55 protein-coding genes (1 of these 55 running past the window's edge) are annotated in these 57275 nt (G+C 60.2%); 19 read left to right on the forward strand and 36 right to left on the reverse strand.

The annotated features are described in order from the left end of the window. The 15 genes from AC2FD8_RS13425 to ruvC form a co-directional block, all read right to left on the reverse strand. A partial coding sequence (locus tag AC2FD8_RS13425) for a formate--tetrahydrofolate ligase (RefSeq protein WP_496857132.1) occupies positions 1-200 on the reverse strand: 200 nt, incomplete at its 3' end. 165 nt (positions 201-365) lie between these two features. Next, the gene (locus tag AC2FD8_RS13430) at positions 366-941 is read right to left on the reverse strand and encodes an MOSC domain-containing protein (protein WP_496857138.1); all 576 of its coding nucleotides are present in this window, start codon (positions 939-941) and stop codon (positions 366-368) included. Positions 942-1034: 93 nt separating this feature from the next. After that, positions 1035-2951: an ATP-dependent zinc metalloprotease FtsH gene (gene ftsH / locus AC2FD8_RS13435; RefSeq protein WP_496857130.1), complete on the reverse strand. Its 1917-nt coding sequence runs from the start codon at positions 2949-2951 to the stop codon at positions 1035-1037. A 76-nt stretch (positions 2952-3027) separates the two neighbouring features. Continuing rightward, complete coding sequence (gene tilS / locus AC2FD8_RS13440; RefSeq protein ID WP_496857128.1) at positions 3028-4287, reverse strand: tRNA lysidine(34) synthetase TilS; 1260 nt, start codon at positions 4285-4287, stop codon at positions 3028-3030. Continuing rightward, positions 4278-5102, reverse strand: a complete 825-nt coding sequence (ybgF, locus tag AC2FD8_RS13445; protein ID WP_496857126.1) for a tol-pal system protein YbgF — start codon at positions 5100-5102, stop codon at positions 4278-4280. Before ybgF ends, tilS begins: the two co-directional genes overlap by 10 nt. Before the next feature lie 4 nt (positions 5103-5106). After that, entirely contained in the window at positions 5107-5613 is a 507-nt protein-coding gene (pal, locus tag AC2FD8_RS13450) for a peptidoglycan-associated lipoprotein Pal (RefSeq protein ID WP_496857124.1), read from the reverse strand. 84 nt (positions 5614-5697) lie between these two features. Beyond that, complete coding sequence (gene tolB / locus AC2FD8_RS13455) at positions 5698-7017, reverse strand: Tol-Pal system beta propeller repeat protein TolB (protein ID WP_496857122.1); 1320 nt, start codon at positions 7015-7017, stop codon at positions 5698-5700. Continuing rightward, positions 7014-8117, reverse strand: a complete 1104-nt coding sequence (gene tolA / locus AC2FD8_RS13460; RefSeq protein WP_496857121.1) for a cell envelope integrity protein TolA — start codon at positions 8115-8117, stop codon at positions 7014-7016. Before tolA ends, tolB begins: the two co-directional genes overlap by 4 nt. Positions 8118-8132: 15 nt before the next feature. Then, positions 8133-8603 carry a protein TolR gene (gene tolR, locus AC2FD8_RS13465; RefSeq protein WP_170462265.1) on the reverse strand — a complete coding sequence of 157 codons (471 nt, stop codon included), beginning with the start codon at positions 8601-8603 and terminating at the stop codon, positions 8133-8135. A 2-nt stretch (positions 8604-8605) separates the two neighbouring features. Further along, positions 8606-9301, reverse strand: coding sequence for a protein TolQ (gene tolQ / locus AC2FD8_RS13470; RefSeq protein WP_496857119.1), 696 nt, complete (start codon positions 9299-9301; stop codon positions 8606-8608). 108 nt (positions 9302-9409) lie between these two features. Further along, a complete protein-coding gene (ybgC, locus tag AC2FD8_RS13475) occupies positions 9410-9793 on the reverse strand; it encodes a tol-pal system-associated acyl-CoA thioesterase (RefSeq protein ID WP_496857118.1) in 384 nt (127 codons plus the stop codon). Continuing rightward, a complete protein-coding gene (locus AC2FD8_RS13480; protein WP_496857116.1) occupies positions 9790-10413 on the reverse strand; it encodes a hypothetical protein in 624 nt (207 codons plus the stop codon). The genes ybgC and AC2FD8_RS13480 overlap by 4 nt, the downstream gene beginning before the upstream one ends. 63 nt (positions 10414-10476) lie before the next feature. Continuing rightward, a complete protein-coding gene (gene ruvB / locus AC2FD8_RS13485; RefSeq protein WP_496857114.1) occupies positions 10477-11496 on the reverse strand; it encodes a Holliday junction branch migration DNA helicase RuvB in 1020 nt (339 codons plus the stop codon). A gap of 4 nt (positions 11497-11500) precedes the next feature. After that, the gene (ruvA, locus tag AC2FD8_RS13490; protein WP_496857112.1) at positions 11501-12178 is read right to left on the reverse strand and encodes a Holliday junction branch migration protein RuvA; all 678 of its coding nucleotides are present in this window, start codon (positions 12176-12178) and stop codon (positions 11501-11503) included. After that, the gene (ruvC, locus tag AC2FD8_RS13495; RefSeq protein WP_496857111.1) at positions 12175-12672 is read right to left on the reverse strand and encodes a crossover junction endodeoxyribonuclease RuvC; all 498 of its coding nucleotides are present in this window, start codon (positions 12670-12672) and stop codon (positions 12175-12177) included. The genes ruvA and ruvC overlap by 4 nt, the downstream gene beginning before the upstream one ends. Positions 12673-13005: 333 nt before the next feature. Here ruvC and AC2FD8_RS13500 point away from each other — a divergent pair, with 333 nt between their 5' ends. After that, positions 13006-13221 carry a DUF1127 domain-containing protein gene (locus tag AC2FD8_RS13500; protein ID WP_496857109.1) on the forward strand — a complete coding sequence of 72 codons (216 nt, stop codon included), beginning with the start codon at positions 13006-13008 and terminating at the stop codon, positions 13219-13221. 97 nt (positions 13222-13318) lie between these two features. Here AC2FD8_RS13500 and AC2FD8_RS13505 read toward each other — a convergent pair whose 3' ends face one another. From AC2FD8_RS13505 to AC2FD8_RS13520, 4 genes are all read right to left on the reverse strand, one after another. After that, positions 13319-13690, reverse strand: coding sequence for a hypothetical protein (locus AC2FD8_RS13505; RefSeq protein ID WP_496857107.1), 372 nt, complete (start codon positions 13688-13690; stop codon positions 13319-13321). An 81-nt stretch (positions 13691-13771) separates the two neighbouring features. Beyond that, the gene (locus tag AC2FD8_RS13510) at positions 13772-14644 is read right to left on the reverse strand and encodes a 50S ribosomal protein L11 methyltransferase (RefSeq protein ID WP_496857105.1); all 873 of its coding nucleotides are present in this window, start codon (positions 14642-14644) and stop codon (positions 13772-13774) included. A 66-nt stretch (positions 14645-14710) separates the two neighbouring features. After that, entirely contained in the window at positions 14711-15943 is a 1233-nt protein-coding gene (locus AC2FD8_RS13515; protein WP_496857103.1) for an MFS transporter, read from the reverse strand. 80 nt (positions 15944-16023) lie between these two features. Beyond that, entirely contained in the window at positions 16024-18219 is a 2196-nt protein-coding gene (locus AC2FD8_RS13520) for a primosomal protein N' (RefSeq protein WP_496857101.1), read from the reverse strand. 88 nt (positions 18220-18307) lie between these two features. Between AC2FD8_RS13520 and fsa the strand changes: the two genes are divergently transcribed. The 4 genes from fsa to AC2FD8_RS13540 all read left to right on the forward strand — a co-directional run bounded on the left by fsa (position 18308) and on the right by AC2FD8_RS13540 (position 21573). After that, positions 18308-18961 carry a fructose-6-phosphate aldolase gene (gene fsa, locus AC2FD8_RS13525; RefSeq protein ID WP_475208555.1) on the forward strand — a complete coding sequence of 218 codons (654 nt, stop codon included), beginning with the start codon at positions 18308-18310 and terminating at the stop codon, positions 18959-18961. 197 nt (positions 18962-19158) lie between these two features. Then, positions 19159-19866 carry a DUF484 family protein gene (locus tag AC2FD8_RS13530; protein ID WP_496857099.1) on the forward strand — a complete coding sequence of 236 codons (708 nt, stop codon included), beginning with the start codon at positions 19159-19161 and terminating at the stop codon, positions 19864-19866. Further along, entirely contained in the window at positions 19863-20783 is a 921-nt protein-coding gene (locus AC2FD8_RS13535; protein ID WP_496857097.1) for a tyrosine recombinase XerC, read from the forward strand. Before AC2FD8_RS13530 ends, AC2FD8_RS13535 begins: the two co-directional genes overlap by 4 nt. A 76-nt stretch (positions 20784-20859) precedes the next feature. Further along, positions 20860-21573 (forward strand): CDP-alcohol phosphatidyltransferase family protein, encoded by a 714-nt coding sequence (locus AC2FD8_RS13540; protein ID WP_496857095.1) that lies wholly within the window; start codon positions 20860-20862, stop codon positions 21571-21573. Here AC2FD8_RS13540 and AC2FD8_RS13545 read toward each other — a convergent pair. The 7 genes from AC2FD8_RS13545 to AC2FD8_RS13575 form a co-directional block, all read right to left on the reverse strand. After that, positions 21558-22025, reverse strand: a complete 468-nt coding sequence (locus tag AC2FD8_RS13545) for a hypothetical protein (RefSeq protein ID WP_496857093.1) — start codon at positions 22023-22025, stop codon at positions 21558-21560. The two genes, AC2FD8_RS13540 and AC2FD8_RS13545, sit on opposite strands and share 16 nt — an antisense overlap. A 76-nt stretch (positions 22026-22101) precedes the next feature. After that, on the reverse strand, positions 22102-22557 hold the full coding sequence (locus AC2FD8_RS13550) for a methylated-DNA--[protein]-cysteine S-methyltransferase (protein ID WP_496857091.1): 456 nt from the start codon (positions 22555-22557) through the stop codon (positions 22102-22104). 137 nt (positions 22558-22694) lie between these two features. Continuing rightward, complete coding sequence (gene ileS, locus AC2FD8_RS13555; protein ID WP_496857089.1) at positions 22695-25607, reverse strand: isoleucine--tRNA ligase; 2913 nt, start codon at positions 25605-25607, stop codon at positions 22695-22697. Between the two features lie 229 nt (positions 25608-25836). Beyond that, positions 25837-26547, reverse strand: a complete 711-nt coding sequence (locus AC2FD8_RS13560; RefSeq protein WP_496857087.1) for a VIT1/CCC1 transporter family protein — start codon at positions 26545-26547, stop codon at positions 25837-25839. A 59-nt stretch (positions 26548-26606) separates the two neighbouring features. Beyond that, positions 26607-27596, reverse strand: coding sequence for a YcjF family protein (locus tag AC2FD8_RS13565; protein WP_496857085.1), 990 nt, complete (start codon positions 27594-27596; stop codon positions 26607-26609). Beyond that, positions 27589-28044 (reverse strand): GNAT family N-acetyltransferase, encoded by a 456-nt coding sequence (locus tag AC2FD8_RS13570; RefSeq protein WP_496857083.1) that lies wholly within the window; start codon positions 28042-28044, stop codon positions 27589-27591. Before AC2FD8_RS13570 ends, AC2FD8_RS13565 begins: the two co-directional genes overlap by 8 nt. Beyond that, on the reverse strand, positions 28041-29456 hold the full coding sequence (locus tag AC2FD8_RS13575; RefSeq protein WP_496857081.1) for a YcjX family GTP-binding protein: 1416 nt from the start codon (positions 29454-29456) through the stop codon (positions 28041-28043). Before AC2FD8_RS13575 ends, AC2FD8_RS13570 begins: the two co-directional genes overlap by 4 nt. Before the next feature lie 107 nt (positions 29457-29563). Between AC2FD8_RS13575 and truA the strand changes: the two genes are divergently transcribed. Beyond that, the gene (gene truA / locus AC2FD8_RS13580; protein ID WP_496857079.1) at positions 29564-30328 is read left to right on the forward strand and encodes a tRNA pseudouridine(38-40) synthase TruA; all 765 of its coding nucleotides are present in this window, start codon (positions 29564-29566) and stop codon (positions 30326-30328) included. A gap of 6 nt (positions 30329-30334) precedes the next feature. Here the strand turns inward: truA and AC2FD8_RS13585 are convergent, their stop codons facing one another. The 4 genes from AC2FD8_RS13585 to AC2FD8_RS13600 all read right to left on the reverse strand — a co-directional run bounded on the left by AC2FD8_RS13585 (position 30335) and on the right by AC2FD8_RS13600 (position 34044). Beyond that, positions 30335-31291 carry a nickel/cobalt transporter gene (locus AC2FD8_RS13585; protein WP_496857077.1) on the reverse strand — a complete coding sequence of 319 codons (957 nt, stop codon included), beginning with the start codon at positions 31289-31291 and terminating at the stop codon, positions 30335-30337. Continuing rightward, on the reverse strand, positions 31276-31923 hold the full coding sequence (locus tag AC2FD8_RS13590) for a DUF1007 family protein (protein ID WP_496857075.1): 648 nt from the start codon (positions 31921-31923) through the stop codon (positions 31276-31278). The genes AC2FD8_RS13585 and AC2FD8_RS13590 overlap by 16 nt, the downstream gene beginning before the upstream one ends. Positions 31924-31996: 73 nt before the next feature. Beyond that, complete coding sequence (locus AC2FD8_RS13595; RefSeq protein WP_496857073.1) at positions 31997-32800, reverse strand: thioesterase family protein; 804 nt, start codon at positions 32798-32800, stop codon at positions 31997-31999. Positions 32801-32808: 8 nt separating this feature from the next. Continuing rightward, a complete protein-coding gene (locus tag AC2FD8_RS13600) occupies positions 32809-34044 on the reverse strand; it encodes an acyl-CoA dehydrogenase family protein (protein WP_496857071.1) in 1236 nt (411 codons plus the stop codon). Positions 34045-34171: 127 nt separating this feature from the next. Between AC2FD8_RS13600 and AC2FD8_RS13605 the strand changes: the two genes are divergently transcribed. After that, positions 34172-35107, forward strand: a complete 936-nt coding sequence (locus AC2FD8_RS13605; RefSeq protein ID WP_496857069.1) for a 2-hydroxyacid dehydrogenase — start codon at positions 34172-34174, stop codon at positions 35105-35107. A 6-nt stretch (positions 35108-35113) separates the two neighbouring features. Here AC2FD8_RS13605 and AC2FD8_RS13610 read toward each other — a convergent pair whose 3' ends face one another. Continuing rightward, complete coding sequence (locus AC2FD8_RS13610; protein WP_496857067.1) at positions 35114-35464, reverse strand: hypothetical protein; 351 nt, start codon at positions 35462-35464, stop codon at positions 35114-35116. A gap of 209 nt (positions 35465-35673) precedes the next feature. Between AC2FD8_RS13610 and AC2FD8_RS13615 the strand changes: the two genes are divergently transcribed. The 4 genes from AC2FD8_RS13615 (at position 35674) to AC2FD8_RS13630 (ending at position 43192) form a co-directional block, all read left to right on the forward strand. Next, the gene (locus AC2FD8_RS13615) at positions 35674-35997 is read left to right on the forward strand and encodes a hypothetical protein (RefSeq protein ID WP_496857065.1); all 324 of its coding nucleotides are present in this window, start codon (positions 35674-35676) and stop codon (positions 35995-35997) included. 54 nt (positions 35998-36051) lie between these two features. Beyond that, positions 36052-37038 carry a type I glyceraldehyde-3-phosphate dehydrogenase gene (locus AC2FD8_RS13620; protein ID WP_496857063.1) on the forward strand — a complete coding sequence of 329 codons (987 nt, stop codon included), beginning with the start codon at positions 36052-36054 and terminating at the stop codon, positions 37036-37038. A 272-nt stretch (positions 37039-37310) separates the two neighbouring features. Next, positions 37311-39116, forward strand: a complete 1806-nt coding sequence (locus AC2FD8_RS13625; RefSeq protein ID WP_496857061.1) for an autotransporter assembly complex protein TamA — start codon at positions 37311-37313, stop codon at positions 39114-39116. Then, the gene (locus tag AC2FD8_RS13630; RefSeq protein WP_496857060.1) at positions 39113-43192 is read left to right on the forward strand and encodes a translocation/assembly module TamB domain-containing protein; all 4080 of its coding nucleotides are present in this window, start codon (positions 39113-39115) and stop codon (positions 43190-43192) included. The genes AC2FD8_RS13625 and AC2FD8_RS13630 overlap by 4 nt, the downstream gene beginning before the upstream one ends. Positions 43193-43243: 51 nt before the next feature. Here the strand turns inward: AC2FD8_RS13630 and AC2FD8_RS13635 are convergent, their stop codons facing one another. Next, positions 43244-43756 (reverse strand): thioesterase family protein, encoded by a 513-nt coding sequence (locus AC2FD8_RS13635; RefSeq protein ID WP_496857058.1) that lies wholly within the window; start codon positions 43754-43756, stop codon positions 43244-43246. 181 nt (positions 43757-43937) lie between these two features. Between AC2FD8_RS13635 and AC2FD8_RS13640 the strand changes: the two genes are divergently transcribed. Continuing rightward, positions 43938-44303 carry an eCIS core domain-containing protein gene (locus tag AC2FD8_RS13640; RefSeq protein ID WP_496857056.1) on the forward strand — a complete coding sequence of 122 codons (366 nt, stop codon included), beginning with the start codon at positions 43938-43940 and terminating at the stop codon, positions 44301-44303. A 101-nt stretch (positions 44304-44404) separates the two neighbouring features. Here the strand turns inward: AC2FD8_RS13640 and fdhF are convergent, their stop codons facing one another. The 3 genes from fdhF to AC2FD8_RS13655 form a co-directional block, all read right to left on the reverse strand. Further along, the gene (gene fdhF, locus AC2FD8_RS13645; protein ID WP_496857054.1) at positions 44405-47191 is read right to left on the reverse strand and encodes a formate dehydrogenase subunit alpha; all 2787 of its coding nucleotides are present in this window, start codon (positions 47189-47191) and stop codon (positions 44405-44407) included. A gap of 14 nt (positions 47192-47205) precedes the next feature. Continuing rightward, positions 47206-48909: an NAD(P)H-dependent oxidoreductase subunit E gene (locus AC2FD8_RS13650; RefSeq protein WP_496857052.1), complete on the reverse strand. Its 1704-nt coding sequence runs from the start codon at positions 48907-48909 to the stop codon at positions 47206-47208. Positions 48910-48994: 85 nt separating this feature from the next. Then, the gene (locus tag AC2FD8_RS13655) at positions 48995-49876 is read right to left on the reverse strand and encodes a LysR family transcriptional regulator (RefSeq protein WP_496857050.1); all 882 of its coding nucleotides are present in this window, start codon (positions 49874-49876) and stop codon (positions 48995-48997) included. A gap of 228 nt (positions 49877-50104) precedes the next feature. On the opposite strand from AC2FD8_RS13655, the gene AC2FD8_RS13660 reads away from it, so the two are divergent. Further along, positions 50105-50461: a cupin domain-containing protein gene (locus AC2FD8_RS13660; protein WP_496857049.1), complete on the forward strand. Its 357-nt coding sequence runs from the start codon at positions 50105-50107 to the stop codon at positions 50459-50461. 25 nt (positions 50462-50486) lie between these two features. Here the strand turns inward: AC2FD8_RS13660 and ychF are convergent, their stop codons facing one another. Continuing rightward, positions 50487-51584, reverse strand: coding sequence for a redox-regulated ATPase YchF (gene ychF / locus AC2FD8_RS13665; RefSeq protein WP_496857047.1), 1098 nt, complete (start codon positions 51582-51584; stop codon positions 50487-50489). Positions 51585-51783: 199 nt separating this feature from the next. Between ychF and AC2FD8_RS13670 the strand changes: the two genes are divergently transcribed. From AC2FD8_RS13670 to AC2FD8_RS13695, 6 genes are all read left to right on the forward strand, one after another. Continuing rightward, positions 51784-52272 (forward strand): acyloxyacyl hydrolase, encoded by a 489-nt coding sequence (locus AC2FD8_RS13670; protein WP_496857045.1) that lies wholly within the window; start codon positions 51784-51786, stop codon positions 52270-52272. Positions 52273-52351: 79 nt separating this feature from the next. After that, complete coding sequence (gene trpA / locus AC2FD8_RS13675) at positions 52352-53143, forward strand: tryptophan synthase subunit alpha (RefSeq protein ID WP_496857043.1); 792 nt, start codon at positions 52352-52354, stop codon at positions 53141-53143. Between the two features lie 133 nt (positions 53144-53276). After that, the gene (locus AC2FD8_RS13680) at positions 53277-54443 is read left to right on the forward strand and encodes an alpha-hydroxy acid oxidase (RefSeq protein WP_496857041.1); all 1167 of its coding nucleotides are present in this window, start codon (positions 53277-53279) and stop codon (positions 54441-54443) included. Positions 54444-54678: 235 nt separating this feature from the next. Next, positions 54679-55326 (forward strand): 50S ribosomal protein L25/general stress protein Ctc, encoded by a 648-nt coding sequence (locus tag AC2FD8_RS13685; protein WP_496857039.1) that lies wholly within the window; start codon positions 54679-54681, stop codon positions 55324-55326. Positions 55327-55463: 137 nt separating this feature from the next. After that, positions 55464-56147, forward strand: a complete 684-nt coding sequence (gene pth, locus AC2FD8_RS13690) for an aminoacyl-tRNA hydrolase (protein ID WP_496857037.1) — start codon at positions 55464-55466, stop codon at positions 56145-56147. An 81-nt stretch (positions 56148-56228) separates the two neighbouring features. Further along, positions 56229-57275, forward strand: partial view of a serine hydrolase domain-containing protein gene (locus AC2FD8_RS13695; protein WP_496857035.1) — the 5' portion only. The gene runs 117 nt beyond the window's last position; the window shows 1047 of its 1164 coding nt (coding positions 1-1047); it begins with the start codon at positions 56229-56231; the stop codon falls past the right edge of the window.

Here is a 57275-nt window from a genome sequence, read left to right on the forward strand (position 1 = left end):
GTCGGGTTGATCGCAGTCACAAGGATCAGCTTGCCATCCTCACGGCCCTGAACCGAGTTGATGAAGTCCTGGCTGACTTTCGCCTTGTCGTGGCCGTAGGGCAGCAGATCCGCTGACTCGATGCCAATCTTCGCACCGATCTCCTGAATCGGCTTCTTATTCGCCTCACGCGCGATTTCGATGTCAGACTTATAGCTCATTGGGCAGGGTCCCTGATTGAATGGCGTACAAAACCGACGCGGCGCGTCGGAGCTAAGCAATCCATACCGTTGTACACCGGTCCCGTGGCAATGGATTCCGACATATTCGTGCCGCGAAACGGCGTCGTCCAATTTCGGATGTTTCCAATCGGAAACGAATGGGCGCTATGGCTGCCAGAGCGGCTGATCGGGAATAAACAACTGCAAACGATCCCCGATATGCAGGTCGCCGGGTCGCTCGACCCATCCTGTAATCCCCCGCCGCCCCCGCGCGGCTGGTTTGAAGGCAGCACCGTGGCCGTTGTAATCTGCCTCGATCTCGCGTCCGGGCAGAATACAGGGTGCGTTCTCCATATCGACTGTAAGCGTCAAACCCGCCTCGGATCTCAGGCGTGAGGACGGCGGAATATGGGAGAAATCAGGGATACCCTGCAGCACGATAGAAGCCCCCAAATAGGACGGGTCGAGATGGTCCATCCCCATCGCGGCGGCAATTTCTGACAGCTCCTCGGTTGACAGAATCGACACCTGACGAACATTCCTGATCTCGGTTCCTTTCGGATAGACATTGCTGACACGCACGCAAGAGGCACGGTTGAGACCTTCGTGCCGTTCACCCTGTACCCCGTCAAAACCAAACTCCAACGTCTCAACGGGCCGCGCGCGCAACGACTGGCCGGCCGGGACACGCCCCAACCAGACGACCTCGGCAGAGTATTCGGTTTCACGCAGGAACGGCATGGGGTTTTCCTTCTTCATCCAACTGCGCATAATGACCAGCAGCTAGCGGATGAAAAGAAAAAACCCGAGGTCCTGACCTCGGGTTTTTTATGTTTATGTGGTTGGCTCCGGTTCCATCCCACCTTCGGGCGGAGATTTCTTGGGCTTGGTCTTGGGAATGGCCGTGACGCTGGGCGCGCTGCCCTGATCCGGGCTGTCGCCTTCATCATCGCCTTCGCTTGGCGCATCGCCATTCATCACGCGTTTGATCTCTTCGCCAGTCAGGGTCTCATATTCCAACAGGCCCTGCGCCAGACGCTCCCATTCCTCGTTCTTGTCAGTCAGAATTTTGTGGGCGCGCTCATACCCCTGCTGGATCAGGCGCTTTACCTCTTCCTCGATCAGCTCTTTGGTATGGGCCGAGACCGAGAACCCGGCAGTGTTGCCCGAATAGCCCTCATGAGCTTCGGCATAGTCGATATTACCGACCTTGTCCGACATACCCCAGCGCATCACCATCGCACGCGCCAGTTGGCTGGCCTGCATGATATCGCCCGCCGGACCGTTCGAAACATGGTCTTCACCATATTTGATGACCTCAGCCGCCTTGCCCGCCATGGTCATGGCCAGCTTTTGCTCACATTCATCACGGTGATAGTTGAGACGATCCATTTCCGGCAGCGAAACAACCATACCCAGCGCACCACCGCGCGGAATGATCGTTGCCTTGTAGACCGGATCACACATCGGCAGTGCCAGACCGACAACGGCGTGGCCCGCCTCGTGATAGGCGGTCTTTTCCTTTTGATCCTGGGTCAGCACCATCGAGCGGCGCTCGGCCCCCATCATCACCTTGTCCTTGGCGTTCTCGAAGTCTTCCATGGTGACAAAGCGACGGCCTACGCGGGCAGCCATCAGTGCGGCCTCGTTCACGAGGTTCGCCAGATCAGCACCCGAGAAACCCGGCGTACCGCGCGCGATGATGCGCAGATCAACATCAGGACCCAGAGGCGTCTTGCGGGCATGCACGCCCAGAATCTTTTCGCGCCCTTTGATGTCTGGATTGCCGACGGTCACATTGCGGTCAAACCGGCCCGGACGCAGCAGCGCGGGGTCCAGAACGTCTTTACGGTTGGTGGCCGCCAGAATGATGACGCCCTCGTTGGCCTCAAACCCGTCCATCTCGACCAGCAACTGGTTGAGGGTCTGTTCGCGTTCGTCGTTGCCCCCGCCATAACCGGCACCACGATGGCGGCCCACAGCGTCGATCTCGTCGATAAATACGATACAAGGCGCGTTCTTCTTGGCCTGTTCGAACATGTCACGGACACGGCTCGCGCCAACACCCACGAACATCTCGACAAAGTCAGACCCTGAAATGGTGAAGAACGGCACACCCGCCTCACCCGCAATCGCTCGGGCCAGCAACGTTTTACCAGTACCCGGAGGGCCAACCAGCAAAGCGCCTTTGGGGATCTTGCCACCCAAGCGGCTGAACTTCTGCGGGTTGCGCAGGAATTCAACGATCTCCTCCAGCTCTTCCTTGGCCTCGTCGATGCCGGCCACATCGTCAAAGGTCACGCGGCCATGCTTTTCGGTCAACATCTTGGCCTTGGACTTGCCAAAGCCCATCGCGCCGCCTTTGCCGCCGCCCTGCATCCGGTTCATGAAATAGACCCAGACGCCGATCAGCAGCACGAAAGGCAGCAGGGTGATCAGGAAAGATTGAAAGCCCGATTGCTGCTGTTTGACCGCTTCGACCGGGATATTTTCGTCGATCAGCAGTTTCGTCACCTCGGCGTCACCGGGTTTGATCGTGGTGTAATTCGCGCCGCTTTGTACCGTGAAGCGAATTTGCTCACCATCCAGCGTGACGTTCTTGACCTCACCGCTTTGAACGGCGCTGACAAAGTCGGAATAGGTGCGTTCATTGCCCTGAAGTGTTCCCCCCGGTCCGCTGAACAGGTTGAACAGCGCAAGGATCAGCAGGAACAGAACGACCCAGAAGGCGATATTACGAGCGTTGCCCAAGGAAATTCTCCCAAAAGATTTCGGCAGACAAGGACCTGCCGGGTTGCTTCTTAAAATAGAGAGGATTGGCTGAGGTTCAATGCGATAAAAAGGATGCGTGAAACTCGGGCCAATCGGGGGCCAGATCAGCACACCAGCCATTTGCGAATCCGGCCAGCGGGGCGGCCTCTAGCGCGCCCCCCCTCCAAACCGCCGGAGACGCCTGCAACGCAAGCCGAGGACGCCCGGTAGCACGCCAGTCCGGCAACAGTTGCAGGCCTCTTTCGCCCAATGCCCGAATCTCGGCCCCCGGGATATCGGGCCCGGACAGCAGCCACCGCGCGTCCCATGTATCCCCGACTTGTGCGTTCAGGCCGTCAACCGCGTTGAATTCCCTGCAGATCCAGTGTTTTTCTGCCTGAGAAAGCAGCAAACAGCCTCCAATTGCGCCGGAAACTCCGTTCAGGATAGCCTGCAACGCCTGATCCACGCTCGATTGGCGCGGCGGATAGCCGGGGCCCGCGATCCACGCCACTGCGCCAACCAGAACCCTGCGGCGGATTTCTTTGGGCAGTGCGGCAAAGCCTTCGCGATCCAGCACGACAGCCCCCGCATCGACGGCGGCAACCCGTTGGGCGGAGACCTGCGCATAGCGTTCCAGCGCCTCACGCCCTTGTGTGAGGTTGTCGGCGACGCGCGTCAGGGTTTCCACCGAAATACCCAGCGGTTCCAGATCAGACAGGGCCTGCCGCGCCTTGATACGGTCAAAGCGGGCGTCCTGATTCGAGGGGTCTTCGATCCATTGCGCGCCAATCTCAGTCAAATAGGCCCGCAGCCGATCCCGAGTGATCCCCAGCATGGGGCGCATCAGGTCGATCCCATCGCGGGTTCGAGTTGTTGGCATACCCGACAGACCCGTCACCCCGGCTGCACGGGCCAGTCGCATCAGAATTGTTTCGGCCTGATCATCCGCCGTATGGCCAAGCGCAATCGCGTTGATATCGTTGCGCTTCGCCCACTCGGTCAGCAGGGCATACCGCGCCTGTCGGGCCTGATCCTGCAGATTGCCCGCGCCGTCCCAACCCTGCCAACGCAATGTGTCATGAGGGATACCCAGCGCGGCGGCTTGTTTGGCAACCGTTCGCGCCTCATCCACCGACTCGGCGCGCAAACCGTGGTCGACCGTGGCAGCGAACAGCGCCACACCTTCGTCAGACGCAATGCGGTGCAAAAGGTGCATGAGGGCAACCGAGTCCCCTCCGCCCGAAACCGCGATGCCCAAGCGCCCAGGCAACCGTTCAGGCAACCGGGCGCGCAGGTCGGATGTCAGTGTGTCGAGTGACGGGGTCAAGAACACCCCAAAGAGGCCATTTCCTGCACCGCACTGGTAGCTTGCCCCGAGGCCGGGAAACGCACGCCAACTTCGGACAAGGTGATACAGGCTTGATCGGTCTGTCCCAAACGGCCCAAAGCTGCACCAAGCTCGAACAGAGCTTCGGGGGCTACGGCGCCTTCGGAATCTCCGGTGAAGCTGGCGAGGAATGCACGCGCTGCCTCGCGCGTGTCTCCGAGCCCTTCGAGCGCTTTGCCGCGGTTCAAATGCGCCTCGGGCGCAAGGGGGCTGCCGGGATAGGAAGTGTCGAATTGTGCGAACATCGTGGCGGCCGTCTGGAAATCACCATCGGCCAGCGCCTGCGACGCATCGTCGAAATCCGCTCGTTCGCCGACGGCTAGCTCGCCCTGGTCCGAAGTGCTCGGCTCCGTCGGCGCGGGTGTTACCGCAGCGGTGGATGCCCCTTCGCCACCCAAAGTGGAGGTCTCACCCAGTGTCGACAAATCGCCGCCTTCCAGCTCGACCAGACGGAATTCAAGATCACCAATCCGGTTGGTGCCATCGGTCACGATATTCTGGACACGCTGGTTCAACTGCTCGGTCTGACGGGTCAGGCGCTGCAACTCGGCCTCAATCGCATCGACCCGTTCAAGGATCGAGCTGCCAGACAGATTCGGCGTAGGGGAACCAGTGGTTGAAAACTCTCGTTTCAGGCGCTGTATCTCGACATGTAGCACTGTCAGCTCCTGCCGGATATCCGCCAGGGTCTGCTGATCCTGCGCTTGCGCCACGCCTGCTGTTGCCACAACTGCGGCCAGAACCCATCCTGCAACTCTCATCGTCTTACCCCAAACTTGAACCGGTCAGCACCGTCACTGCGCGGCGGTTTTTGGAATAGCAATCCTCGGTGCTGCAAATCTCGATCGGGCGTTCCTTGCCGAAGCTGACCGTCATCAGACGGTTGCCCGCCACGCCACGCGAAATCAGGTATTCGCGCGCTGCATTGGCCCGGCGTGCGCCCAGCGCAAGGTTGTATTCGCGTGTGCCCTGTTCATCCGCATGACCTTCGATTTTCGCGAAATAGTCCGGGTTGGCCAACAGCCATTCCGCCTGCCCCTGCAAAACGGTCTGCGCCTGCGGAGACAGGGTGGACTGATCGACCGCGAACAGAACACGATCCCCGACCGTCTGCTGGAAATACGCGGGCGAGCGCGGATCACTGGGAGAGCCCGCGACAATCGAGCCGCTACCACCAGCGCCACTGCCACCCAAAGCCGAAGGATCATTGTTGGTACAGGCCGCGACCACGCTCAGCGCGCCCAAGGCCAGGATTTTGCCCAATACGTTCATCTCAAGTGCCTCGTTGTTTTGTTTGTTGCCGCCTGTCTATCACAGCGACGGTTTCTTGTGAACTTTGCCGCGCGGTGGCGGTGATCAATTCTGCAATGGCCCCCAGGACGGATCGCTACCGCCATCCGGCGTCCGCACGGGGCGCAAATTCCGACCCGAGATATCCACGGAATAAAGCGTCGCCCGGCCGCTTGCGCCCTGCGTTTCACGGGTGAACATGATGACGCGCCCGTTTGGCGACCAGGTCGGGCCTTCGTCGAGGAAGGATGATGTCAGCAGGCGCTCCTCGCTGCCGTCGGTGCGCATTACTCCGATATGGAACCGACCTTTGTTCTGCTTGGTAAAGGCAATCAGATCACCTCGCGGCGACCAGACCGGCGTACCATACCGTCCCTGACCAAAACTGATCCGCGTCGCTTCGCCCCCGTTTGCCGCCATTACATAAAGCTGCGGCGTGCCTGAACGGTCGCTTTCAAACACGATCTGGCTGCCATCCGGCGAATAGCTGGGCGCGGTTTCAATCGCAGGCGTGTTGGTCAGGCGAGTACTTTGGCCTGAGGCCAGATCCATCCGCCAAAGATCGGTGTTGCCGCCCTGAATCAGTGAATACACAATCGACCGCCCGTCCGGCGAAAAGCGCGGAGAAAAGCTCATGGTGCCGTCCTGCGTTTGCAGCTCGCGCCGCTGCACACGACCGACATCCAGAATATAGATCCGCGGACTGCCGCTTTCATAGCTGGTATAGAGCAGTTGCTCGCCCGTCGGTGAAAAGCGCGGGGCCAGAACGATGGCTGCGCTATCCGTCATATACTGAACATTGGCCCCGTCATAATCCATGATCGCCAACCGCTTGAGGCGCTGGTTCTTCGGGCCGCTTTCCGACACGAACGCAACACGGCTGTCGAAATAACCGCCCTCGCCTGTGATCCGGCTGTAAACCTGATCCGCAACCTTATGCGCCATGCGCCGCCAACCATCCGTGGTACCAGCCAGTTGCAGACCATTCCCAAGCTCCTGCCCCGAGAACACATCCCAGACCCGGAACCGAACCGTCAGCCGCTTGCCCGAGACATTCACCGCCCCTGTCACCAATGCCTGCGCATTGATCGCTTTCCAATCGGCAAACTGGACCGGAGCGTCAAAACTGCTGACCCGGCTGATGAACGCGTCCGAGGAGATTTCGCGGAACAACCCCGTTCCGGTCAGATCCGCCGCAACAACGCGTGAGATATCGTTGGCGAACTGCGCCGCTGCCGGGCCGTCCGGCACGAAGTTGGGAACCGCAAAGGGCATCGGCTCGATGATGCCTTCGTCGATTTCCAAACGCAGCGGGCTGTTCTGAGCGTAAACCGGAGCCGACAACAGGGTCAGCCCAAGAAAGAGGCTGGTCAGAAGTTTCATCATTTGATCCGCATCCTCTCGGGATTGAATGTAATCTCAATATCCTGCCAGTGGTCGTATTTGTCAGCAGGCAGATCATATCCACGCGCGCCACAGCGCAAAATTGCGCGTCGGGCCGCCTGATAGGCTTGATTTTCGGCACCCGTTGCACCGCCAGAGCTGTTCAGCAACCGGATGCTCTCGCCGATCACCGTGCCATCACGATTGAGCGAGAACGCAACCGTAACCACCACGTTCAGAGCATCGGTCGACAGCGATCCGACATTCCAGCACCGCGACACAGCAACCCTCATCCCGTCCTTTTCACCGCTGGTCAGCGGCGGGCCGGAGGGTTCCGTTCCACCCGCCAAGGCTTCGGACAACGCATCATTGATGGCGTCGCTATTGTCCGGCGCAGGCGTGGGCGCGGGGGTTTCCGGAGCCGGTTCGGGGGTTTCCGCAACCTCAGGCGCGGGGGCAGGACGGTTGGGCCGTACTCGCGGACGCGGAGAGGTCAGAGGCGCTGGCTCGTTGGTCTCTTCGGCCTCGGTCACGATCTCTGGCGCGGCTTCTTCCGGGGCCGTCTGATCCTGTTGCTCTTGCTGCGTCTCGGCGCCTTCGTCCAGTGAAACCGGGGGCGTTTCCACCTCATCTGGCTCAGCCTCAGGCGGAGGCGGCGCGATGGCCTCAGGGGCAACGCGCTCGGCCGGGCTGGGTTGCGCTTCGGGTCCCGGCGGCACCGGCAATGCGGCCGTTTCCGGTTCCGTCAACGTCGGAGGTTCTTCGGGCAGCTCGGGCTCAGGCGGAACCTCGACCGTTTCGGGGACGGTCTCAGGCTCCGGCTCTGCGGGCGTCACGGGCTCCGGGCGCGGTTGTTCTTCCGGTGTCACCTCAGGAGTGCTGACCTCAGGCTCAGGCGCGTCGGGTTGTTCCAAAGTCCCCGGCGACTCCGGCAATTCCGGCGCATCGGTCTGCGCCGTGAGTGCTGCGAATTGCTCAGCCGAAATCACGGAAACATCCTGCACTTGCGTCGGCAACGGCTCGGACCGGAAGGTGCCGCCGAACAACGCCCAGCCAATCAGGCTGACATGCGCAATCGCTGAAATCTTGGTGCCGGTATCCACCGCGCGACCCCACCTTTACCCATCGTCCAGCGTCGGCCCGCCGGTATCCGTCACCAGACCCACATTCGAAAAACCGCCCGCATTCAATGCGCCCATCACCTGCATCACCTGCGCATAGGGGATCGCCCCATCGGCCCGCAGGAAGACACGATCACTGCTGCGCTCAGCCGCGATGGCGCGCAACCGTCCAATCAGCTCGTCGCGCGCAATATCCGTCGTCTGGATCTGAATACGGCCATCGGCAGTCAGCGTTACGGTCAGCGGTTCCTCGCTGTCACCAGGCAAAGCGCTTGCGGCAGTCTTGGGCAGATCGACCGGCACGCCAACGGTCAGCAAAGGCGCTGCGACCATGAAGATGATCAACAGCACCAGCATGACGTCGACAAAAGGCGTGACGTTGATCTCAGCCATTGGCTGGGCGCGACCACGCCGCCGTCCGCGCCTACGTCCGTTCCCGCCCGAGCTTTGCTGAACCGCCGCGCCCATGGTCAGCCGTCCAACTGACGCGACAGAATGGTGGCGAACTCATCGGCAAAAGCCTCATACCCTCCGACAATCCGGTCACTATCAGCGCTGAGCTTGTTGTAGAAAATCACCGCCGGGATCGCAGCCAGCAGGCCGAGGCCGGTTGCCAACAGTGCCTCGGCAATGCCGGGGGCCACAACGGCGAGGTTGGTATTCTGCTGCTCGGCAATCTCGATAAAGGCGTTCATGATGCCCCAAACCGTACCGAACAGACCAATGAACGGCGCGGTCGAGCCGACAGTCGCCAGGATCGGCAGACCTTTCTGCAGTGTCTCCGCCTCTTTCGCGATGGCCACATCCATGGACCGGTCAATCCGGGCCGTTGCCCCGGCGATCAAACCGCCATCCGTGCGATGCGACCTGCGCCATTCGATCATTCCGGCCGCAAAGATCTTCTCGGAACTGCCATCGGGCTGCGAACCGATCTGCTCGAACAACTCATCCAGCGGGTTCCCGGACCAAAAGCTTTCATCGAACACCTGTGCCTCACGCCGGGCCGCACGGTAGTTGATGATTTTCTGGATGATGATGCCCCAGGACCAGATCGACGCCCCGATCAACATCAGCATCACCAGTTTTACGATAAAGGTCGCGCGGGCATACAGCCCCCACATGGAGAAATCGATCTCCTGCGCCAGCGCCAGCGTTTCAGCTTCCATGAACCTGCTCTTTTTTGCCTGATGGCCGTTTTGTCTGGCCTTGTTTTGCCAAACGCTAACGCAGTTGGGGTTGAAAAGCCAACAGAACCACCCCCGGCTGCGAAATTGTTACATCAATGCGCGAATCTCTGCCGGAAGACGGATTGGTTTGCCGTCTTTGTTGATGCAAACCGCCGTAACCGAAGCGCGGAAAATTTCGGTCTCGCCCCGCTTCACCAGTTGCGCCATGGTCAGGCGCACGCCGGAAATCTTGATCACTTCTGTTTCGACGATCAATTCGTCATCAAACTTGGCAGGCGACAGGTAGTCCGCCTCGACCCGCCGAACGACCCAGACGATCCCCTCATCCCGCATGGCGTTCTGGTCATTGCCCAAACGGCGCACCCAGTCCGAGCGCGCCCGTTCGATGTAGCGCAGGTAGTTCGCGTGATAAACGACCCCGCCCATGTCGGTGTCCTCATAGTAAACGCGAACCGGAAAGATGTGCTTCATTGCGGTGGCTCCAACCGGGCAAACAGGCGCAACGCGTGCGAGGCATCCTGCGCCGCCCCCGGTAAGATCGGATCGTAAGCCGCCCGGATCAGGCCCGCAATATCCGGGCGCAGGATCGTTGCCTCACCCGCCACAGCCAGAGGCGACTGCGCCCGAAACGCGGTATCAGACCACAGCAAGATGGTCTGCACCACCTGACCAAGTGCGAGCGTCTCAGCCGGGACTTTCGACAGATCCTTGTCCATGCGCAGGAAAACAAATGCCGCGCGGATCGCGCCGTCTTCTTCGAACCGGAAAATCCGGTACTGATTGGCATCTGCCGTGACCAGCCGCTCAACCAGAGGCGCCAGATCGGGGACAAGGCGATCCAAATCCGGAACCTGCAGCAGTTCCTGCCAGTCGCGGAAAAAGAAGACCATGCAATTGGCGCCCAGTTCCGGGTCCGTCTCGGCCATCTTGTGACCGGCCAGCGTCACCACCGCCTCGAACGCGCCCTTGACGGTTGCCAGCGTCTCATCCTCGACACCGAAAACGATCGGTACAATGGGGCGACCCCACCGCGCAAACAGGAACTCTCCGCTTTCGCGCGTAAACAGCGCCTCGATCTCGTCCGGTGTCACGCCCAGCCTTTCATCTTTTTAGCAATGCTCTCACAGAAGGCTTAAATTCTCTGGGCGCTGCCTTCAACCAAACAGATCGCTCTGACCCTTTGGCGCAGCCATGCCCAAATGCGTCCACGCCTTTTGCGCCAACATCCGCCCGCGTGGTGTGCGCTGGATCAGCCCCTGCTGCAGCAAGTAGGGCTCGATTACTTCCTCAAGCGAGTCACGGCTTTCCGACAAGGCCGCCGACATCGTCTCAATCCCAACCGGACCACCGCCATAATTCTCGGCAACCAGTTTCAGATACCGGCGGTCCGCACCATCCAGCCCGAGATGATCCACGCCCAGACGTGTCAATGCCCCATCGGCCAATTCGCGCGTAATCCGCCCGTCACCTTCGACGATGGCAAAGTCTACCACCCGCCGCAACAAACGACCCGCGATCCGAGGCGTCCCGCGGGACCGGCGCGCAATCTCTCTCGCGCCTTCATCATCTGCCGGCGCGCCCAGTTTGCGCGCGTTGCGGGTGACGATCTCGTGTAGCTCTTCAACGGTGTAAAATTGCAACCGGGTCGGAATGCCAAAACGGTCACGCAGCGGCGTGGTCAGCAAACCCATCCGCGTGGTGGCACCAACCAGTGTGAAGGGCTGCAATTCAATCCGAACCGTGCGCGCCGCCGGGCCTTCTCCGATCACCAGATCAAGCTCGAAATCCTCCATCGCAGGATAGAGAACTTCCTCAACCGCCGGGTTCAAGCGATGGATTTCGTCGATGAACAACACATCCCGCGCTTCGAGATTGGTCAGGATCGCCGCCAAATCGCCCGCCTTGGCCAGAACCGGGCCAGAGGTCATACGGAAATTCACCCCCAACTCGCGCGCCATGATCTGCGCCAGCGTGGTTTTCCCCAAGCCCGGAGGGCCATGGAACAGAGTATGATCCATCGCCTCACCGCGCTGCTTGGCAGATTGGATGAATATGCGCAGGTTCGCGCGCGCCTCGGCCTGACCGATGAACTCATCCAACCCCTGCGGACGCAGGGCGCGGTCATTGTCCTCGGGCAGAGGGTCCGGCCGCAGCGTGGGATCGGCGTCTACCATTCAATCACCCTTTCGGAGCCAGCAGCTTGAGCGCGGCGCGGATCAGTTCAGCCTCACCCGCGTCGGGCAGATTGGCCGCCGCCTCTGCCACGGCCGAGGCCGCCTCGGATGGGCCATATCCCAGATTCGACAAGGCCGACAACGCCCCCGCAGACGCCGCCGCCGACCCCGACGCCGGTTTCGCGGTCCGTTTCGGTGCTGGCTGCGGCTCGACAGTATCAACAACCTCCAACGCGGGGCCGTCCATCGCCTCGGTCACGGTGCCGCCCATCGCCATAACGCCCGGCGCCTTGTCCTTGAGGTCCAGAACAATGCGTTGCGCAGTCTTTGGACCCACACCTTTGGCGGCCTTGACCGCGCCCCAATCGCCCAGAGCAATCGAGCGACTTACACCATCCGGCCCCAACGCGCTGAGAATGGCCAGCGAAACCTTGGCCCCGACGCCCTGAACCGAACACAGCAGTCGATGCCATTCCTTCTCGATCAGGGACAGGAACCCGTAAAGCTGCATCAGGTCTTCGCGCACGACCATATCAGTGTAGATCGAGACCGCCTCACCCACGCCCGGCAACGCGGCCATGGTCCTGTCCGAGCAATAGACGATGTAGCCCACCCCCCGAACGTCGATCAGGATGTGGTCTGCGGCGCGATAGTCCAGACGCCCTGTCAGTTTACCGATCATGCCCTTACCTCTTTCACCCGCGCCTGTTGTGTCTTGCCGTAATAGGCATGACAGATCGCGATCGCCAACGCATCCGCCGCATCCGCGCCTTTGGGCAGACATCCCGGCAACTGCAGTTTGACCATGTGAAGGACCTGCTCTTTCTCGGCATGCCCAACGCCAACGACGGTCTTCTTGACCCGGTTCGGGGCATATTCCCCCACCGGCAGCCCAGCCTGCGCCAACGTCAGCAAGGCCACCCCACGCGCCTGACCCAGTTTCAACGTCCCGGCACCGTCCTTGTTGACGAAAGTCTGCTCGATCGCAGCTTGGTCAGGCCGGTATTCGGCGATGACCTCAACAACCTGATTGTGCAGAGACAGCAGCCTTTCACCCAGATCATCCCCGTCGGATTTGCATAAACCGTTTGAAACGTGGCTCAACCGGCTGCCATTTGATTCGATGACGCCCCATCCCAGGGTCCTAAGCCCCGGATCAATGCCCAGAATTCGCATGCTTCGCCTCAGCCCGTTTGGGATTTGTGATCTTTTTTCAACGGATAGCACGAAGCGTGAACATTTTCCAAGCGAATTGACCCGAAGCCTGAAAACGACACCACCATCCCAAGCGCGACACGGCGGACAGTTTGCGACATTGAAAAGGTCTGAAATCGACGCTTTTGTGGCCCAAATTTAACCTTGTTTTTAAGGCCCTTACAGATTCTGCAAGCGTTGCAAAAACTGCATAGGACACATGCAAAAAATGCTATTGCGCGGGCAAATCTTCGACACTAGATGCCGCTCAGATCACAAGATCAAACCAAAACGCAAACCAGAAGGAAACAGGATATGGCCGCACTAGACACCACCCGCATCGCCACCACTGGCTCATTCGGCCTCGTTGGCCGTATCGGCGCATTTATCACATCGGCGGCGCACGCTGCTGCAGATTGGAATGCCGCCCGCGTAACACGTAACGCGCTAACCGGTCTGAGCGACCGCGAACTGGAAGATATCGGCCTGTGCCGCGGCGACATCGACGCTATCGCCGAAGGCCGTCAGTAAGACGGCCCGCTCATCATACGCTCCTTCCTCCTCCCTGAGGGGCGCAAAGAAACACCGCGAGCCGTAAAGCCGCGGTGTTTTCTGTTTCAGCTTGTGCTTAGTAGAGGAGTTTGTTGAGCTGAACCGAGAGAAACTGTGAAATCGGGTCGGCCTGCATGACCCAGGCGCCTGCCTGCTCGACCTGAGTGCCTTCTTTCAGGCTGTCAATGCGGTATTGATATCCCGACGGGCCGAGACTGGACAGAAGAAACGCCTTGAAGGCAAAAACCGCCAGCAGCGTAAACAGCAGCACTTTGGCCGGCACTGCCGAACGAACCCTTTGCGGCTTCATCACCACCAAGCCATCTTTGCGCATCGTCGCGCGATAGCCCTTGCTGAGTTTCGTATGCTTCTTGTTCAGACGCTGAACGCGCTGATCAAATTCCAGTTGTTTTCCCGTCATGGCAGCCTCCACAAAACCGCCCCCCATTTGATTGATTGGAAAACGGTAAGCACAGATTGCGACAAAAACGTGGCGCGACTCCAGAAAACTCCTGTAAATGGCCCAGATTTAGCCCTGTTTGCTTAAGATTAGCGTCGTCCACTCACCAATCTCATCCCTGTGATGCAGATTGAAGCCATTCTGAGAATAAACCTGAACCACATCATCGGCCTGTTCATTGAGGATTCCTGACAGGATTGCATAGCCCTCAGCCCGCAGATTCGCCGAGATTTCCGGCGACAGGGCAACCAGTGGGCCCTTGAGGATGTTTGCGAATATCAGGTCATAGGGCGCTTGCGCGCTCAGGTCCGGGTGATCGAAGCCAGCGGCCTCGACACAGTGTACCTGGCCAGACATGCCGTTGGCTTTCAGGTTCGCCTCGGCCACATCTACGGCGACCTGATCAATGTCGCTTGCGATGATGTCGCCTTCCCAGACGCGCGCAGCTGCCATGGCCAGCACGGCGGTTCCACACCCGATATCAGCCACTTTGGTGGCCGAGAACCCTTCGTCCAGCAACTGATCCAGCGCCTTCAGACAGCCCAGAGTGGTTCCGTGGTGGCCAGTGCCAAAGGCCATCGCAGCCTCGATCAACAGCGGGATGCGGCCTTCGGGCAGCTTGTCAGTGTCGTGACTGCCGTAGACAAAGAAGCGGCCCGCCTCAACCGGGGCCAGTTCGCGGCGCACATGGGCAACCCAATCGGTTTCGGGCAGCTCAGACACCACAAAGGGCTTGGCCTCGAACGCGGCGGCCAGCACGGCCAGCGCCGTTTCATCGGGGGCTTCGGTGAAATATCCGCCAACCTCCCACAGGCCCGATCCATCTTCGACCTCGAACACGCCGACGCCGGTAGGTTCGGGGTCCAGACGCTCCATCGCTTCGCCAAGACCTTCAGCGGGTTTCTTGCCGGTCAGCGTTGAAAAAGCGGTGAATGTGGGCATGGGGGCCTCCTGTCTGGGTCAGGACAGCGCCTAGGGCGTGGGCTGCCCAACGTCAAGCTCTGGCATCTATTCGGCAGGCGCAGAGGCGTATTTGGTCAGGATCGTTTCATTGCCGGGCTCAGGATGGCGCGGGATCAGCAGCGACAGGGCCAGCGAGATCATCGCCATCGCTGCCGCCAGCGCAAACACCGCGCTGGGTGAGACCACCCAAAGCAACCCAAGCAGCGCGGGCAGGAACACCGCCGCGATATGGTTGATGGTGAACGCCACAGCGGCCGTCGGCGCGATGTCGGCGGGATCGGCGATTTTCTGGAAATAGGTTTTCAAGGCCAAAGCCAGCGCAAACAGCACATGGTCGATTACATATAGGGTCGCTGCCAGAACCACGCCCCACCCAAACCAGTAGATGCCGCCATAGGCTGCGAAAACAATGGCCAGCCCGGCATACTCGAAGATCAGCGTTCGGCGCTCGCCAAATTTGGACACAGCTTTGCCCAACATCGGAGCCGCAACCATATTGATCGCGAGGTTGATCAGATAAAGGCTGGTGAGTTCGTGGACCTCGAACCCGAACTTCTCAACCATCATGAAGCCTGCGAACACCACAAAGATCTGACGACGTGCGCCTGCCATGAACTGCAGCGCGTAATACAGCCAATAGCGTTTGCGCAGGATCAGCTTTTTGGTTTGCGGTGTCGGTGCGTCGAATTGCGGATAGGCCAGCAGGCAAAACAGAGCCAACAGCGCCGTCGCACCGCCCGCTATCATGAAGACGAAGTTGTAGGACAGGTCGAACCGGTCCCACGTCAGGACGATCAGTCCATAGACCACTGCCGTCGCTGCCGAACCCATCGCCACAAGCCATCCCAGAATCTGCGGCGCTCGGTCCTTTGGCAGCCATTGCAACTGCAACGACTGATTGACCGTCTCGTAGTAGTGAAACCCGATCGAGCTGAAGAGCGTGACGAACAACAACCCCCCAAGGCTTGGAAACCATGCGGTCATCGCCGTCGCCACACCCAGCATCATCAGCGAGATCATGGCCAGAACCTGTTCCCGCACAAAGATGATCACCGCGATCACACCAACGGCCAGAAAACCCGGTATTTCCCGCACCGTGTGCAGCAACCCGATATCCGCGCCATCGAAATTCGCCACTTCGATGACGAAGTTGTTCAACAGCGCGCTCCACCCATTGAAGGCAATGGGCATGGTCAGCGCCATCATGAACAGCAGCGTGATCGGGCGACGCCAGAATGGCAGGCTCTGAGCCTCATCAAGTGGCATGGGTTTCAACATGCGACTCCCTCTACGCCGATTTCTTTGGTTTGACGAGAGGTGACATCCCGGCGCACATCCGCTCTGCGTCTATGCAGAGGTCAGTAGAAGTTCTGTGGGTCGATATCGACAGTTAGGCGGATATCCCCTTTCAGGCGCAATGGCGCAATCCAGCGGGCGATGGCATCCTGAATGGGCGCGCCCTTGGGGGCTTTGACCAAAAGGCGCACGCGATGCCTGCCCCGGATGCGGGCAATCGGCGCAGGGGCCGGACCAAAGACCTGAGCGCCAATCTCACGCAATGGCGCGTCATTGCGCGCCATCGCATTGCCGATATCAAAGACCGGAGCAACCTCGGGCCCGGACAGCACGATCCCCGCCATGCGACCATAAGGCGGCACGCCTGCGGCATGTCGACCGGCGGCCTCGGCTTTCCAGAAGCCTTCTTCATCCCCCGACAGAATGGCGCGGATGACCGGATGCTCGGGCTGAAACGTCTGCAGCAGCGCCTGCCCCGGCTTATCCGCGCGCCCCGCACGCCCCGCCACCTGTCGCATCAGCTGAAACGTCCGCTCTGCCGCGCGCAAATCCGCGCCATGCAGGCTGAGATCGGCATCGATGACCCCCACCAGCGTCAGCTTGGGAAAGTTATGCCCCTTGGCCACCAGTTGCGTGCCGATGACGATATCGGCGTCGCCCTCGGCGATCTCTTCAATCTTGGCCTTCAGCGCGCGGGCCGAGCCGAACAGGTCCGAGCTGAGCATTGCGATCTTGGCCTCGGGGAACGTCGCCTCGGCCTCTTCGGCCAGCCGCTCGATCCCCGGGCCGACCGGGGCCAGTTTCCCTTCGACCCCGCAAGAGGGGCATATCTCGGGCATCGGCTTGGTCTCGCCGCATTGATGGCACATCAGGCGCTTGAGGAACCGATGTTCGACCATCCGCGCGTCGCAGTGATCGCAGGCGATCTGCTCGCCGCACGCCCGGCACAAAGTCACCGGCGCATAGCCCCGTCGGTTGATGAACAGCAGCGACTGTTCACCCTTTTCAATCCGTTGCCGCACTGCCTGCCGCAAGGACGGAGAAATCCATGTCCCCGACTGCATCTGCTCGGCCCGCATATCGATCGGCTTCATCTCGGGCAGCACCGCCGCCCCGAAGCGCGAGGTCAGATTCAGCCGCTCATACTTGCCCGCCTCGGCATTGGCCCAGCTTTCCAACGAGGGCGTCGCGCTGGCCAGAATCACCCGCCCGCCGCAAATGGCCGAGCGCAGAACCGCCATGTCCCGCGCGCTGTAATGCACGCCGTCTTCCTGTTTGTACGAAGTGTCGTGTTCCTCATCGACCACAACCAGACCCAAATCACGGAATGGCAGGAACAGGGCCGAGCGCGCACCCACGACCAGTTGCGCATCGCCCTGCCCGACCATCCGCCAGACCCGGCGGCGTTCGGTCATCGTGGCCCCCGAGTGCCACTCGGCCGGGCGGGCACCGAACCGGGCCTCAACTCGGGTCAGGAATTCGGCGGTCAGCGCAATCTCGGGCAGCAGAACCAGCGCCTGCCGCCCCATGCGCAATGCTTCGGCGACGGCCTCCAGATAGACCTCGGTTTTGCCGGAACCCGTCACACCTTTCAGTAGCGTTGTGCCGTAGTTGCCTGTCCGCTGGCCGATTTGCAGTCGCGCCACGGCTTCAGCCTGATCCTCGGTCAGGTCTTTTCCGGGCAACTCGGGATCGAGATGGGGGTACGGTAAATCACGCGGGCTGTCCTCTTCCCGAACGGCGCCCAGTTTGACCAACCCTTTGACGACAGAGGTGGTTACCCCGGCCTGCTCGGCCAGTTCCTTTAAGGTAAAGGCCAGCCCGCCATATTCACGTAGCACCTCAAGCACCCGGGTGCGTGCATCGGTCATCCGATCCGGTTCAGACGTACCCAACCGGTAGACCTTGCGCATAGACGGCGGATCCCCCAAGCCCGGCGCGCGGGTCGCAAGTCGCAGCATCGCAGGCATCGGTGTCAGCGTGTAGTCCGCCACTTTCCCTAGAAACACCCGCATCTCTTCGCGCATGGGCGCGACCTCTAGCACCCGGATCACGGACCGCGCCTTGGCCAGATCGAACCCGCCCTGTCCCGGCCCCCAGACCACACCCAGCACTTTGCGCGGACCCAGCGGGACCTCGACAAAGGCACCCAGAAAGCACCCACCTTCGGGCGCTTTGTAGTCCAACGTCCGGTCCAGAGGCTGCGTGGTCAACACCGCAACCAGCTGTCCTTCGTCGAAAAATCCGTTAGCGCTCACAGCATATCCTATGCAGGGGGTTCCAGCAGGGGTCTCTTTGAGGTAAAGCCATCCGCGACCAAGGCCAACCCATCAAAGGACTGCCCGCATGAAATTCTTCGTAGACACCGCCGAGATCGACGCCATTGCCGAATTGAACGACCTGGGCATGGTGGACGGCGTCACCACCAACCCTTCGCTGATCCTGAAATCAGGCCGCGACATTCTGGAAGTCACTAAAGAGATCTGTGATCTGGTCGACGGCCCCGTGTCCGCCGAAGTTGTCGCCACCGAGGCCGATGACATGATCGCCGAAGGCCGCAAGCTGGCCAAGATCGCGCCGAACATTGCGGTCAAAGTACCGCTGACATGGGCCGGCCTGAAAACCTGTAAAACCCTCAGCGACGAAGGTCAGATGGTCAACGTGACCCTGTGCTTCTCAGCCAATCAGGCGCTTTTGGCCGCCAAAGCAGGCGCGACCTTCATTTCACCCTTCATCGGCCGTCTGGACGATATCAACCTCGACGGCATGGACCTGATCGCAGATATCCGCCAGATCTATGACAACTACGGGTTCGAAACTGAAATTCTCGCCGCTTCGATCCGCACCGTGAACCACGTGACTGACAGCGCGCGCATCGGTGCAGACGTGATCACCGCGCCGCCGGCCGTGATCAAGAAACTGGCCGACCACCCGCTGACGGACAAAGGCCTGGAAACCTTCCTGGCAGACTGGGCAAAAACAGGTCAGAAAATCCTCTGACCCTTTGCACGACCGCGCGGTGCCGACAGGCACCGCGCCCGGCCCAACTGTGCCGGGCTGATCTCTGATCAGCGCAAACAGGCGGGAGCGCTCTGGACACAGCGCAAAACGAAATCCACCCTGACGTGCATTTTTCCCAAGGTAATTCCAGTTCGTCGTGCTATAAGCCGCCAAAACAAAAAACGACCGGACGGGACATGAGCAGCAACCCAAAACTCGAGGACAACCTCCGAGCCTTTATTCTGGCCAAGCCTGATGCTTTGCTGGATGACAAAGACCTGATGCAGGCACTGGTAGACGCGGACGAACAGGCGCGCGGCGACAACGTGATCGACCTGCGCGGCATCGCCATGCAACGACTCGAGGCCAGACTGGACCGACTGGAAGACACGCACCGGTCCGTCATCGCCGCAGCCTATGAAAACCTGGCCGGGACCAACCAGGTCCACCGGGCCATTCTGCGTCTTCTGGAACCGGTCGAGTTCGAAGACTTCCTGCGCGTCCTCGGCCAGGACGTAGCCGAAATCCTGCGGGTCCAGCGCATCACATTGGTGCTGGAAACCACCGCTCTTATGGACGATCCCGCAATCGACAAGCTGGGCGGCACGCTGACTGTTGTTGAACCCGGCTTTGTCGACCAATACCTCACCTATGATCGCGGCGGCCCCGCGCGCGATGTCATCTTGCGCGAAATCCAAACACCCAACCAACGCGTATTCGGCACCCTCGCCGCGCAACTCAGGTCCGAGGCCTGCCTCAAGCTGGATCTCGGCCCCGGTCGCCTGCCCGGTCTCATTGTGATGGGGGCGTCGGACCCAAGGCACTTCACGCCGCAACTTGGCACTGATCTGCTGTCGTTCTTTGCTGGCGTGTTCGAACGCTCGATGCGCCACTGGCTGTCGTGAGCTTGATCTCGCCAGCCTGCCGGGACGCACTCCAACACTGGTTGGAGAGCCTGGGCGCGCTGGCGGGACGGTCCCGGAACACCCAAACCGCCTATCGCGGGGATGTCACCGATTTCCTGTCGTTCATGACCCTCCACCACGGAGACCGGCAGGGCATCGCCGCACTTGAACGCATCACCGTTTCGGACATGCGCGCCTGGATGGCAGACCAACGCCAAAGCGGCGTGGGCGCACGGTCGCTGGCCCGAAAACTGTCAGCAGTAAAAAGTTTCTACCGCTGGCTGGCCGAGCGCGAAGGCTTCGAGCCGACGGCTGTCCTGTCAACCCGCGCGCCGAAATTCACTCAAAAACTTCCCCGTCCTCTGGCCGAGGACGCAGCTCGCGCCATGATTGAAACGGTCGAGCTGCAATCCAGCAATGACTGGGTCTCAGCCCGTGACGTTGCTGTTGTCACGCTGCTCTACGGCTGCGGGCTGCGCATCTCCGAGGCGCTGTCGCTGACCGGCGCAGATGCCCCCCTGCCGGCAACCCTGCGCATAACAGGCAAGGGCGACAAAGAAAGGATCGTCCCGGTCCTTCCTGCCGCGCGCGAAGCGGTGGACCACTATCTCCAACTCTGCCCGCATCCGAAATCAGACAGCCTTGCCCTGTTTCGCGGTGTCCGGGGTGGAGCGCTCAATCCCCGCGCGATACAAGAGGTCATGTCGAAGGCCCGCATGCAGTTGGGCCTGCCCGCAACCGCGACGCCCCATGCCATGCGGCACAGCTTTGCCACGCATCTGCTCTCGGCCGGTGGGGACTTGCGCGCCATTCAAGAGCTTCTGGGACACGCCTCACTGTCGACGACGCAGACCTACACCGCCGTCGACACCGCCCGCCTGATGGAGGTCTACAACCGCGCCCACCCCAAGGCCTGACGCTCGAAAGCAAAGCATCACAACCAAACTGTCTTTTTACTTTGCATCTGCCCCTCACATCCTTCATGACACGGGCATGACACTTAGATTCAAAGCGCTTGCCGTTCATCTTTTCACCGCAACCGGAGCCGTTTTCGCAATGCTCGCCATGCTGGCGGCGGTGGATGAAAAATGGAGCCTGATGTATCTGTGGCTTGTGGTGTCCTTCATCGTCGACGGCATCGACGGCCCCCTGGCCCGCCACTATCACGTCAAAAAGAACGCGCCCGAGTTTGATGGTGTCCTGCTGGACCTGATCATCGACTACCTGACCTATGTGTTCATACCCGCTTACGCGCTGTTCAAATCCGGCCTGATGGATGGCTGGACCGGATGGTTCGCGATCATCGTCATCACCTTTGCCAGCGCCATGTACTTTGCCGACACTCGGATGAAGACCAAGGACAACTCTTTCTCGGGCTTCCCCGGATGCTGGAACATGTTCGTCATCGTGATCTTCGCGCTCGAGCCGAATTTTTGGGTCAGCCTCGTGCTGGTGGCCCTTTTGGCCATCGCCATGTTCCTGCCCCTGAAGTTCGTCCACCCCGTCCGCACCGAGCGTTGGCGCAGCGTGACCTTGCCCATGGCTCTGGCCTGGACCTTCTTTGCCGGATGGGCCGCCTGGGTAGATTTCCACCCGGAAAGCTGGGCGCATTGGGGGCTGGTTGTGACCAGCCTGTATCTGGTCTTTGCAGGCATTGCGCAGCAGATCGTCCCGCAACGCAAAAGCGCCGACTATAAAACGTCCTGAACCTCAAACTCCGAGCCGTTATGGGTGAAAACGTCACCAGCCTGCAGGCCAACCATGGCCAGATAAATCGGGCTTTGGGTTGAGATTCCCATATAGGTCCTGCCGTCCACATCGAACCGCGTGGTCGAGACGCAGACAACAAAACGGCGATTGTTGAACTTGATGACCGCGCCAGGCTGAACCGTATCGGTGATACCGAAATTGGTGTTCTCGATCACGTCGATCTTGGCATGGTGCGCGTGTACCGGCGCGTCGAACGCCGCAGCAAGATCCGCATTCTCGCGCGAGGCGGCGATATCATCCTTGTCATGCCCTTCCCGGTCATCCAGTTGGGCATCCTTCAAAAAGGCATCGTAATGGGCCTGGGCCGTGGCCAGTTCCTGCGCCTCCAGAGACATCAGACGGTCTATGACGGCTTTCTTTTCTGCGGCGCGTTCTGCTTGGTCGGTCATTCAATCGGATCCTTCCAACTCTCCTTTTGAAACAAGGTGAGGCCCGAGACGTTGGAATGCAACAGGTTTTCATCGATCAGATCAACAGACCCGCCGCCTTTTCGTGCAGTAAAAGGGCCACCTTGGTCTCAACCCCGCCATCCCCCGAGAACCCGCCCAACCCACTAGCGGCCAGAACACGATGGCAGGGAATGATGACAGGGATCGGGTTCGCCCCACAGGCCTGCCCGACAGGCTGAGCCGGCTGGCCCAGTTCCTTGGCGATATCTCCATAGGTGCGGGTTTCGCCAAGCGGAATCGCGTACATCACATCACAGACCTGCCGCTGAAACTCGGACCCCGATACACGATAGGGCAGGTCAAACCGATCAAGACTCCCGTCATCATAGGCCATCAGCTGCGCCGCCGCTTCACGCAACAAAGGCGTCTCGGGCCCCTCGCTCACGCCGTCCCAGACAAGGCGTGTGATCGCCCCGCCCTGCTCTTCCACCCCGAGACATCCAAAGCGGGTCTGTACTGCAATCATCGGCATGACCGAAGGCTGACAGTCTTTTCGGGCAAAGCGCAACCCATATCGCGCCGCGCCCGCCCCTTCTTCTGTTCAAAAATACCTCGGAGCGCGAGGCAGAGCCTCGCAAAAGGCGTCTGCAGGTCGCGCTCCGGGCCGTTTTACGTCAACGCGTCGTTGCAACGTCCGCAGACACCCGGATGCGCATGCAACCCGACGTCAGGCAGGATTTTCCAGCAGCGTTGGCACTTAGAGCCTTCCGCCTTTTCGAATACCACCGCGATACCTTCGATCTCGGGCACGCGGAACGCCTCAGCCGGGGCCGGATCGCCAGCAACGGTCAGACCCGAAGTGATGCACAGATCGTCCACATCAAATGTCGCCAACAGTGCAACTGTGTCCTGATCTTCGACATACACGATCGGAGCCGCTTCGAGGCTGGACCCGATCACTTTGTCCTGACGCTGCACCTCCAGCGCGGCGGTCACCGCACGGCGCACGCGGCGGACCTTGGCAACGGCCTCTTCCAGCTCGGTATGACGCCATTCCGCCGGTGTTTCCGGGAAATCCACCAGATGGACCGAGCTGTCGTCACCGGGGAACCGCTCCAACCAGACCTCTTCCATGGTGAACACCAGAACCGGTGCCAGCCAAGTGGTCAGGCGATGGAACAGGATATCCAGCACGGTACGCGCAGCCCGGCGACGCAGGCTGTCGCCGTCGCAATACAGCGCGTCCTTGCGGACGTCGAAATAGAAGGACGACAGATCAACCGTGGCAAAGGTGAAGACCGCGCTGAACACGCCCTGGAAATCGAAAGACGCATAGCCCTTGCGCACCTGTTCATCCAGTTCCGCCAGACGACTCAGCACCCAGCGTTCCAGACGCGGCATATCCTCAGGCGCGACGCGATCCGCTTCGGTGAAATCGGCCAAAGACCCCAGCATGAACCGCATCGTGTTGCGCAGGCGGCGATAGCTGTCGGCGGTGCCTTTCAGAATCTCCGGCCCGATCCGTTGGTCGGCGGTGTAATCGGTCTGAGCCACCCACAGGCGCAGGATATCGGCACCGTATTGCTTGATAACCTCTTCCGGCACGATGGTGTTGCCCAACGATTTGGACATCTTGTTGCCCTTGGCGTCCAGCGTGAATCCATGGGTCACCACGTTACGATACGGCGCGCGTCCCTTTGTACCGCAAGCCTGCAGCATGGACGAATGGAACCATCCGCGGTGCTGGTCGGTGCCTTCCATATAGACATCGGCGATGCCGTCCTCGGTGCCGTCCTCACGGTCGCGCAGAACAAAGGCATGGGTCGAGCCCGAGTCGAACCACACATCCAGCACGTCAAAGACCTGATCATAGTCGTCGGGGTTGACGATGCCGTCGAGGATCTTCTCCTTGAACCCGTCAGTGTACCAGATATCCGCGCCGTCCTTCTCGAACGCAGCCTTGATACGCGCGTTCAGGTCCGCATTGCGCAGCAGGTAATCCGCGTCGGTGGGCAGCGCCCCCTTCTTGGTGAAGCAGGTCAGCGGCACGCCCCAGGCGCGCTGGCGCGACAGAACCCAATCCGGGCGCGCTTCGATCATCGAATACAGACGGTTACGTCCGGTCTGCGGCGTCCATTTCACCAACTCGTCGATGGACCGCAGGGCGCGTTCACGAATGCTATCCCCCATCTCGCCCATGCCATCGTCCAGCTTTCGGTCTACGGATGCAAACCACTGCGGCGTATTGCGATAGATGATCGGCGCTTTCGAGCGCCACGAATGCGGATAGCTGTGCTTGATCTTGCCGCGCGCCAGCAACCCGCCAACCTCGGCCAGCTTGTCGATGACCGCCTTGTTCGCGTCACCTTCACCGCCCTTGCGGGACAGGATGTATTTGCCACCAAAGAACGGCAGATCGGCGCGGAATGAGCCATCGTCCATCACATTGTAAGTGATGACCTGTTCCAGCATGCCCAGATCGCGATAGAGTTCGAATTCCTCCATCCCGTGCGACGGCGCGCAGTGGACAAAGCCAGTGCCCTCGGTATCGGTCACGAACTCAGCGGCGCGGAAATCGCGGATGTCGTCCCATTCGCCATTGCCACCTTCAGCCCCGGCCAGCGGGTGGGTCAGTTGTACGCCTGCCAGCTCATCGCTGGTCACATCACGGACGCGAGTCCACTGGTCGTCGTTCAGTCGCGCACGGCCCAGCACATCAGCGGCCAGATTGTCGGCCAGCAGGAACTTGTCACCCACGGCGGCCCAGCATTCCTCGGGCGCGCCGGTCACTTCATAGAGACCGTATGAGATGTCCTTGCCATACACGACCGCCTTGTTCGACGGCATGGTCCATGGGGTCGTCGTCCAGATCACAACAAATGCGTCATCCAAGTCACCGGCATTCACGACCTTGAATTTCACCCAGATGGTGAAGCTTTCCTTGTCGTGATACTCAACCTCGGCCTCGGCCAGAGCGGTTTTCTCGATGGGCGACCACATAACCGGCTTCGAACCCTGATAGAGCGTGCCGTTCATCAGGAACTTCATGAACTCGTCGGCGATCACGGCCTCTGCATGGTAGTCCATCGTGATGTAGGGATCGGGCCAGTTACCGGTGATGCCCAGACGCTTGAACTCTTCGCGCTGGATGTCGATCCAGCCTTCAGCGAACTTGCGGCATTCCTGACGGAAGTCGACGATGTTCACCTCGTCCTTGTTCTTGCCCTTCTTGCGGTACTGTTCCTCGATCTTCCATTCGATCGGCAGACCGTGACAGTCCCAACCGGGCACATAGCGCGCGTCGAAACCCATCATCTGATGCGACCGCACGATCATGTCCTTGATGGTCTTGTTCAGCGCGTGGCCGATATGCAGGTGGCCATTCGCGTAGGGGGGGCCATCGTGCAACGTAAAGGGCGCCCGGCCCTCTTTCTCGCGCAGGCGGTCATAGACGCCGATCTTTTCCCAACGTTCCAGCCATGCGGGTTCGCGCTTTGGCAATCCGGCGCGCATGGGGAATTCGGTCTTGGGCAGGTTCAGCGTGTCTTTGTAGTCAGGCGACTGGGTGGTGTCGGCGCACATTGGGGGCGTCCTCAAAGTGATCTGGTGGATGATCTGGTCGTCGTATGGATCGAAGCGGTCGGTGCGAAATCTCAAACACCTTTGCCCGGCGTCTCAGAGGGTCAGAGCGCCGGGGATATAATTCGAATAATGATGGCCATACGGTCATACATGGTGGCGCTTATAAGCCGCCCATGCCCGATGGTCCAGAGGCTCTGCCCCATGCGACGAATGGCGCTGCACCCAAGGGTTAAGGATGAAACAACGACCCCACGAAATAGGCGATCGCAGCAGCCGCGCCGCCGATAGCAAACGTCTCCAGCCCCGAACGCCACCACGGAGTCAGCGACCACCGGCTTTTCAGCGCTCCGATGGCAAAAAACACCCCCATGGTCATGCAGGCAGAGAGTGTGAAAGCGTTGTCCAGAGCCAGCAGAAACGGCAGCAGAGGAACCATCCCGGCCACCAGAAAGGCCAGAAACGTGGCCATCGCAGCCTTCACGGGATGCGGGTCAACGCTGCCAAGCCCGTATTCGCCCTCGATCATCAGGTTGATCCAGTTTTCGCGGTCCGCGGTGATAGTCTCTGTCGCATCCTCTAGCACCTGCCCGGACAAACCTTTCTGCGCAAGGATCTCGCGCACCTCATCACGTTCGCCATCTGGGTAGAGCGCGATGTGACGCTGTTCGATTGCTCGAATGCGTTTGATATTGTCCAATTCGGCCTTGGTGCCTGAATAGTTGCCGACTGCCATTGAAAACCCGTCGGCCAGCACATTGGCCAAGCCCAGAGCGACAATTACGAAAGAGGACAAGCCCGCGCCTGCAACACCGGCAACGATCGCGAATGTGGTGACTGAGCCGTCGATGCCGCCATAGACAATGTCACGCAAAACGCCCCGCCCGGGCGGGTCGCTAATTCTCTGTTCGATTTCTTGCTGGCTGTGACCGTGATCTGTCATGGCTCGCTTTCTGTCACATTCACTGTGACGAATGGCATGCCATCCCGCTTTGCGTCAGATCAAGTCTTACTGAACAGCCCCTGCAACGCCCTTTTGATCATCGTTCGGACGGACGGTTTGTGACGATCTGAGAAGGGCAAAGGGCGGCACACCTCCATCGCGGCCACTCCGACGCGGGCGCTGAGTGCACCGTTCACCAACCCTTCGCCAAAGCGGCGCGACAGTTTACTGAGGACCGAGCCGCCCAAAACGGGTTCCAACAAGTCGTCGCCGACAGCCACCGCACCGGTCGCCACCAGATGCACGAAAACGGCGCGCGTCAGGCGCCAGCTGCCCAGAAATCCGGCCCGCCCGCCATAGATCTCGGCCACCCGCCGGATCATCCGCAACGAGGCCGCAAGGGCCGTGACCACATCCGCAAGCGCCAAAGGCACCAAGGCCGTGACCGTGGCCACCTGACGGGCTGCCGCCTCAACCTCGCGACTGGCGGCGGCGTCCAAGGGGGCCAACAGTTCATCCTCGGCCAAGGCTAACAGGCCAGAGGCGTCGAATTGTTCTGACAGACGCTCGGTCAGCCGATCACGGCCCCACTTGGTCTCATCCTGGCCCTTGTAGAATGCAATCAGGCGGGTCGTGACCGCGCGCGCCTTGGCCAGATCCGCGTCTGCCAAGGCCTCATCCGCTGCACGGCGCAATCCGTCGACGCGGGACAGGCGACCAATTGCAGCCAGTTCACGGACGGCGATGATCAGTGCGACAAGGACCAACGCTCCGATCAATCCGGTGACGACCCAACCCAGAATGGGCGCGCGCGCGATCAGCGAGGTCGCGAAGTCCCAGGCGGCGACCGAAATCGCAGCCCCGACCACCGCCAGCGCCAACCCCCAGAACCAACGCGCCAAGGCCGAAGGTTTGCGGGCGGCAAATCGCGCCGCGCTTTGCATGGCCTGGCCTTGCGGCGGCACCAGATCGGGTACCGGAGGGGCCTTGGCCACGTCGGCGGCGGGCTCATCTGTTTCGAGGTCGATCAGGACCGGACCTTTAGCCATTCTCTGCCCCTTTACTACGCCAGACATATTTGATGTCAGGCAGGTTTTCATCGTTGTCCGCCCCGTCGCTCCGGGCGACCTCGGCAAAGCCATTGCGCTCATAGAACCTGCACGCGCCGGTGTTGGCCTGAAAGGCAAACAAAGTCAGGCAACGGTGCTGCGCCTTCGCGTGATCCAGCAGCCGCTTGCCGATCCCCTGCCCGCGCGCAGCGGGCGTCAAATACAGCGAATGCACATCCGATCCGTTCAGGGCCAGAAATCCAACTACCACGTCCGAGACCTCGGCAACTGTAACCCAACCCTGGTCAATCATACGGCCGCAAAAGGCGATGGTTTCGGCGCCGCTGTGGAGGTCGGGCATCCAGTCATTCTCGCGCGAAAACCCATACAAGATTCCCCCGGTCGTACCGGCATCGGTGCTGCGGGCGGGGCGGAGGGTGACAGTCACAGCCGGTCTCCGATCAGGAACTGCGCGGCTCGGTCCAGCCGGATATGCGGCGGGCCATCGCCGGGGCGCAGCGTCAACAGGGCGGGGGCGAAGGCCATGAAACCATAGTCATCGCCAAGCCAAGCCTCGGCCCCGTTCCGGGCCGGGCCGAGCAGATGAGATGGATCATCCGGCAGCTCTCCGGGGTAGAACGCGGCTTGTTTGCCGCTGTCCAGCAAGGTGCCCCGAACGCAGGGCAATTCCGTTCCTTTGTGGCTGCGCATCTCTTCGGTGGTGGCGCGCAGTGAAGCCAGCGACAGGGCCGCCGTTTCAGCACCAGCAAAGCTCGCCCGGTCCCGCGCCTCACGGGTCAGTGCCTCCATGATCGCGGTCAGTCGGGGGTGTTGTGTGTGGTGCAGGTGGTCGGCCTTGGTGGCCGCAAACAGAATGCGCTCGACCCGTTTGCCCAGCAACAACTGGCTGAGCCACGCGTTACGGCCCGGCCGGAACGCCGAGAGGATATCGCCCATAGCGCGACGCATATCCTCGACCGCTTGCGGACCTTTGTGGATTGCGCCCAACGCATCGACCAGCACAACCTGACGGTCTATGCGAGAGAAATGATCGCGGAAAAACGGCTTTACCACTTGGGATTTATAAGCCTCGTAGCGCCTCTCCATCTCGCGCTGCAGGGTACGACGGCGCGAGGGGTCGGAGACTGGCAAAGGCGCAAAGGTCAGAACCGGAGAGCCTGCCAGATCGCCCGGCAACAGAAATCGACCCGGCGTACAGTCGTAGAAACCAGCGTCCCGCGCCGTGTTCAGATAGGTCGTGAACGCAGCGGCCAGAGCCTGCGCGGTAGGCTCATCATGCGTCGCCGTCAGGTCGGTGCCTCGGGCCTGCGCCAGAAACTCGGCCGCCTCAGGACGGTTTTCGATGCGCGACAGCGTCTCTTGCGACCAGTCGGCGTAGGATTTGTCCAGCAACGCAAGGTCCAGAAGCCACTCGCCGGGATAATCCACGATGTCCAGATGTACGGTGCGCGGTCCCTGAAGCCCTGCCAGCAAACCGGCGGGTCGGGCCTTGAAGGACAGGCGAAGTTCGGACACCGCTCGGGTGCTTTCAGGCCAGTGCGGCTGCGGGCCAGTCAGGTCGGATAGGTGGGATTCGTAGTCGAACCGTGGCACCGTGTCGTCGGGCTGCGGTTGCAGGTAGGCCGCGTTGATGCGCCCCTCTTGCTGCGCAACCAGGCCGCTCATGCGGCCCCGGTCCAGCAGATTTGCCACCAGCGACGTGATGAAAACCGTCTTGCCGGAGCGCGCCAGACCGGTGACGCCCAGACGGATGACAGGCTCGAAAAACGTCTCGGACACGCTGTCGCCGATGGTTTCGACGCCGCGCACAAGACTGTCTGCCAGGGATGAGATGACCAAATTGTCGCCCCGCAATAATCGTTTCGCCCAAGATAGGTAGCCGCTGCCGGACATGCCAGCGCTTTCGCCCCCTTGCCCGTTCGCGCGCCGCGCGCTACCAGCGGCCCATGCCCAGATATGCTTTGAAAGTCGAATACCAAGGGGAGCCGTTTGCCGGATGGCAACGCCAGAAAGAGCTGCCCTCGGTTCAAGGGGCCATTGAAAGGGCCCTATCCCGCATCCAGCCGGGCGATCACACCATTGCCGCCGCCGGGCGCACCGATGCGGGTGTGCATGCGCTGGGGCAAGTGGCACATTGCGATCTGGTCAAGGACTGGGACCCCTTCCGCCTGTCCGAGGCGTTGAACTATCACCTCAAGCCGCAGCCGGTGGCGATTGTTCAGGCAGCGCGGGTCGACGATGACTGGCACGCGCGCTTTACGGCGGTTGAGCGCCAGTATCTGTTCCGCATCCTGATGCGCCGCGCGCCAGCAACCCATGTCAAGGGTCAGGTCTGGCAGATCAACCATCAGCTGGATGTTGGTGCCATGCAGGCGGGTGCGGATATGCTGATCGGGCGGCATGATTTCACCACCTTCCGATCCTCGATCTGTCAGGCGGCCAGTCCGGTGAAAACTCTGGATGAGTTGCGAGTGGAGCAGGTACAGGGCTTTTCCGGCCCCGAGGTGCATTTTCACGTGCGGGCGCGGTCATTCCTGCACAATCAGGTGCGCAGCTTTGTGGGAACGCTGGAACGTGTTGGCGCGGGGACTTGGTCGCCCGAGGATGTGCGCGACGCGCTAGAGGCCGAAGATCGCGCCGCCTGCGGGCCGGTTTGCCCGCCACAAGGGCTGTATCTGGCGCGGGTTGGTTACCCTGATCCGGTTTTCTAGATCGCTTTAAATCGCGCGCAACAACAGACCGCTGGCGATCACAACGATCACTAGCCCTGCCACCAATTCGATGGTCGGGGCCAGTATCGACGCAAATCGGGTGGCCGAGGCCGAGGCAAGCAAACCACCCCGCAGGCCAAAGGACGTCCAGCCGACCAGCGTTGTGACCGTCGCGGTGCCCAGCGCCATCGCGAAAGCTCCGGCGATACCAACCATGGCAATGCCCATCTGCCAGGTCAGGATCAGCACGAACAATGCCCCGGTACAGGGACGCGCGGCGATACCCGCGATCAGCACAAGCGCCTCACGCAGTGACCCGACATTGGCGACCTCTTCCGCGCTTGGACCGTGGCGATGGCCGCAATCCGAACAGACCTCATCATGGTGATGATGATGGTCGTGTTCCTCATGGTGGTGGTCGTGGTGATGCTTATGCGCGTGAGAATGCCCCTGCGCGGCATCACTGCGAGAACGTCGCGCGAAACTGCGCATCCCGCGAAAAACCAGCCACAATCCAATGGCCGCGATGGCCGCATAACTGATCGGAGCCATCACCTGCTCGGTCGTGCCCACAAGCGTTTCACGAGACAGCTGGAATATCAGAACCCCGGCGTAGACCAAAACTACCGCCGTTACGGCCTGCCCGAGGCTTGACAGCACACTGATCGCCGACAAGCGCCAGAACGCGACTTGGCGGCCCAGACCGTAGCCTCCGATCAGGACCTTGCCGTGCCCCGGACCGATGGCATGAAAGAACCCATAGGCGAAACAAACGGTCAGGAGCGTTGCCACCGCCTGAGGTTGTTCGGCGCGGGCCGCCCGAAGGGCACGCGCGATCTGATTCTGAAATTCTCGCTGTTCGCCAGCCGCCCAGGCCGCAAGGCTGTCAAACCCGCCGCTGCCCCAGAACCACAAAAGCAGGCCACAGGCGATGGCAACGGGAACAATCAGGTATTTGGACATGAAATCAAAATCTCGGTCGCAAAGCTTTCGCCGACAAGCGGGATATCGTTTTCCTCAAGATCGTATTCTGCATCGAGGGTCAGCAGAAAGGCCTGCATCTGCGCCAATTGGCCATCGATATCCGGATCAACCCGTTCAAGCAGACAGGTCGCCGGGCCAGACACGGTGACAGGGCGGGTGACGTCATAGGCGGTGTAATAGCTTTCGTCGAAGGCCTTTGCCGAGATCGCTTCGGCCGGGACCGAACCGCCTTCGACAGCGCGCAGATGGGTGGTGACGATGCGTCCGTCTTCGGTCGAGGCATGCGGCTCCAACGGGCCAGACAGGGCAACCGGGGCACCACCAGCGGTCACCACCAGATCGCCGTTGTAGCCTTCGATCCATTGCGCATCAAAACCGGTCAGGAACTGCTGCTCGCTTTCGGTCAGCGCGCCGTCGCCATCCTGATCCAATCTCATGTCCTCCAACTGAAGCAGCGAGAACAGCTCATCATAGGCCCAGGTCACGCGGACGTGGGTCAGCTGCCCGGCTTCGTCCACGATGAACTCCAACCCGGTGTCGATGAAGACATGCGGGTGGGCCAAAGCCGGGATCGGCAGGCAGCAAGTCAGGAATGGGAACAACCAACGCATAAGGGCAAGATAAGCGCCGAGGTACCTATCGGCAATGCGATTTCCGGTCACGATGCAGAAACTGGCCGACTGGTCACTTGGGCGGGAACAGAACCAGCGTCTGCAAGGCCGTCCCGACCGGCCCCTGCCTGTCATGCAGCACCGACTGAGACATCCCGATCCCCGAGGACTGCCAATGCGAAACTGATTGAGAGGCCATCCAATCCGAGGTGGGTTCCCGGTGGATGTTGATGGTCAGATCAGTGTTCATGAACCCCATCTCAGCCGTTGGGGCATTCCATGAGATCCCATTGCCGCAATCCCCCAAGGCACAGAGCGATTGGATCGGCGATTGAACCTCGCCCTCCAAAAGGTTCGGGGTCCGCATCCACACGGTTTTCGGCCCTACGCCCTGCCTGTCGCCCGCCCCGTATCTGATGTCGCTATAGTGCGCGAAACCGGGCAGATCATGACGCAGCTCTCCGATCGGGAAAGGGCCTTCGACCGCATCTTCGAACCGCAATGGCAGCGTTTCGACATTGGGCACGTCGCCCAAATCCCGACGCACCACATGCATCGTGGTTGCCGTTGCACATAAGGTGTCGTCCAGATCATGCACCGTCACCCGTGTGGTCGCGAGCGTTCTGGTATGGCGCGTGGTCTCAGCCGCGACGCGCAGCCCGGCAAGGGGCAAGGGGCGCAGCAGATCGACCGTCAAGCGAGTCAGCATCTTCTCAGGCCCGATCTCAGTTTCAGCCGCGCGCACAATCAGGCCGCTCACCGGCCCTGCGTGACAATGCTCCGCCGACCAGGGACCGCGCGCCGGGTCATTGCCGACAAAAGCCCCATCCTCTCGCTGATGAAAATAAGAGAGATCTTCGAAATCATAAGTAGCCATCCGGGGCGTCAGACCTTTTCCTGAGTGTATTTCCTAAGCTCCGCACGCGCGACCTGACGGCGATGCACCGCGTCCGGCCCATCGGCCAGGCGCAATGTGCGGACATGGGTCCAGGCATTGGCCAGCGGCGTATCCTGACTGATCCCTTGCGCCCCGAACATCTGCACGGCCTCGTCAATGACTTTCAGCGCGACTTTGGGCGCGATCACCTTGATCTGGCTGATCCATGGTGCTGCCGCACGCGCATCACCCTGATCCATGAACCACGCCGCTTTCAGGCATAGCAGACGGGCCATTTCGATCTCCATCCGGCATTCGGCGATGATGTCGTAGTTGGCCCCAAGCTGCGCCAGCTTCTTGCCGAACGCCTCACGCTGCAGCGACCGTTTGCACATCTGCTCCAGCGCGCTTTCGGCTTGACCGATGGCGCGCATGCAGTGGTGAATGCGGCCCGGTCCCAACCGACCTTGCGCGATTTCGAACCCACGCCCTTCGCCCAACAGGATGTTTTCAACCGGAACCCGCACGTTGGTGAATCGGATGTGCATATGGCCGTGGGGTGCATCGTCGTGACCATAGACCTCCATGGGCCGCAGAACCTCGATCCCCGGTACATCAGCTGGCACCACGATCATGGACTGGCGCTGATGTTTCGGCTGATCTTCGCCCCCCGTTTTGACCATCACGATGTAGACCTTGCAGCGCGGATCACCTGCGCCCGAAGACCACCATTTCTCACCATTGAGAACATAGTCATCCCCATCCCGCACACAGGACATTGACACATTTGTGGCATCCGATGAGGCCACGTCCGGCTCGGTCATGAGATAGGCTGAGCGGATCCGACCGTTGAGCAAAGGCTTCAGCCATTGCTCTTTCATTTCCTCGGTGCCGTAGCGTTCGAACACCTCCATGTTGCCGGTATCGGGGGCCGAGCAATTGAATACCTCGGCACCAAGGGGCGTCTTGCCCATCTCTTCGGCGAAATAGGCGTATTCGACCGTTGTCAGACCAAAGCCCTTTTCGCTGTCGGTCAGCCAAAAGTTCCACAGCCCGGCGGCCTTGGCCTTGGCTTTCAAACCCTCAAGAATTTCCGCCTGACGGTCGGTGTATTGCCAACGGTCGCCCTTGCCGATTTCGGCCTGATATTCCTCTTCCAGCGGCATGATCTCATCGCGGATCATATCTGCGACACGCTGCAAAAGGGCGCGGTTTTCCTCGCGCAGGCCGAATGACATGTTCATGAACGCTCCTCCGTTGCCCATCTGTTCGGGCTTTACCTTCGCCTGAAGAATGGCTTAGCTGCCCAGACCCTGTCCAGTTCCGTGACGGAACGTCACCTCCAATCAAATTCCAATACATGAGGCACCCATGGCACTTTTGATCGAAACCGGCCTGTCCAACTGGATCAGCGATGCGGATTTGGCCAAAGAGGTCCTGCGCCAGTCGCCCGGCGCTGATGTCCGCACCCCGGACACGATCGGGGATCCAACCGAAATTTCCATGGTGGCGGTCAGCACGCTGCAGGACGCGCATCTTGAGCGCCTGCCCAACCTCAAACTGGTGCAGAAACTGGGCGCTGGCGTGGAAACCATCGTAGGTAACCCGCAATTGCCCGATCATATCCGCGTCGCCCGCCTGAGACCGGACGCTCCGGCACAAGAAATCGCCGAGTGGTTTCTGGCCCATATCCTGCGCGCCCAGCGCCATTTAGAAGAGTATGAGGCCGCCCAGCGCCGGTCCGAATGGTCGCCAAAAGCGCCGCGTATCACATCAGACACAAAGGTCGGTGTACTGGGTCTTGGCACGATCGGCACGCGCACGGCCCTGATGCTGAAAGGGCTTGGCTTTCAGGTTATGGGCTGGAGCCGGTCTCCCAAGCAAATCGACGGCGTGACCTGCCTGCACGGACAGGATGCCCTGCCCGAATTGCTTGGTCAGTGCGACTACGTCTGCGCCATCCTGCCCTCGACCCCGCAAACCGTCGGGCTGTTTGGTGCCGACATACTGGCCGCGATGAAACCCGGCAGCCAGCTGCTGAACGCAGGGCGTGGCGATCTGATCGACGAAACTGCACTGATCGCCGCACTGGATACAGGTACACCCGGCCACGCTGTTCTGGATGTCACCTCGCAAGAGCCTTTACCGCAGGACAGCCCCCTTTGGCAGCATCCCGGCGTGACGATCACACCGCATGTTTCGGGCTGGCATCTGGGGGACGCGCTGGCAGACGTGGCCAGAAATTTCGAACGGCTGACTGCGGGACAGCCGCTGCTGCATGAGATCGACCGAGGCAGAGGCTACTAAACCGAATCAGGGCGTCAGCAACCAATTCCCGTTGGCGTCCTTGCACCGGCGCGTCCGAACCTGCCGGTTCTGCTCCTCACCGCCGGGTTCAACGGAATGCTGCAGCGAGACGCAATTCCCCTGAACCGCGCCGATCCGCACGGTGCCTTTCGAACCGGTTGCGTCATTGGTCCATGCGCGTTCTTGCCCAACGGCCGGAGCGCCACTGGACAGTAACGCGGTCGAGGCCGCGCTCAGTACTTCGAAATCCTGCGGGCTAAGGCCCATTTCCGCAATAATCCGTGACAGAGGTTTGGCCTGAACCGCCCCAACCGTCAGAACTACAGCCGCCAAAACCAAAGAAATCCGGGCTTTCATCTGTGCCTCACATGACTGAAATCAATTTGTCCTCAAGGATATACCCCAGCGCGGGCGGGGCCAAGCCCCGCGCGGTTTCGCCTTCAAAATATCCCAATTGCGCGGCTGAAACGCGCAAAGGTTCTGCAAATTTGACCCATAAGGGTTCACAGCAGCACCCAAATCTGGTGAAATTGGAGAATTCTCATTTGAGTTTAGGAGCTTGCATCATGACACTGCGTCTACCCCTTCTGGCCCTGACCGCGATTGCCACCTTGACAGTTGCGGCAACCGCCCCAGCCATCGCCAAGGAAGAGACCAGGTCCGTCGTGGTCCTCAGTCGCACATGGGCGGTGACCCAAGTCGCGCAAGAGCCGGTGATCTACCGCGCCACGCGGGACAACAACAACCTCAACCCGTTCGGCCCGCCACCGCGCCTGCGCACCCTGCAGGCCATTGCCGCGATCCAGCAGGCCACCGGCTGCAGACCCATCGTGGCCAGCATGTATCAGAACATCTCGGGCCAGTTTTTCTCGCAGGTCAGCTGCAACTGAAATTGGTACAATACTTTCATTGAGGTCGCCTGAGACGCCTGCCATAGCTTGCGCATGAAACTCGCGATCAATGGATTCGGCCGTATTGGCCGCACGATCCTGCGGCAGGTTCTGGCCTTGCCGCAAGGATCGGATATCGAGCTGGTGTTGATCAACGACATCGCACCGCTGGCAACCTGCACCTACCTGTTCAAATACGACAGCACCTTCGGCCCCTATGCCGGAGACGTCTCTGAGGGTAACAGCGCGCTGGTCGTGAATGGGCAGTCAATTCCCATGACCCATAGCTCTGATCTGGCGAATATAGACCTGTCTGGCGTGGACGTCCTGCTGGACTGCACAGGTATTGCACGTACATCCGATGTAGCGCAGCGCGGGTTGGCTGCCGGGGCGGGCAAAGTGCTGATCTCCGGCCCCTCGCCTGCCGCCGAAGTGACCGTTGTGCTTGGCGCCAATGAGGATCAACTGGGCGGCGCGCATCTCGTCTCGAACGCCTCCTGCACCACCAACGGGCTGGCGCCTCTGGTCCGGGTTCTGGATGACATCGGCGGGATCACCACGGGCCACATGACGACGATCCACTGCTATACAAACAGCCAACCGATGGTGGATGCCCCACGCGGTGACCTTGCACGCTCGCGCGCTGGCGCATTGTCGATGGTGCCGACCACGTCAAGCGCGATCCACCTTATCGACGTTGTTCTGCCGCATCTGGCGGGGCGTATCTCGGGCGCAGCGGTACGGGTCCCTACGGCCAGCGTTTCGGCCATCGACCTGATTGTCACGCTGGACCGCAGCTTTGAAGCAGAGGCCTTCGACAAAGCTCTGCGCGATCACGTCAACGCCTCACCGGTGCTGGGATGGACCGATATGCCGCTGGTTTCCTCCGATCTGCGGGCCCGCCCCGAGTCGCTCGTCATTGCCGGGCCGGAAACCCGCATGGTCGGCAAGAACCAGGTCCGCGTCTTTGGCTGGTATGACAACGAATGGGGCTTTTCGGCACGTATGCTGGACGTCGCCCGCCTGATGACCGCTAGCTGATTCGTCGCAACCGCAGCGCGCACAGCGCGCTGCCCGGCCCAACCGGGTCGGTTGCATCTATGATGCAACCAAACCGGGCGGGAGCCCTCCCGAGGCACGCGGCCTTCCCACCTCGGCGACACTGGTGCAACACAATTGCCGGTCTCATTCACAACCTAAACGTCAAAATCTCTTTTCCTGACCGGCCTCAAATGCTCTAACATGAGTTCAATCAGCCGTGATCCGACAGCGCGGCCAAAGTGTTTTCGAGTTGAGGCAATTGGAGCCATTTAATGCAGGGCAGCAGACCGCAACGCCGTCTGACAGGGTGGCTTTTGGCAGCGATGACAGCCTTGGCCCCGACGGGCCTGATGGCCCTTGAAACCAGCCTTGTCGCACCGGGGGCCTCTAAAGCACTGAAAGAGCGCATCGAGGAAACCTCATCCGTTGCAACCGCCGATTCACGCGGGTTGGACACCCCTTTGGAAATCCTCTCGGCGGCCCTGTCAGACTATCGCACCATTGTTCAGATTCTGTACGACGAGGGGTATTTCAGCCCCGTAGTCAGCATCAAACTGGACGGCAAAGAGGCCGCAGACCTCAGCACGTTAAGCGTTCCGGGGCAAATCAATCGCGCCGTAATTTCCGTTGAAACCGGTCCAAGCTTTCGGTTCGGAAAGGCAATCGTACAACCTGTCGCCCCCGAGACGGAACTGCCGGAAGGTTTCGCACCGGGGAAACTCGCAACTACGGGTGCAATCCAGCGGGCGACCTCGGCCGGGGTGCAGGGGTGGAAGGATGCCGGCCACGCAAAGGCCAAACTGGCAGACCAAACCATCATCGCCCGCCATGCGCAGGCGCAACTGGACGCTCAAATTGATCTGGATCCGGGCCGTCGCCTGACCTTTGGCAAAATGTTCATCAAGGGCGACACCGACGTCAAACACCGCTCCATCGAAAAAATCGCAGGCTTCCCGAGCGGTGAGGTCTACTCTCCGGCTCAAGTCCAGAAAGTCGGTACGCGCCTGCGCCGGACCGGTACGTTCAGCGTTGTCTCGATCACGGAACGCGAGACCCCGAACCCCGATGGCACGCTGGATTTTGATGCCACCTTCGAAGACCTGCCCAAACGCCGCCTGACCTTTGGGGTCGAGCTGGCCTCGCGCGATGGGTTGGATTTGACGGCGACATGGACCCACCGCAACGTCTTTCGCCGGGCCGAGCGGCTGCGGTTCGAGGCCGCCCTGCGCAATATCGGCGGGGCCGAAGATTTGGACGGGCGGATCGGTCTGAGATTGGACCAACCCGATCGACTGGGACCTGATGACAACACGTTCTGGAACGCTTTGATAGAGCGACGCAATACGGACAATTACAACGTCACCATCGCCTCACTGGCCTACGGTGCGCGGCGCACGTTCTCAGACAAGCTTTATGCCGAAGTGTCTGCCGGTTTTCAGTGGTCGGATGCCGATGATGCCTACGGAGATGGGCGGAAATTCCGATACTTCGTTGTCCCCCTTCGGTCAGAATGGGACGAGCGCGATAGCAAGGTCAGCGCGACACGCGGGTTCTATCTGGACGCGCAGGCGACACCCTTCGCCGGGCTGTCCGGAACCGAAAGTGGCATTCGCCTCTTCGGAGACGGTCGGGCCTACACCAGTCTGGGTACTGGCGGAAAGCTGGTTCTGGCTGGGCGCGTGCAAATAGGGTCTGTCATCGGCCCGTCAGCGGATGGGGTTACACCCGACTTCCTGTTCTTCTCGGGCGGCGCCGGGACCGTGCGCGGGCAACCATATGAAAGTCTCGGCATTCCGGTGGGCTCGGAAATCGCGGGCGGCAAGTCGTTTCTGGGCTTTTCGGGCGAGGTGCGCGGCAAAGTCACCGACAGCCTGTCATTGGTCGGGTTTTATGACTACGGTATTGTGGATACCTCATCCTTCGTAGGTAGCGGCGCCGAGGATCACGCCGGTGCCGGTCTGGGTGTACGCTATGATCTGGGCGGATTTGGACCGCTGCGCTTTGATCTGGCTTACCCGGTTCAGGGCGATACTGGCGACGGGCTGCAATTCTATATCGGGATTGGACAGGCATTTTGAAACGCTACCTCGCATATCCGCTGCTGATCGGCACGCTGACCTGTGTGCCCCCGGCGCTGCACGCGCAAGAGGACGAAGGCGGCAGCATGATCGAGCGATTCCTGCAGGACACGCTGTCGGGTGATGATCAGAACGTCACCGTCACAGGCCTGCAGGGCGCGCTGAGCTCGCGTGCGACCATTGCCGAGATCACTGTCGCTGATGACGAAGGCGTCTGGCTGACCATCAAAGATGCCGAGCTTGACTGGAACCGTCTGGCGCTGATCCGGGGGCGGTTCTCGGTCAACGCGTTGACCGCGCAGGAAATCGACATCGCCCGCACCCCCGGCGCCACGACCAAGGAGGCCCCGCCCCCTTCAGCCGAGACCTCCCCGTTCCAACTGCCCGAACTGCCCGTCGCGATTGAAATCGGAGAGCTTCGGATTGATCAACTGGCCTTGGGCGAACCCTTGATCGGCGTTGCCGCTGATCTGAAGGTCACCGGCGACCTGTCGCTGGCTGATGGAACATTGGATACCAGTCTTGACATCACCCGCTTGGACCGCGCCGGAGACGAAATAACGCTGAAAGCCGGGTTCCAGAATTCCAGTAGCCAAATTGACCTGGACCTGAGCGTGGTCGAGGCCTCGGGCGGCCTTATCTCAACGGCTTTGAAAATCCCTGACAGCCCGCCTATCGGATTGACGGCGAAAGGCTCTGGCCCGGTCACGGATTTTACCGCCGATATCAGCCTCAGCAGTGACAGCCAGCCACGCGTTTCGGGTCAGGTGCGCCTGCGTGCCGCCGAAAGCGGTGCGGCGGATGGGATCGCGTTCACCGCCGATCTGGGCGGTGACCTGACGCCCTTTGTCGCCAGCGATATGGATGTTTTCTTTGGCACCGACACGCGACTGTTTGTCGATGGCCAGACCCAGCCGGAAGGCGCACTGAACATCAGTGATCTGGAATTCACGTCTCAGGCGCTGAAACTGGAAGGCCAGTTGGAACTGGCCTCGGGCGGCACACTGCAATTGGCCGCTCTGCAGGGTCGCATCACCCCGCCTGAGGGCGACAAGGTGGTCCTGCCCGTCTCGGGCGGAGCGACATCGATCGAGGCGGCGCAAATCTCGGCCCTGTTTGACCAGCAGAATGGTAATCTGTGGGACCTGAGCCTGACAGCCAATGGGCTGACGACGGACCAGATCAGCCTGCGGCGCGCGCAAATCGCGGCTCAGGGAAGTTTGGAGCAGGGGGATGCCTTCAGTCTTGATGGTGACCTGCAAGCCGCGCTTGACGGATTAGATCTGTCCGACCCCGCCCTGAACACCGCGATTGGCGACCGGATCACGCTGGACGGCCTGTTCGAATATGGCAGCGACCAGACACTGAACCTGTCCGGGTTTGAGTTGATCGGGGCGGACTACACGCTTGACCTCGACGCGCTGATCAGCGGGTTGACCAGCGGCCTGAATATCGACGGGTCAGCGAAGCTTGACGCATCGGACCTGTCGCGGTTCTCGGATCTGGCAAAGCTTGACCTCGGCGGAGAGGTCTCGGCAACGGTCGAAGGCAGCGGCTCTCCGTTGGAGCGCGGTTTTGACGGGAAAGTCACCGTCAAAGGCAGCGACCTGTCCACGGGACGAGACGATATCGACCCGGTCATCAGGGGCGAGACCACGATCACGCTGGATGCAAAACGTGGCTCGGACGGCGTGACGATCCGGGACTTCACATTGATCGCAGATGCCGCGCGGGCACAGGCTGCAGGCACCGTGACGACACCGGATGGGAACCTGTCCATTGACGGACAAGCAACTGTCAGCGCGCGGGATTTGTCGGTTTTCTCGGGCCTTGCCAAGCGTGATCTGGGCGGGGCGCTACAGGCCAGCCTGAACGGCAAAGGCACGATCCAGACGCTGGAGTTTGACGGGACGGCGAGCTTGACGGCGCGGGACATCAAGACCGGGATGGATGATCTGGACCCGCTTCTGGCCGGGCAAACATCTATCGAGTTCGATGGGGCGCTGTCACAGGAGCAGATCGAAATCCGTCAGGCCACAATCAATGGCCGCGCTCTGACGGCCGAGGCTGTTGCAACGATCACAGCCCCTACGGGCGAACTGGCCGTCGACGGGCAAGCCAAGGTGAACGCGCCGAACCTGTCACTGTTCTCGGGCCTCGCCGGACGCGAACTGGCGGGGTCAGTGAAGGCCCAGATGCAGGGCAAAGGCGCGATGGGCAGCAAATTGTTCGATGTACAGGGCACAGCCGAAGCCAACGACATCCGAACCGGTATCGATCAGTTGGATGCGCTGGTTTCAGGCCGCACGACCCTAAACGTGGATGCCGAAAACACTGACGCTGGCATGAACATCCGTACATTCCAACTGAACGGCACGGCGCTGACGGCAACCGCCTCGGGCAAGCTTGATCGCGAAAGCGGCGGGCTGAGCTTTTCGGCGATGCTGGATGACCTCAGCCGATTGTCCTCTACGGTGTCCGGCCCTCTGAAACTGGATGGCAACGTCGCGCCAGCACAGTCGGGGCTGGAGGGTACCGCGCGCCTGCAAGGGCCTGACAGCTCGTATCTGAACGTGGTCGGATCGGTCGAGACGAATGGCTCGGCTGATCTGGATTTTGAGGCGAAACTCAATCAGGTTGAACGCTTCGTTCCCGACTTTCCGGGCACAATCTCGGCCGAGGGAACTGCGAAACGCGATAACGGCGTCTGGACGATCTCGTCAAACGCGACAGGCCCCGCCGATCTCAGCGCCGAGCTGTCCGGCACGTTTGACGAGGGTTCAGGCCTGGCAGATGTAACCGCCCAAGGCGGGATCAATCTTGGTATCGCCAATGCTTTCATCACGCCCAACAAGATCGAAGGCTCGGCCCGCTATAATCTGGCGCTCAAAGGCCAACCCGGGCTGGAGGCACTGTCGGGGACGATCACAACCTCGGGCACGTCTTTTGCGATTCCAACTGCGGGACAAACAATCACAGGGATTGGCGGGTCGGTCGATTTGGCGCAAGGTCGTGCTACGATTGGCATCAACGGCGCCATGCGCGCAGGCGGAGGGTTCACCGTCAGCGGCCCTGTCGACCTGACCCCGCCCTTCAACGCCCAGATCACGACGACGTTGAACTCCCTCGTGCTGACCGACCAGCTGCTCTACGAGACCACGTTGAACGGTCAGATCGCGCTGACAGGTGCCTTGACCGGCAACAGCAGCCTGTCGGGTCAGATCACATTTGGCGAGACCAACATCAACCTTGCCGCCACATCCGGTGCCGTCGGCGCCGCCGCGATCCCGGACATACAGCATGTAGGCGAAAATCGCGCTGGCTACGTCACCCGCGAAAGGGCGCAATTGATTGCCAAAGACGAAGAAACCAAAAGCAATTCACGCATTGCACTGGACATCAACTTGCTGGCCCCCAAAGCCGTCTTTGTGAGGGGGCGCGGCGTGAATGCTGAATTGGGCGGGAATATTTCAATCGGTGGCACAACGGCATCGATTGTTCCCTCGGGCCAGATCGAACTGCTGCGCGGCAATCTGGACATTCTGGGGCGCAGGCTGGCCCTGACCAAAGGGATCGTCACACTGCAAGGCGACCTGACCCCATATATCGAGTTCGAATCCTCGAGTAGCACATCGGACGGAACCGCCACCATCGAGATCGCCGGACCTCTGGATTCGCCCGAAGTCAATGTTTTCTCGGACCCGGAACGCCCAACCGAAGAGGCGTTGGCCATGCTGCTATTTGGCAATCGGTTCTCGGAACTTTCCCCTTTTGTCATCGCACAGATGGCGGCCTCATTGGCGCAACTCAGCGGGGCGGGCGGTGATGCGACCAAAGGCCTGCGTGACGCGACCGGCGTTGACACCGTCGATATCGGGGCCACCGAAGGCGGTGCCGGTCGTCTTGGCGCGGGCGCGTATCTCAGCGATAATCTGTACACGGATTTCACCGTCAACACCGAGGGCGACACCGAAGTGAACCTGAACCTGGACGTCACGGATAACTTAACTGTCCGGGGCACCGTTGACGGACGCGGAGAAACCGGGATCGGGGTATTCTTCGAACGCGATTACTAAAGCGTGACAGGGTATTCGTGTCACGGGTTTAACCCAAAACGCGAAAACAGATTACTTCCGGCGAATACCAATCGGCTGGCCAATCTGTGATGCCAGAGGAAGCGCCTTGTGATCTGCAACCATCCGCGCCAACCGACGGACTGCCCATTCCGGATAGGGCGCAGACCGCCCCGTCGCGTGGCTGACATTCATGAACAGAACCTCTTGCGTGGCACAAACCGTTTCATCCGGGATCGAGATCATCTGCCCGAAATAGTGCCCTCGTTTATGGTCTGCATCCAGCAGGCGAAATCGAAAGTGAATCACCATGTCCGGGGTGATCTCATGCAGGAATTGCATATGCGACTGCAACACAAAGGGCCCCTGCCCCATTGCGGCGACTTGCGGCTCGCCCAGACCCAGATGTTCGACCAGCAGACGCTCGAACGCGATGTCAAACGCCACCCCATAATAGCCGACATTCATATGGCCGTTATAGTCGATCCAGCCGGGATCAAGGGTGAAGTCGGTGATCTCGACGGGTGCAGGGTACGGGCCGTCATGTCCGCGATTGTTTTCGGGCATCTGGTGTCCTTTCTGATCTTCTCCGTCAGAAGACCATTGAACCGGCGACGAATCCAGATCAAGCGATCTGTCCCCTTAGCAATGCACGCAAATAAACCTTCATCAATGTGAACAGCGACACTGACGGATGATACCGCCAGAATGTATTCAGGACGAAAGGAACCTTGACGGGACAACCACTATGAAACCGGAAGAAGCAGAAAAGATCGTCGGGTCGCTCAAGAACAAGAAGGCCAAATCGAAATCCATCGACGCCGAGGTCACGGGCACGAAAAAGACCAAGCTGAGCAAGAAAATTCGCGACAGCCTTGAATCTGCTCTCGGCGCAAAACTGTCCAAAGTCCAAATCCACGTTGGCGGCAACGTCCGTGATATCTGCAAGAAACTGAAGGTCAAAGCCTTCACCAACGGCAACGACATCTATTTCGCCAAAGGCAGTGACGCAAAGAACGGCAACCTCATCGCCCATGAGCTGACCCATGTGGTGCAGCAGTCGAAAGGGCGCATGCCGAAACCCCAAAAGGGTAAAGTTCTGGTTTCGAAATAAGCCCGGACGACTGGCACAAGAAAAAGGACCGCCGCGCATAACGCGCGACGATCCCGATTGAAGACCTGTGCGGGGCCGAGGCCCCGCTGGTTCAGGTCAAATTACTCCGCCGCGATGGCGTCTTCGATCTTTTCGACCCGGATCGCCGAGAACTTGAACTCGGGGATTTTGCCATAGGGGTCGATGGCCGAGTTGGTCAGGATGTTCGCCGCTGCCTCGACATAGGCAAACGGGATGAACACCATATCCTCGGCAATCGCACGGTCGGCGCGCGCCATGATCTCGATCGAGCCGCGGCGCGTGGTCAGACGGACCATTTCACCCGGCTCAATCCCCATCAGTTTCAGCGTGCGGGGGTTGAGCGAACAATTCGCCTCAGGCTCAACCGCGTCCAAAACCTTGGCGCGACGCGTCATCGATCCGGTGTGCCAATGTTCCAACTGGCGACCGGTGGTAGCGATCATCGGGTATTCGTCATCCGGGGCCTCATCCGGCGGGATGACGCTGGCCGGGGTGAACCGGGCCTTGCCGTCCGCACGCGGGAAACCGTCACCGAACACGATCGCCTGACCCGGGTCTGTCTCGGACAGCGACGGATAGGTGATGGTCTCGGTCTCCAGACGCTCCCACGTGATGTTGTCCAGCGACGCCATTGTCAGCTTCATCTCGTTGAAAACCTGCGACACCTCGGTGTAATCCCAGTTCAGCCCGATGCGTTGCCCAAGTTCGACGGTGATCTTCCAATCCTCACGCGCCTCGCCCGGAGGGGTCACGGCCGGACGCACACGCTGTACCTGACGGTTGGTGTTCGACACGGTGCCGTTCTTTTCATAAAGCGCCGAGGCAGGCAGGATTATGTCGGCATAATTCGCAGTTTCGGTCAGGAAGATATCCTGCACGATCATCAGCTCAAGCTTGGCCAGAGCGTCGCGGGCGTGGCCAACATCGGGGTCGGACATGGCCGGGTTTTCACCCTGTATATACATCCCCTTGATGTTGCCTGCATACGCCTGATCGATGATCTCGGTGACGGTCAGGCCCTTCTCGTTCGAGAAATCACGTTCGTCATTCCAGACACTGTTGAACTTGGCCCGGATAGTGTCGTCCATGACCGACTGGTAGTCCGGCAGGAACATCGGGATCAGACCGGCGTCCGAGGCACCCTGCACGTTGTTCTGACCCCGCAGCGGGTGCAGGCCAGCGCCGGGTTTGCCCACATTGCCGGTCATCAGCGCAAGGCTGATCAGGCAACGAGAGTTGTCAGTGCCGTGGATATGCTGGCTGACGCCCATACCCCAGAAGATCAGACCGGCCTTGGCCTGCGCAAAGGTGCGCGCGACGCGTCGCAGCTGATCCGGTTCGATGCCACAGATTGGCGACATCGCCTCAGGCGTGAACTGGCGCAGATGCTCTTTCTCGGCTTCCCAGTTCTCGGTCCAGCGGTGGATGTACTGGCTGTCATAAAGCTCTTCTTCGACGATCACGTTCATGATCGCGTTGAGCATCGAGACATCGGCCCCCGGACGGAATTGCAGCATCTCATCAGCAAACTTGCGCATGCCGACGCCGCGCGGGTCCATCACGATCAGCTTGCCGCCGCGTTTGGCGAACTGCTTGAAATAGGTCGCCGCAACGGGGTGGTTCTCGATCGGGTTCGAGCCGATGATGATCGCCACATCCGCGTTTTCGATCTCGTTGAAGGTCGCGGTCACAGCGCCCGAGCCAACGTTCTCGATCAGGGCCGCAACCGACGAGGCGTGGCACAGACGGGTGCAGTGGTCGACGTTGTTGTGCCTGAATCCCTGACGGATGAACTTCTGGAACAGGTACGCTTCTTCGTTGGTGCATTTGGCCGAGCCAAAGCCCGCAACGCTGCGCGGGTCTTCTTCGCGCAGGGCCATCAGCTTGGTGGCGGCCAGATCCATCGCTTCTTCCCAGCTCGCTTCGCGGAAATGGGTCGACAGGTTGCCGGGATCGACGTTCAGGCCCTTTTCAGGCGCGTCCTCACGCCGGATCAGCGGCGTGGTCAGGCGGTGCGGGTGGTGGATATAGTCGAAGCCAAAGCGGCCTTTGACACACAAACGGCCTTCGTTGGCGGGGCCGTTGATGCCCTCGACATACTTGACCTTACCGTCCTTGACCTTCAGCGAGACCTTGCAGCCGACGCCGCAGAACGGGCAGACGCTTTCGGTTTCAGAATCGTAGTCCTTGCTGTCACCCTTCTGCTGGTCATCCAGCACGGTGGCGGGCATCAGCGCACCGGTGGGGCAAGCCTGAACGCACTCACCACAGGCCACACAGGTCGAATCGCCCATCGGGTCGTTCTGGTCGAACACCACCTGCGCGGTATGACCACGACCGGCCATGCCGATCACGTCATTCACCTGCACATCACGGCAGGCGCGGACGCAGAGGTTGCAGTTGATGCAGGCGTCCAAATTGACGCGCATCGCCACGTGGCTGTCATCCAACAGCGGGATCTTTTCGGCCTCTTTGGCCGGGAAACGGCTGTCGCTGACATCGTTCAGCTTGGCCATATCCCAAAAGTGGCTGGAGGTGTCGTGGGCCTCTTCCGGCTGATCGGCGACCAGCAGTTCCATGACCATGGCACGCGATTTCTCGGCCCGGTCGCTGTCGGTCTTCACGACCATACCGTCCGCTGCGGGGCGGATGCACGAGGCGACCAGCGTGCGCTCGCCTTCCACCTCGACCATACAGGCGCGGCAGTTGCCGTCGGGTTTGTAGCCCGGCTGCGGCTTGTGGCAAAGGTGCGGAATGGTGAACCCTTGGCCCTTGGCGGCTTCCCAGATGGTCCAGCCTTCGGGCACGGTGACATCTTCGCCGTTCAGGTTGAAGGTGACGGTCTTGTTTGGGCTTGCGTCTAGCATGGCTCTGTCTCCCCTCAGATTTCGTCAGCGAAATGTTTTATGACAAGGCGGATCGGGTTCGGAGCAGCCTGCCCCAGACCGCAGATCGAAGCATCGCCCATAACCTGGCACAGATCTTCCAGCAGATCGGTGTCCCATTTGTCGGCCTGCATCAGCTTCACCGCCTTTTCGCAGCCTGCCCGACAGGGCGTACACTGGCCGCAGCTTTCGTCTTCGAAGAAGCGCAGCATGTTCAGCGCCGCATCGCGGGCGGTGTCTTGATCGGACAGAACCACCACGGCCGCCGAGCCGATAAAGGTGCCATGCGGTTGTAACGTGTCGAAATCCAGCGGGATGTCATCCATCGACGCAGGCAGCAGACCCGAGGACGGGCCACCCGGCTGATAGGCTTTGAAGGTCTGGCCTTCGGCCATGCCACCGGCAGCCTCAATCACGTCCAGAATGGTCGAGCCAGCGGGCAGCAGATAGACGCCCGGTTTCGCAACGCGGCCCGAAATCGAGTAGCTGCGCAGGCCCTTGCGGCCATTCTTTTCAACAGAACTCAGGATCTGCGGCCCTTCGCGGCAGATCTTCGAGACCCAATACAGCGTCTCAACGTTGTGAACCAAGGTCGGGCGGTTGAACACGCCAACCTGCGCCACGAACGGAGGACGATGGCGCGGCAGGCCTTTCTTGCCTTCGATCGATTCAATCATCGCGGATTCTTCACCGCAGATGTAAGCACCAGCACCCCGGCGCAGGTCGATATAGCCCGGCTCAACAATCCCGGCTTGCTCCAACGCGGCGATCTCACGGCGCAGAATTTCCAGCACGGCCGGATATTCGTCGCGCATGTAGATAAAGCAGGTCTCGGCCTCGACCGCCCAGGCGGCGATCAGCATGCCTTCCAGGAAGACATGCGGCGTGCGCTCAAGATAGTAGCGGTCTTTGAACGTGCCGGGCTCGCCCTCATCGCCGTTCACGGCCAGATAGCGCGGGCCTTCGTTCATGCGAACAAAACCCCATTTCTTGCCCGACGGGAAGCCAGCACCCCCCAGACCGCGCAGGCCCGAGGACAGAACGTCTTCCTGCACCTTCTCCCAATCGCCGCCCTCGCGCAGCTCTTTCAGTTTGGCGTAGCCGCCATTGGCCTCATAGGCGGCAAAGGCTTCGTAATCGGGCAGATGCGCATGAGTGTCACCGGCAGCAATCGCGGCCTGCACCTTTTCGGGGGTCGCGTGGTCGAGATGATTATGACCGATCTCAAGCACAGGCGCGGTATCACAGCGGCCCATGCAGGGCGCGCGGACAACACGGACCTGCGAGGCATCCAGACCATCTTCCAGCGCTTTTTGCAGCTGCTGGGCGCCGGCCATTTCACAGGACAGGGAATCACACACCCGGATCGTCAACGCGGGCGGAGGCGTCTCGCCCTCTTTCACCACATCGAAATGGGCATAGAAGGTCGCAGTTTCATAAATCTCGGCCTGACCGATGCGCATCTCGACCGCCAAGGCGGCAATGTGGTCGGCGCTGATATGGCCGTGTTCGTCCTGAATCAAATGCAGGAATTCGATCAGCAGATCGCGGCGACGGGGGCGATCCCCCAGCAGGCGCGCAATCTCGGTCTGCGCCTCATCCGTGAACTGACGGCCTTTGGGCGTGTGCCGCCCTTTGCCTTTACCTGACTTCCAGACGCCCTTGGGTGCGCCTGATGGCTTGGTATCTAATGGTGCCATGATGCCCTCCGATTGAGGCTCCGTGTCTCATCAGTTTAGCATATCGTCAAATCGCTTTTGGCAATCGCACGATAACGACACCTTATCACCGCAAAGACGTCACGACCGCCCTCAGCGCCTCGACCGTCGGCAATTCAGGGTCGCGCGTCAGGGTGGCCAGACAAATCGGCTTGCTGACAACGGGATCGACCAGCGGCAGCACCTTTGTCCCCTTCAATTCCCCCAGTGCCCGCACCAGAACGCGCGGCACGACGGTGGCCGCCAGCCCCTCGCGCGCCATCACCATCGAGGCGGTAAAACCGCTGGTTTCCGCCACGATATCGGGATGCAGCCCCTGTTCCGCAAACACCCGATCCAGAATGCGCCGGTTCTGCATCTGCGGCTCAAGCAGGCTGAGCGGGAACTCGGCCACCTGTGCCCATGGAATCGGGCCAGTCTGATCTGTCATATGTGACGGAACCAGCAGCACATAGGTTTCCTCATACAAAGGCTGCACCCGCCGGAGATCTGTGCCGATGCTGTCGCCATAGGTCACGCCCGCATCCAGACTGCCCTCATCCAGCCGATGCTGAATCGCGGTGGCCGACATGGTTTCGATCCGGGTTACGATGCGCGGATGCGCCTGTCGCAGCCGTTTGGTCAGCCGTCCGGTAAAGGCGATGGCAGTCGGGATCACGCCAAGGATCAACGTGCCGGTGATCTCACCCTTGGCCGCCAGCACCTGCTGCTCCAGCGCCTTGGTGTCATCAAGGATTCGCCGCGCCCGCTGCACGATCATCTCACCCTCTTCGGTCAGTCCCTGAAACCGGTTGGCGCGGCGGACGATGGAGACACCCAACCGGTCCTCAAGGTTGCGGATCCGCATCGAGAAGGCAGGTTGAGAGATCCCGCACTCTTCAGCCGCTTTGGCAAAATGCCGATGTCGTGCCAAAGCGCTGAGCAGCTGGAGGTCGCGGATTTCGATCATGTATTGGCATTCCAACGATAAAGGTCACACCCAAACTAGAGCGATTTGGGAAAGATAGGAATGTGTGGGTTGCCCGAAAGCATGCAGAGACTGGCAATGCCGTGCCCATGACGACGGCGCCCAGGGTTGTCAGACATCCATCAGCCGCGACGACATGACCATTCGCTGCAATTGCGCAGCCGGTGGCCTGCAAGGTAAATGATATCCAAAAGCGACGGGAAAACGCAGATGAAAACAGTCAACCTTGCAGAAAAGCTCAACCAATTCTCCAGCCATTGGGACCCGCACGTGGTTGCCGACTACAACGACAATGACGTCATGGTGGTGAAGTTCATTGGCGAGTATCCGTTTCACAAACACGACACGACGGATGATTTCTTTTTTGTCCTCGAAGGCGAGATGGTGATGGATATCGAGGGACAGCCCTCACGAACCGTCAAAGCGGGCGAGCTTTTTGTGGTGCCAAAGGGCGTTGTTCACCGACCAAGGGCAGAGAAAGAAGTCAAAGTGCTGTTGATCGAACCCAAAGGCGAACCGAACTCGGGCGATTCCGACAGGGAACCGGCACCCAAACCCCGTTTATAAGCCTCCGTTCCTGTTCAGCACGACATCAGGTGTTGAACAGGAAATGCATCACATCGCCATCTTTGACGATGTAACCCTTGCCCTCGGCCCGCATCTTGCCCGACTCTTTCGCGCCCTGCTCGCCATTGGCGGCGATATAGTCGTCATAGGCGATGGTTTCCGCACGAATGAAACCCTTTTCGAAATCGCCATGGATCACGCCTGCGGCTTGCGGCGCGGCAGTGCCGGTTCGGATGGTCCAGGCGCGGGCCTCTTTTGGGCCGACGGTGAAATAGGTTTCCAGCTTCAGCAGGTCGTAACCCGCACGGATCAGACGGTCGAGGCCGGGTTCTTCCAGACCCATCTCGCTCAGAAACATCTCGGCTTCTTCGTCTTCCAGCAGGCTGATCTCTTCTTCGATCTTGGCGCTGATGATGACGTGGGAATTGCCCTGCGCCGCAGCCATCTCGGCGACCTTGGCTGAATATTCATTCCCGTCGGAAGCTTCTTCCTCGGACACGTTGCAGACATAAAGCACCGGTTTGGTGGTCAGCAGTTGCAGCATCTTCCACGCTTTTGCATCCTCATCGGATACCTCAACCAGACGCGCGGGTTTGCCGTTTTCCAGCATGGCCTGCGCCTCGGCCAGAAGACGCTCCTGCTGCTGCGCCTCTTTGTCGTTGCCTTTCAGCTTGCGCACCAGATTGGCGCGGCGCTTTTCGATGCTTTCCAGATCGGCCAGCATCAGCTCGGTCTCGATCGTGTCGGCGTCGGCCACGGGATCGACGCGGCCATCCACGTGGGTCACGTCGCCATCTTCGAAACAACGCAGCACATGGGCGATCGCATCCGTCTCGCGGATATTGGCCAGAAACTGGTTGCCTAGTCCCTCACCTTTCGAGGCCCCTTTCACCAGACCGGCGATATCCACGAAGGTCATCCGCGTCGGGATGATCTGCTTCGAGGCCGCAATCGCCGCCAGTTTGTCCAACCGGTCATCGGGTACGGCCACATCGCCCACATTGGGTTCGATGGTGCAGAACGGGAAATTCGCGGCCTGAGCGGCTGCGGTTTTGGTCAACGCGTTGAAGAGGGTCGACTTGCCCACATTCGGCAAACCCACGATTCCCATTTTAAAGCCCATGACGGTCTCCTGATGCTTTTCGCGGCTGCTTCTAGGCGGGTCAGGGTGAATGCGCAAGCCAATGTGGCGAGTGGGTACCCTTCACCCTCACGCTGAGTTCACGGTTTTGTTCCCTTGTTGTGTTCATGCACGCATTGAAAAGGGGTATCGGGAATAAACACCTGAAAAGGCATATTGAAGACCAAACGGAAATGTTCCCATGAAGAAAATCCTCGCTTTATCGGCTGCTCTGACCCTTTGCGCAGGCATCGCGCATGCCCAGTCCATAATTCTTGGGGCAGGTTTCGCTGACTTCTCGGACGGCGATGCGGACGATCATGCGCTTATTGCACTGGAATATCAGCACCGCCCGTTTCATCAGGCCACCCGGTTCAGCGTTGGTTGGGGGGCAGCCCTGTCGATCGACGAAGCAGGCGATACCCATATTGGCGCGGGTTTGGTTGGTCTCTATTCCCTGAACGACCGCTGGTTTCTGGAAGGCAGCGTCATGCCCGGCTACTTTTCCGAGGCTGACGAGTTGAACGATCTGGGCGGCAGCTTTCAAATCCGCAGCCTTCTTGGGGTGGGGTACACTCTGGACAATGGCAACAAAGTGTCGCTAGCCATCACACACAAATCCAACGCCAGCACGCAAGAGGATAATCCGGGCGTCAACGCCCTGCTTGTCCGCTATCACTTCGCGTTCTGAAGGTTTGCGGCCCCAGCGGGATTGATTTTCGGTAAAACTTTCTGCACATCAGGTCCAAACCTGACTGCAAGGACACGCCATGACCCGTATCGACGCCAAGTTTGCCGCTCTGAAAGCCGAGGGGAAAAAGGCCTTTGTCGCCTATGTGATGGCAGGCGACCCAGATTATGAGACCTCGCTTGAGGTCGTCAAAGGGTTGCCAGGCGCGGGCGTGGATGTGATTGAGCTTGGCCTGCCCTTTACCGACCCGATGGCGGATGGGCCAACGATCCAGCTTGCAGGTCAGCGCGCCTTGGATGGCGGCATGACCCTGCAGCGCACGCTCGATCTGGCGCGCACGTTCCGGGAAACCGACGATACGACCCCGATTGTTTTGATGGGCTATTACAATCCGATCTACAACCGTGGCGTCGATACGTTTCTGGAAGATGCCAAAGCCGCCGGCATCGACGGGCTGATCGTCGTCGACCTGCCGCCGGAAGAAGACGAAGAGCTTTGCCTGCCCGCACAAGCCGCCGGTCTGAACTTCATCCGCCTCGCGACACCAACCACCGATGACAAACGCCTGCCGCGCGTGCTGCAGAACACCTCTGGCTTTGTTTATTACGTCTCGATCACCGGAATCACCGGAGCGGCCGAGGCGCAGGCCACCAATGTCGGCCCCGAGGTCGCCCGGATCAAATCCGCCACCGACCTGCCGGTCATCGTGGGCTTTGGCATCAACACGCCCGAGAAATCACAGGCCATTGCTTCGGTCGCGGATGGGGCGGTTGTCGGATCGGCCATCGTCAGCCAGATCGGCGCAGGCAAACCCGTGGCCGAGGTGCTGGATTTCGTGAAGTCCCTCGCGGATGGTGCCCATTCCGCATAAACCCCGATGATCAGATTGCTTTTGAGGCGCGGCTGACATGGGACAGCCGCGTTTTTTGATTGCGCGACGGCGTTGCGAAACTGCGCTTTAGCCGGTTACACAATTCGGGACAATTCAAGGAAGGTTCCGGAACATGCCCGTGATTACGACGATTGAAGACCTGCGACGGATCTACGAACGCCGTGTGCCCCGCATGTTCTACGACTACGCGGAAAGCGGAAGCTGGACCGAGCAGACCTTTCGCGAGAACAGTTCGGATTTCGAGAAAATCCGCCTGCGCCAAAGGGTAGCGGTGGATATGGCGGGCCGGTCGACCGCATCGCAGATGATTGGCGAAGACGTGGCGCTTCCGGTCGCGCTTGCCCCTGTCGGGCTGACCGGCATGCAACACGCGGACGGGGAAATGAAAGCCGCCAAAGCCGCCGAGGAGTTCGGTGTGCCCTTCACCCTTTCAACCATGTCCATCAACTCGATCGAGGATGTGGCCGAATACACCAGCAAACCGTTCTGGTTTCAGCTCTATACCATGAAGGACGAAGACTATGTCAGCCGTCTGATCCAGCGGGCCAAAGACGCAAAGTGTTCCGCGCTGGTGATTACGCTGGATCTGCAGATTCTGGGACAGCGCCACAAAGACCTGAAGAACGGCCTTTCCGCCCCGCCAAAACTCACCCCCAAAACAATCGCCAACCTGATGACAAAATGGTCATGGGGTATCGAGATGTTGCAAGCCCAGCGGCGTGAGTTCGGCAACATCGTCGGCCATGTCGAAGGTATCTCCGACGCCTCATCCCTGGGCGCGTGGACGGCTGAGCAATTTGACCCCAGCCTCGACTGGACCAAGGTCGAAAAGCTGATGAAGCAATGGGGCGGCAAAGTGATCCTGAAAGGCATACTCGACGCCGAGGACGCAAAGATGGCCGCCAAACTCGGCGCAGATGCTATCATTGTGTCGAATCACGGGGGCCGACAACTGGACGGCGCGCTGAGTTCAATCCGCGTGTTACCACAGATCATGGACGCTGTCGGCGGAGATGTCGAAGTGCATCTGGACAGCGGCATCCGGTCCGGTCAGGACGTATTGAAAGCCTTGGCGCTGGGGGCAAAGGGCACCTATATCGGCCGCGCTTTCATCTATGGGCTGGGCGCGATGGGTCAATCCGGTGTGACAACCGCCTTGGACGTCATTCAGAAAGAGCTTGATACCACAATGGCCCTGTGCGGCGAGCGCAATGTCACTGATCTGGGTCGCCACAACCTGCTTGTGCCCGAGGATTTCGGCGGGCGCTGGCAAAGCTGAACCGGTATCGGGGGCGCTGCCCCCGCCGCCCCTGCAGGGGCGACTCCCCCGAGGTATTTCTGAACAGAAGAAGCAACGGGCGCCTCGCATCTTCTTCTGTTTGAAAATACCTCGGAGCGCGAGGCAGAGCCTCGCAAAATATTGCTTTCCAAACCACAAGAAACAAGCTAAGGACGCGGCTTCACGCGGGCATACAGCCTTGGAGGATGCCCGCCCTAACATTGGAGAATATATCATGGCTGGAGAGATTCCTGATCTCGTAGCTCTGGAACGGACGGGGACAGGCAAGGGCGCCGCTCGTCAGACTCGCCGCGAAGGCATGGTTCCGGGCGTTGTATTCGGTGGCGACAAAGAGCCGCTGGCAATCAAGGTCCCGTTTAACGAACTGTTCAAGCGTCTGAAAGCTGGCCGGTTCAAGTCGACCCTGTGGAACCTGAAAGTTGAAGGCCACGAAGACGTCCGCGTCATCTGCCGCGACGTTCAGCGCGACGTTGTCAAAGACCTGCCGACCCACCTGGACCTGATGCGCCTGCGTCGGACCACCAAGATCGCGCTGTTCATCCCCGTTGAGTTCGTCAACGAGGAAGAAGCACCCGGCATCAAGAAGGGTGGCGTTCTGACCGTTGTCCGCCCCGAGGTTGAACTGGTTTGCACCGCCGGTGATATTCCTGAGAAGATCACCATCGATCTGACCGGTCTGAACATCAACGACGTTGTCACGATCTCGTCGGTCGACCTGCCTGCTGGCACCAAACCGACCATCGACCGTGATTTCGTAATCGCCAACATCTCGGCTCCGACCGGTCTGTCGACCAGCGACGACGACGAAGGTGAAGAAGTGGCTGCAGACGAAGTTGAAGTCGTCGGTCAGGAAGAAGAATAAGACGAAACTACCGGTTTCGAATGGACAGACGGGGCCCCGCATCGGGCCCCGTTTTCTTTTTGGAACGGGCTGGAAAATGCGGGCCGCTTTGTGCCATCACCGGTTTGTACTGAAGGCGCTCAACAAAGGATCAAGGCATGAAGCTGTTCGTCGGATTGGGGAACCCGGGCTCAAAATACGCCCGCAACCGGCACAATATCGGTTTCATGGCCGTCGATCGGATTGCCGACGATCACAGCTTTGGCCCGTGGAAATCCAAGTTTCAGGCCGAAATTGCCGAGGGGCGTCTTGGGCATGAGAAGGTGCTACTGATCAAACCCCAGACCTTCATGAACCGCTCGGGTCAATCTGTGGGCGAGGCGATGCGGTTTTACAAGCTCGACTCAACTGATGTGACCGTTTTCCATGACGAGCTGGACCTTGCCCCCGGCAAGGTGCGGGTCAAGGCGGGCGGCGGACATGCCGGGCACAATGGGCTGCGATCCATTCATGAGCATATCAGCCCGGCCTATGATCGTGTGCGTTTGGGCATCGGACATCCCGGGCGGAAAGAGATGGTCTCGCCCCATGTTCTGGGTGACTTTGCCAAGGCCGATGGGGACTGGCTGGAGGACGTACTGCGCGGCGTTGCAGACGGCGCGGGCCATCTGGCGGATGGTGACGGCGGCAAGTTCATGAATGCCGTTGCTTTGCGCACCGCACCGCCTCGCTCTTCGACCTCGCCAAAGCCCGCAAAATCGGCCCCAAAACCCGAGGCGAAGCCTGTGCCCGAAGAGGAAAACCGCTTGGCCATGCAAAAGCTGCTGGACAAGTTCAAATAACCTGCGCCCTTGGTGCCGTAAGGTCTTGATTGCGGAATGCGGCGTCTCGCGCTCCTATATCAACGGAGAGGGAGGCATTTCATGAAAGCTCTGTTCAAATGGGTGTTGCGGATCACTCTGGCATTGGTCCTGGCCGCAGTGGTTGTTGGCGTCTGGAAACGCGAAGAAATTCAACGACTATTGGCCGTTAACTCTCTGTTTTCCGAAGAGAAGATCGTCCAGAATTTCTCTCACATGGATGAGGCTTTCCTGACCGCCAACCTGCCCCGAGGCAACGGCCCAACGTGGGAGCTGCCCTACGGCCCCGGTTTTGACCTGCCCGAAGGGACCGATGACTGGATCGAGGATCGCGCCGTGACCTCGCTTCTGGTGATGCAGGACGGCCAGATCCGGTTCGAGGAATATTATCTGGGGACAGGTCCCGACGATCGCCGGATCTCCTGGTCGGTCGCGAAAAGCTATCTTTCGGCGCTTCTGGGGATTCTGCTGGACGAAGGCGTGATCACATCGCTTGATGATCCGGTGGTGAAATACGCGCCCACCCTGACCGGCAGTGCCTATGAGACCGCCTCGATCCGCAACGTGCTGAATATGGCCAGCGGGGTGGTCTTTGACGAGGACTATTTTGACCCGAACTCTGACATCAACCGGATGGGCCGCGTTTTGGCTCTCGGGGGCGAATTGGATGATTTCACCATCGCGCTACAGGACAGCTTCATCGAACCTGGCGAGAGCTGGCAGTATGTGTCGATCGACACGCATGTCATCGGCATGGTGATACGGGGGGCCACCGGGCGCAGCGTCACCGACCTTATGACCGAGAAGATCGTGCAGCCCCTGGGATTGGAGCGCGACGGCTACTATGTCACCGACGGCGCTGGCGTGGCGTTTGTGCTGGGTGGTCTCAACTTCACCACCCGCGACTTCGCGCGCTTCGGCCAAGTGATCCTGCAGGGCGGAGAACATGACGGCGAGCAGCTGGTACCCGCGGAATGGATCAAGGAATCAACCTGGCCCAGCGCCCCGACCGAGCCCGGAAAGATCGGCTACGGCTATCAATGGTGGATCCCCGTTGGCGCGCATGAAGGAGAATTTCTGGCCCGCGGGGTCTATGGGCAATATATGTAT

It is taken from the genome of Ruegeria sp. YTSC192 (assembly GCF_059609705.1).

Bases quoted from the DNA above. Each gene is read 5' to 3' on its own strand.
- AC2FD8_RS13430 (WP_496857138.1), bottom strand. From the start codon at position 941: ATGCCGTTCCTGCGTGAAACCGAATACTCTGCCGAGGTCGTCTGGTTG.
- AC2FD8_RS13560 (WP_496857087.1), bottom strand. From the start codon at position 26,547: ATGACAGATCACGGTCACAGCCAGCAAGAAATCGAACAGAGAATTAGC.
- AC2FD8_RS13530 (WP_496857099.1), top strand. From the start codon at position 19,159: ATGAGCAGCAACCCAAAACTCGAGGACAACCTCCGAGCCTTTATTCTG.
- AC2FD8_RS13655 (WP_496857050.1), bottom strand. From the start codon at position 49,876: ATGATCGAAATCCGCGACCTCCAGCTGCTCAGCGCTTTGGCACGACAT.
- trpA (WP_496857043.1), top strand. From the start codon at position 52,352: ATGACCCGTATCGACGCCAAGTTTGCCGCTCTGAAAGCCGAGGGGAAA.
- truA (WP_496857079.1), top strand. From the start codon at position 29,564: ATGCCCAGATATGCTTTGAAAGTCGAATACCAAGGGGAGCCGTTTGCC.
- pal (WP_496857124.1), bottom strand. From the start codon at position 5,613: ATGAACGTATTGGGCAAAATCCTGGCCTTGGGCGCGCTGAGCGTGGTC.
- AC2FD8_RS13595 (WP_496857073.1), bottom strand. From the start codon at position 32,800: ATGGCTACTTATGATTTCGAAGATCTCTCTTATTTTCATCAGCGAGAG.
- AC2FD8_RS13585 (WP_496857077.1), bottom strand. From the start codon at position 31,291: ATGTCCAAATACCTGATTGTTCCCGTTGCCATCGCCTGTGGCCTGCTT.
- ybgC (WP_496857118.1), bottom strand. From the start codon at position 9,793: ATGAAGCACATCTTTCCGGTTCGCGTTTACTATGAGGACACCGACATG.
- AC2FD8_RS13670 (WP_496857045.1), top strand. From the start codon at position 51,784: ATGAAGAAAATCCTCGCTTTATCGGCTGCTCTGACCCTTTGCGCAGGC.
- AC2FD8_RS13510 (WP_496857105.1), bottom strand. From the start codon at position 14,644: ATGCCCACATTCACCGCTTTTTCAACGCTGACCGGCAAGAAACCCGCT.
- ileS (WP_496857089.1), bottom strand. From the start codon at position 25,607: ATGTGCGCCGACACCACCCAGTCGCCTGACTACAAAGACACGCTGAAC.
- fsa (WP_475208555.1), top strand. From the start codon at position 18,308: ATGAAATTCTTCGTAGACACCGCCGAGATCGACGCCATTGCCGAATTG.
- ruvB (WP_496857114.1), bottom strand. From the start codon at position 11,496: ATGGTAGACGCCGATCCCACGCTGCGGCCGGACCCTCTGCCCGAGGAC.
- AC2FD8_RS13545 (WP_496857093.1), bottom strand. From the start codon at position 22,025: ATGACCGACCAAGCAGAACGCGCCGCAGAAAAGAAAGCCGTCATAGAC.
- ruvC (WP_496857111.1), bottom strand. From the start codon at position 12,672: ATGCGAATTCTGGGCATTGATCCGGGGCTTAGGACCCTGGGATGGGGC.
- AC2FD8_RS13610 (WP_496857067.1), bottom strand. From the start codon at position 35,464: ATGAAAGCCCGGATTTCTTTGGTTTTGGCGGCTGTAGTTCTGACGGTT.
- AC2FD8_RS13565 (WP_496857085.1), bottom strand. From the start codon at position 27,596: ATGGCTAAAGGTCCGGTCCTGATCGACCTCGAAACAGATGAGCCCGCC.
- ychF (WP_496857047.1), bottom strand. From the start codon at position 51,584: ATGGGCTTTAAAATGGGAATCGTGGGTTTGCCGAATGTGGGCAAGTCG.
- AC2FD8_RS13605 (WP_496857069.1), top strand. From the start codon at position 34,172: ATGGCACTTTTGATCGAAACCGGCCTGTCCAACTGGATCAGCGATGCG.
- pth (WP_496857037.1), top strand. From the start codon at position 55,464: ATGAAGCTGTTCGTCGGATTGGGGAACCCGGGCTCAAAATACGCCCGC.
- AC2FD8_RS13505 (WP_496857107.1), bottom strand. From the start codon at position 13,690: ATGGGGGGCGGTTTTGTGGAGGCTGCCATGACGGGAAAACAACTGGAA.
- AC2FD8_RS13650 (WP_496857052.1), bottom strand. From the start codon at position 48,909: ATGGCACCATTAGATACCAAGCCATCAGGCGCACCCAAGGGCGTCTGG.
- AC2FD8_RS13625 (WP_496857061.1), top strand. From the start codon at position 37,311: ATGCAGGGCAGCAGACCGCAACGCCGTCTGACAGGGTGGCTTTTGGCA.
- AC2FD8_RS13500 (WP_496857109.1), top strand. From the start codon at position 13,006: ATGGCCGCACTAGACACCACCCGCATCGCCACCACTGGCTCATTCGGC.
- AC2FD8_RS13620 (WP_496857063.1), top strand. From the start codon at position 36,052: ATGAAACTCGCGATCAATGGATTCGGCCGTATTGGCCGCACGATCCTG.
- AC2FD8_RS13590 (WP_496857075.1), bottom strand. From the start codon at position 31,923: ATGCGTTGGTTGTTCCCATTCCTGACTTGCTGCCTGCCGATCCCGGCT.
- ybgF (WP_496857126.1), bottom strand. From the start codon at position 5,102: ATGAGAGTTGCAGGATGGGTTCTGGCCGCAGTTGTGGCAACAGCAGGC.
- tolB (WP_496857122.1), bottom strand. From the start codon at position 7,017: ATGATGAAACTTCTGACCAGCCTCTTTCTTGGGCTGACCCTGTTGTCG.
- AC2FD8_RS13635 (WP_496857058.1), bottom strand. From the start codon at position 43,756: ATGCCCGAAAACAATCGCGGACATGACGGCCCGTACCCTGCACCCGTC.
- tolQ (WP_496857119.1), bottom strand. From the start codon at position 9,301: ATGGAAGCTGAAACGCTGGCGCTGGCGCAGGAGATCGATTTCTCCATG.
- AC2FD8_RS13550 (WP_496857091.1), bottom strand. From the start codon at position 22,557: ATGCCGATGATTGCAGTACAGACCCGCTTTGGATGTCTCGGGGTGGAA.
- AC2FD8_RS13600 (WP_496857071.1), bottom strand. From the start codon at position 34,044: ATGAACATGTCATTCGGCCTGCGCGAGGAAAACCGCGCCCTTTTGCAG.
- ruvA (WP_496857112.1), bottom strand. From the start codon at position 12,178: ATGATCGGTAAACTGACAGGGCGTCTGGACTATCGCGCCGCAGACCAC.
- AC2FD8_RS13540 (WP_496857095.1), top strand. From the start codon at position 20,860: ATGACACTTAGATTCAAAGCGCTTGCCGTTCATCTTTTCACCGCAACC.
- AC2FD8_RS13660 (WP_496857049.1), top strand. From the start codon at position 50,105: ATGAAAACAGTCAACCTTGCAGAAAAGCTCAACCAATTCTCCAGCCAT.
- AC2FD8_RS13680 (WP_496857041.1), top strand. From the start codon at position 53,277: ATGCCCGTGATTACGACGATTGAAGACCTGCGACGGATCTACGAACGC.
- AC2FD8_RS13685 (WP_496857039.1), top strand. From the start codon at position 54,679: ATGGCTGGAGAGATTCCTGATCTCGTAGCTCTGGAACGGACGGGGACA.
- AC2FD8_RS13615 (WP_496857065.1), top strand. From the start codon at position 35,674: ATGACACTGCGTCTACCCCTTCTGGCCCTGACCGCGATTGCCACCTTG.
- AC2FD8_RS13640 (WP_496857056.1), top strand. From the start codon at position 43,938: ATGAAACCGGAAGAAGCAGAAAAGATCGTCGGGTCGCTCAAGAACAAG.
- tolR (WP_170462265.1), bottom strand. From the start codon at position 8,603: ATGGGCGCGGCGGTTCAGCAAAGCTCGGGCGGGAACGGACGTAGGCGC.
- AC2FD8_RS13515 (WP_496857103.1), bottom strand. From the start codon at position 15,943: ATGTTGAAACCCATGCCACTTGATGAGGCTCAGAGCCTGCCATTCTGG.
- fdhF (WP_496857054.1), bottom strand. From the start codon at position 47,191: ATGCTAGACGCAAGCCCAAACAAGACCGTCACCTTCAACCTGAACGGC.